Consider the following 57671-nt stretch of genomic DNA (forward strand, 5'->3'; position numbering starts at 1 on the left):
CATTGAGATCGAAGGCGAAGTCGAGATCTTTTTCGGTCATCTCCAGAACCGAACCGCCATGGACGACGCCGGCGCAGTTGAACAGGATGTCGACCTGGCCGATACGGGCGAAGAACGTCTCGACCGCTGTACCATCCAGCACGTCGAGGCGTGCCGTCTCGATGCCGGTCGCGCCGCTCAACGTTGCCAAAGCACCGTCATTGATATCGGTCGCCCAGACCTTGGCACCGGCTGCGGCGAATGCAAGTGCGCTTGCACGCCCGATACCCTGGCCAGCAGCCGTCACGACGACCGTTTTGCCTCCCAGCTTACCTGTCATCTCTTCTCCCTTTTTCAGTCCCGATGGAACACCTCATCCATCACCGCCTACCATTCCCCATCCTGACCCGTTTCGAAAGGCCTTTGGAATGGAATATGGTACGCGACGCCGCTTTCGATCACCGGCAGCGATTTTCAGTGTTCCGCTAGGGCGCTGATGCGAAGGGATTTGTCAGGCCGTCCAGCGAGTTCGTCTGTATTGCGAGGGCGTCACGCCATAAGCCCGCTTGAACGTGCGCGACAGATGCGGGGCGCTGTTGAGACCGATCTCCAGCGCCACTTCGATCAGAGAGGCGCGCGAATTGGTGAGAAGCGCCTGCGCCTTCTTCATCCTGATCTTCGTATAGGCCTCTGCCGGCGTGATGCCGAGGTCCCTGTGGAACATGCGTTCCAGCTGTCTTCGCGAGACACCGGTTCTTGATGCCAGAGACTCGATCGCAACAGGCGTTTCCAGATCCTGCTCCATGATCAGCAGCGCTGCGCGCAGCCGCGGATCGATATTCGAGGCGACACCTTCCGTGCTTTCCGCAAGCGGTTGCCTGGACTGCTGATCCGTGCCACGCCGCGCCCGGTCGATCTGCAGCACGTCGAGAGCATTGCGCTCTGCTGCACTGTCGATATGCCGCCGCACCAGAAAGGCTGCCATATCCGCCGAACTCGCACCGCCGACACACGAGCCGCGGCCCTGGCCGAAATCGAAGAGACGGTCAGACCGGACCGGATTATCCGGAAACCTGTCGCGATATGCCTTGTAATGAAGCCAGCTGACGCAGGCCCGGTGTTTTGCCATCAATCCCGCCTCCGCCAGCACGAAGGTGCCGGTACAGAGACCAATCAGCGGCACATCCTTGCCGGCGGCCTCGCGCAAATAACGCGCCGTCTCGTCATCAACAGGATTGTCAGTCGACAGAAGACCACCGACCACGACGATATAGTCGAATTCCCGCGGCTCCAGAAAATCGGATGTGGGAGCAACACTGACACCGCAGCTGGAGCGAACCAGATGCCTGGTGCTGCCAAGCACATGCCAGTCCGCATGTACACGCCCGGAACGGTCGAGTTCGTCGCCTGCAAGCCTCAGCGTATCGACGAAAAGCCCGAAGGCCGACAGGGTGAAATTTCTCGAAAGCACGAAGCCGATCCGCAATCGCGCCGTCGGCTTTGCGGCATCCGTTCTTTTCGCATTGATCTTCGACATTGACACCGTCAGCCAGCAAATCGTTCAGCACAATTTTTCGAGATTGACGCTATTCTGCCGGCTTGTCCGTCGTCAACGCGACATGGCTTGTGCCGCATTGGGGACATCCCATGAATCGAAAAGGCCGCGGATCATCCTCTTTTCCAGGAATAATCCGCAGCCTTTCGCCCCGAATTCTAGGCAGCGGTGAGCTTGTCGACACCATAGATCGCGTTGACGATGCCGAGCGCAACGATAGCAATCAGCATCTGAACGGTAGCAATGGCTGCGATCGACGGGTCGAACTGATTTTGCATGTAGCTCAGCATGACGACCGGCAGGCTGCTGCTACTGGCCCCGCCAAAGAAGAAAGAAAGAGGCAGGTTGTCGAGGGAAATCAGAACCGAGAACAGCGCCCCGGCAAAGATCCCGGGCTTAATCAGAGGCATAGTGATCTGGAAGAAGATCTGTGCCCTCGAAGCCCCGAGTACCGCTGCCGCTTCCTCGTAGTCGGCCGGAATGCCGCGATAGACGGCGAGCACCGTGCGGGAAATATAGGGGATGGCGACGACCGTATGGGTGATCAGCAAAGACAGGAATGACACGCCCAGCGTCAGTGCCGACAGCATATAGAGCAGCGAGAAACCAAGCAGGATCGCCGGGACCGAGATCGGTGCAAGCATGACATTGGTAAAAACCTGCGCGGCATTGGTATTGGCGCGAACGGCCCAGATCGCGGCCGGAACACCGAGCACGGTCCCCGCCAGCGCCGACAGAAGCGCAATTTCGACGCTCACCAGCAGCGACTGCATAAACGGACGATATTCGACGATCCGGTAATACCATTGCGTACTGAATCCGGGCATCGGAAACACGATGAAACTGGATGACGAGAAGGAAACCAGAACCACGATCGCGATCGGCAGCAGCAGGAAGGCGAAGAACAGAAGGACATAGGCCGCAAGCAGAACTTGCCCCCAGCCGGGGCCTTTTTGCCGACGTTCGATCACTTGCGGAGTGGTGACGATGGTAGTCATTTCACACCCTTTCGACGAAGGAAGCGGAGCTGGATGGTCATGCCAATCAGCGCAAAGAGCAGGAGGACATTACCCATGGCGGCGGCAAAACCGATGTTCTGCGTCAGGGTGAACTGCTGATAGATCAACAGCGAAAGCGTGGTGACCTTCCCGCCCCCCAATAGAAGCATGGTCAGGAAGCTTCCATTGGTAAGGACGAAAACGAGGATGCAGCCCGTTGCAATCCCGTCAATGCTCAACGGGAAGGTCACTGTGAGGAAAGTGCGGAGCTTGCTGGCACCGAGGATCTGCGCCGACTCTTCGAGGCTCGGGTTGACGCCCTGCAGAACCGAGGTAATCGAAAGCACCATGAAGGGCACCAGCACATGGATGAGGCCGACATAGACCATCATCTCCGTATTGACCATATTCTCCGGCTTCTCGATCAGATCGGCGCCGAGAAGCATGGTGTTGACGAGCCCCTTGCGTGCGAAAAGAACGGTCCAGCCAAAGGTTCTCATGATGATGGAGGTCAACAGCGGAGCGATCAGCAGGAAAACGATCAGCGAATTCCATCGGCCCGCAAAACGCACCATGAAATAGGAGACCGGATATCCGATCAGCAGGCATGCGACGGTCGTGATTGCCGAGACTTTTACCGTCTGCCAGACGACACCAAGATAATAGGGATCGGTGAAGAGCACCGCATAGAAACGGAACATGTCCTCGGCAGGCAGGCTGCGGGCAATATTGGCTGCCAGCGGGATGATGAAGAAGGCCATCAGGAAAATGAGGGCCGGCAGAGCCCAGAGGCCAGAGGAAATCTGAAACGGGCGCCCGCTTCTGCTGCGAAGCGTCGCTTCGCCCGCCTCGGCGATCGGAAGTGCGGCTGGCTGGCTCACCGGACACCTCCATCGCTGAGCATGATGGCGTATTCGTCCGGCCATCCAAGCCCGATCGTTCCGTCATTCGCAGCGACCGTCTTCTCGCCGCTATAGACATAGATGGGCTTTTCCAGTCCCGGCAGGTCGAGTTCGTAGGCATAATAACTGCCACGAAACACGATGCCGCGGACATTGGCGCGCAGCTGGGTGGATTCGGGCGAGATCGCCAGCCGTTCAGGCCGGACGGCCACACGGATCGCACTCGAACCACGCAGGCTCGGCGGCCCGGCAACCTTGACGACCGGCGCATTCGGCAGAGTGAGCCGCACATTCCACATCCCAGCTTCCGCAGGACCAGCCAATGTCCCGTCAAAGATATTGGCAGTGCCGAGGAATTCGGACACGAACTGGCTCTGGGGACGTTCATAGATATCGATCGGGGTTCCGACCTGGACGATCTCGCCTTCCGCCATGACGGCAATGCGGTCGGACATCGTCAGCGCTTCTTCCTGATCATGGGTGACGATGATCGAGGTAATACCCAGCCGACGCTGGATCGCCCTGAGTTCGAACTGCATGCTTTCACGCAGGTTCCGGTCGAGAGCCCCGAGGGGCTCGTCGAGCAGCAGGACCTTCGGGTCCGTCACCAGCGAGCGCGCCAGCGCGACACGCTGCTGCTGGCCACCCGACATCTGGTGGATAGAACGATCTTCGAAATTCGAAAGCCTGACGAGATCGAGCATTGCCCGCACTTTCTTCGTGCGTTCGGCAGCCGGCATTCCCCGGGTCTTCAGGCCATAGGCGACGTTCTGACCTACCGTCATATGCGGAAAGAGGCTGTAATTTTGAAAAACCATGCCGAGGCCACGCCTGTTCGGCGGCAACTCGGTCACATCCACGCCACCGATCAGGACGCTGCCGGTATTCGGCATGCTGAAACCGGCGATGATGCGCAGAGTTGTCGTCTTGCCGCAGCCGGATGGGCCGAGAAGGGCAAGCATTTCGCCGGGCGCGACATGCAGCGACGTCGGCTTTAACGCAAGGGTCTGCCCATAACGTTTGGTGACGTTCTCCAGCGAAAGCGGAACTGATGCATTCATGGCTGTTCTCCGAATTATTATAATTGTTTGTCGATCGATATCGGCGCGATGATCCAGAAGACCTCGGCCGGCTCTTCGCCGGTATGGCGGAAAGCGTGCGGCACCGAGGCACCGAAGGCAAAGCTGTCGCCAGCGCGAAGATGCGCCTCCCGGCCGCCGACCTGCAGCACGATTTCTCCTTTCAGCACCATCCCGCCCTTTTCGGCCGGATAGGACAGGAGCCCTTCCCCGGATGAGCCGCCGCGATCGACATGCAGGATCATCAGCTGAAGATTATGGGCGCTCTTTGCGGAAAGAAGCTCCTTGTTGAGATATCCCAGCTGCAGCACCGGACGCTGCTCGGCCCGACGGACGAAATCCAGCTCCTCTGCGCCAGCGGCCACCGGCTCGAAGAAAACGCTGAGCGGCGCATCAAGCGCCTGGCAGATGGCCGAGAGAACCCTCACGGACGGGTTCGAAACATCGCGCTCCACCTGGCTCAACATTCCGATAGAAATTCCGGACCGCAGTGAGAGCTGCTTCAGCGAAAGGCTCTTTTCCTTCCGCAGCCGCCTGATCATGCCGCCCAGCGGACTGGCGTGAACAGCGTCCGGCCTGCCGCCGCGCCCCGCCTCCGGCGCATCCGGCTCCAGCTGCTCACCTGTCGCGTTCATCATCCTTCGCCTCGCGCATTCGGGGATGCTACTGGTTTCAATATGCTGAGCGGTCAAAGCGGCAAACCTTAACGTCCCGGCTTCGTTTCGGACTGACGGCAGATGAACATGCCGCAGCTGATGATCGTTAAGCAGCCCCACTCCGCGGCGCATTTTCCAGCGCCCCCGGATGTCGGGAGCATTTCTTCCCGGCTATCAACCGTCTTCCTGACTGATACCGTCGCCGCGTCTCGGGGTGCGGGCAAGTGAAATCAGTTATGCGTGGAATTATGCTATAGCGAAACATAGCCTTTGCCTGCTCGCCGGGATTTGAGCGTTGCGAGCCCTTGGATCACCCAAACAACAATTGAGGGAACGGATAATGAGCAAGGCTACATGGATAAAGTCGCTTGCGGTTCTGCTGGGCGCGACGACAGCTGCAACATCGGCATCAAGTGCCGACCTGACCGTCGGAGCGTTCGGCGGACTTTGGGAAAAATCGCTCCGCACATGCGTGATCGAGCCCTTTGAAAAAGAGACCGGAAAGACAGTCGAGGTCGTGCTTGGAGCACCGATCCAGTGGCTGAACCAGATCGCGGCAAACCCTTCCAAGCCTCCGCTCGACATCATTTTCCCGCCGACGGAGCAGGCCTATGAAATGATCGACAAGGGCCTTGCCGACGCCTTCACCAAGGACAAGGTTTCGGTTCTTCCGGACCTCAATCCCGACCTCGTAGCCTTTGGGGAAGGCTATGGCGTCGTCTTCGATTATGGCGCCATGGGCGTCATCTATAACAGCAAGACCGTCAAGACGCCGATCAATACATGGGAAGACTTTCTCAAGGGTGCGGAGAACGGTGATTTCACGGCCTCCATACCCAGCATCAGCTATCCGAGCGCGCTGAGCTCAAGCCTCTGGAACATCGCCAAGACAAGCGGCGGTGACGAAAAGAATGCGCAGCCGGGTCTCGACCGCGTCAAGAGCATGATGAAAGGCGGCGATCTCGAGTTCTGGAGCGATCCGAACCAGGTGCTGAATGCGCTCGCTTCCGGCGAAATCGATAGCGCCATGTACTGGGATGGCCGGTCCTGGGCTTTCATTGTCGAAGGCAATCATCCCGACTTCAAATATGTGACCCCGAAGCCTGGCGGCCCGGCGGCTCTGACCTGGATCCAGAAGGTCAAGAACAGCAGCGTTCTCGGCTGGAAATTCGTGGACATCGCCCTCGGTGCGGAAGGCCAGGGCTGCTTTGCCAGCAAGACCCGCTACGGCATCGCCAACCTTAAGGCGAAATTCGATCCGGCCGTGGCACCGATGATCACCAAATATGCCGATCTCAGCATTCCGCCATACCGCGAGATCAACAAGGTTCGCGATTCCCTGGTCGAGGCCTGGAACAAGCAGATCGGGCGATAAGCCCTCCGGGCGGGCGCCAAGACGTCCGGCCCGATCGATCGGGCCGAATGGCCTGCACTTTCTCGTACCATTGCAGATGGCTGGTTCGTCGGGAAACGCATTTTCCGACGCGAGGCGTCGTACATCCCGAAAATGCCAGAGGACAACCGTCCTGCGGTCTCTCTATGCCCGGAGAATCTATCATGACATATCGTGTTGGTGTCGATATCGGCGGGTCCTTCACCGACTTCGCCCTGTTCGACGAAACGACAAAGTCCCTGAAATCGCTCAAGGTGTTTTCACGGCCGGACCAGCCGGGGAGCGAGATCCTCAACGGCATCAGGGAGGCCGGCGAGCGTTATGGCATCACGCCTGACGAGATCGCCTATTTCACCCATGGCACGACGGTCGGGATCAACACCGTCATCCAGCGGCGTGGGCTCAAGCTTGCGCTTTTCACGACCGAAGGTTTTAGCGACGTGCTCGAGATCGCACGGCTGAAGATCCCGGACATGTACAATCTCCTGTCGAGGCGCCCTGCCCCGCTGATCACCCGCGATCTCGTCTGGGGCGTGCCGGGACGTCTGAATTTCGATGGCTCAGAGCGGCAGCCTCTGGACGAAGAGGCTCTGATCACAGCACTCGCCGCGGCTCAGGCAGAAGGCGTGGACGGCATCGTCGTCTCCTTCCTTCACGCCTATCGCAATACGGCCCACGAGCGCCGCGCGGAAGAAATCATCGCCGCCCATGCTCGCGACCTTCCCGTATTTCTTTCCTCGACGACCTGGCCGATCATTCGCGAATACGAGCGCACCATAACCGCCGTCATCGGCGGTTATGTCCAGCCACGCGTTTCGCATTACCTCTCCTCGCTGCAGGAGGCCCTCAAATCGGTCGGCGTTGCGGCCGAACCTCATCTCACCAAGTCGAATGGCGGCATCATGACTGCCGAACAGGGCAAACGCGAATGCGTGCAGATGATCCTGTCCGGCACGGCAGCAGGCGTGATCGGAGCAGCCTATGTTGCCGAAGTCGCGGGCATCGACAAATGCATGAGCCTCGACATCGGTGGCACGTCGGCAGACGTCGCGATCATCATCGATGGCCAGCCGCAATATGGCGTCGGCGAGCAGATCGGTGATTTCCAGATCTTCATCCCTTCCGTTTCGGTCGCATCGATCGGAGAGGGCGGCGGCTCGATCGCCTGGGTCGACAACCAGAATGTCTTGCGCGTTGGTCCCGAAAGCGCCGGCTCTCGCCCTGGCCCTGCCTGTTACGGACGTGGCGGCACGCAGCCCACCATTACCGATGCATTCGTGGTTCTGAATCTGATCGGCCACGGCGACCTCGGCTACAATTCCGTCACCGTCGATCGGCAGAAGGCCATCGATGCCGTCGATACCCTTGCAAGGAAACTGAACCGTTCCGTGGAACAGACGGCGGAAGCGATCATCGATATTGCCGTGTCCGGCATGTATACCGATGTCTCGGCGCTGGTTTCCCGTTTCGGTATCGACCCGCGGGAGTTCTCGCTGCTCGCCTTTGGCGGCGCCGGCCCGATGAATGCCTGCCACCTGGCACGCGAAATCCACTCCAGGGAAGTCGTCGTTCCGCCCACGCCCGGCGTTCTCTCCGCGCTCGGTGGACTGATTGCCGACCTGAAGAACGATTTCATCAAGACGATCTACAGCGACCTTTCGGCGGAAGCTGTACCGCTGGTTCGTGAAGCGTTTGCGGAACTGCGCACCGCCGCCGAACAATGGCTTTTCGTCGACCAGGGCTACCAAGGCGAGCCGCTCTTCACCTATTCCGCGGAGATGCGCTACCGAGGTCAGAGTTTCGAGATAGATACGGTATTCGATCCCTCGGTCCTGACTGGCGAGACAGATGTCGCACGGCAGCTTGCTGACACATTTCATGCCGAACACGCTCGCGTCTACGGGCATTCCGACCCGGCAGCGGCCGTACAGATCATCAGCCTTCGGCTGATCGTGGTTGGCACGGTCGAAAAGCCGGAAATGCCGCGCTTTCCTTTCGTATCTGCCGTCGCAGAGCCGGAACGTCAGGTCGAAGTCTATCTAGGCGGCGCCTGGATCACCGCCGACATCTACCAACGCGCCAATCTCAAATCCGGGCACTCCCTCAAGGGGCCGGCCATCGTCACGCAGTCGGACACGACAACCGTGCTCCTTCCCGGCTTTTCGGCCGTGATCGATGAATTCGCCAATATTCGTATCTTCGAGGAGGCAGAAGCATGACGATCGACAACGCAACTTCTCTGCGCGTGCTTGCCAACTATTGCGCAGCCGCAGCAGAAAGCATGGGCTGGACGCTGATGCGCACCGCCCACTCGACCTTCGTCAAGGAGACGGAGGATTTCTCCTGCCAGGTGCTCAGCCCGGAAGGTCTGACGGTCGCTTCGCCACGCACCTTTGGCGCGACCTGGTATACGGGTTTGGACTATAGCGGCGTTCTGGGGCGCTTCGATTATCAGGAAGGCGACATCTGCGTCTGCTCCGACCCCTATTCCGGTTTCGTGGCGACGCATGCACCGGATCTGCACATGTGGAAACCCGTCTTCTGGAAGGGCGAGCTCATGTGTTTCGTCGGTAACCACATCCACAACACCGATGTCGGAGGCGCCGTGCCGGCGTCGCTGTCGCGTACTCTGACGGAAGTGCATCAGGAAGGTATCCGTATTCCTCCGATGCGACTGATGCGCGACGGCAAGATCAATCAGGACCTGATCGATATCATCAGCACCAATGTCCGGCTGCCGGAACAGAACTGGGGCGATCTCAATGCCCAGATCGCCTGTGTCGCGGTCGGTGAAGCAAAAGTCCACGACATCATCCGCCGCTTCGGTAAGGAAGGTTTTCGCGCCGGTCTCGGGCAGCTTCTCGATTATTCGGAAGCGCAGGCGCGCCGCGTCATTTCCGAGCTACCGGATGGCGAATATTTTTTCGCCGACTATGCCGACGAGGACCAGACGGGCGGTTATCCCGTGCGGATGGCCGTGACCCTGAAGATCCATGGGGACAGCCTCACCGTGGATTTCACCGGCTCGGACCCGCAGCTGGTCTCGTCGCTCAACATGCCGACTGGCGGCAATGAGCGACATGCGCTTGCCATGGTGGGTGTCATGTACGCGCTCTATTGCCTCGATCCGACTATCCTACTCAATTCCGGTCTGGTGCGCCCCGTGAGGGCAATCCTGCCGGAAGGAACGGTGGTCAATGCCACCAGCCCGGCCGCCGTCGGCATGCGCAGCCTGATGTGCAATCTCGCCCAGACTTCCGTCATCGGCGCTTTCTGCCGGGTCGTGCCGGATCGGATGCCGGCCTCCCCGGGCAGCGGCCTTTCGATCATGAACGTCAAGACTTCGACCCGTAGCGGCCGGCCGGTCATGGCGTCGATCGGCCCTGTTGGCGGTGGCGCGGGCGGCGGCCCCAAAGCAGACGGCGTCGAGGGCTGCGGCGCGAACATGTCGTTCCTCAAGAACACGCCGGTCGAAATCAACGAGGCGGAGGTACCGATCTCCATCCACCGTTATGGCCTGGTGAAGGACTCGGGCGGCCCCGGCCGATATCGCGGCGGGCTGGCGCTTGAAATGCAGTTCCAGCTTTTCGCACCCCAATCGATGGTGACGGCCCGAAATCGCGACCGTTCCAACTTCTCTGCCTGGGGTCTGAAAGGAGGACAGGCAGGCGCCGTTTCCCGCTTCATCAGGAACCCGGGCACCGACAAAGCGATCGAGCTTGGCTCAATGGATATCGTGCATTGCGATCCCGGCGACGTGATCCTGATCCAGGGCCCCGGCGCCGGAGGTTACGGCCCGCCACATGAACGTGCGGTTGACGATGTGTTGTTCGACATCCGTCGCGGCTTCGTTTCCGCCGCCCATGCGCGGGAGCGTTATGGTATCGCGCTTGGACCCGATGGCAGGCTCGACGAGCCCGCGACGACAGCGCTCCGGGCAGCCATGGCGGCTGAAGCGCAGCCGGCCGAATTCGGTCATGGACCTTACCGGGTAGGCTACGAAAAGGTCTGGACGCGTGAGCGCTATCAGGCGCTGACCGCCATTCTGGCGGCGCTTCCCGTCACTTGGCGATATTTCGTCAAACACCGCATTTTTGCAGCCATCGGCAAGACGGAGCCGGTCACCGGTGACGGCGCAGCAGACATCCATGCAGCTTATCGCAGAATCACCGCGGAATTCCCGGATCTACCCGATCTGGAACCCGGCCGATCCTCCATCGCGGCTGAATAACAGGGATCAAGGAGATATTCCCGTGAACGATTTTCCCGACGCAAAAGCGGCGGCCCATTCGCCTGCCGATTTCTCGATGCTGTTCAGCCCTTTCAAGCTGCGCGACGTCATCTTTCCCAACCGCATCGTGCTTGCACCCATGCAGATGTACAAGACGACGCCGGACGGCAAATTCACCGACTGGCACTTCCAGCATCTCGCCCGTTTTGCAATCGGTGGCGCCGGCACTGTCATGACCGAGGGCCTGATCGTCGATCCGGTCGGCCGTAATACCTATGGTGACTGCGGTATCTGGAACGACGACCAGATCGAGCCGCTGAAGAGGCTGGTAGATTTCCTTCATGCCAACGGCACGCTCGCAGCCTGCCAGCTGCACCATGCCGGCCCCAAATCGGCCCGCCAGAGACCATGGGAAGGGTTGGGGCCGCTCGGTGACAAGGAAGCGGCTATGGGCGAAGCGCCCTGGCAGCCGGTCAGCTCCTGTGACGGGCGCTCCGTGACAGGTTGGCATCAGCCCCGGGCACTGACGCCGGACGAGATCGCGAAACTGGTTGAGGCCTATGGCGCAGCAGCACGCCGCTGCAACAGGGCAGGCTTCGACGTGCTCGACGTTCATGCCGCGCACGGCTATCTGCTGCATTCCTTCCTCTCGCCAGTCGCCAACACCCGCACGGACGAATATGGCGGCGATCTCGCCGGGCGGATGCGCATCGTCCTTGAAATCGCCGAGGTACTTCGCGCCAACTGGCCAAGCGGAAAACCCATCTTCTTCCGCATTTCCTGTGTCGACTGGCGCAAGGATCTCGACACGCGGGAAGATGGCTGGACGATCGAAGACAGCGTGCTTCTGGCGCGGGAACTGAGCAGACGCGGGGTCGATCTGATCGATTGCTCTTCCGGCGGCATTCGGGCCGAAAATTCGCTGATGGATTATGCCAGGCAGCGCCGCAAACTCACTCGCGGACATCAGGTGCCCTATTCGGAGCAGATTCGTCGTGAGGCACCGATACCGACCATGGCTGTCGGTGTGATCCTCGACGGGCCGCAGGCAGAGGCTATCCTGCGTGGAGGACAGGCGGACCTGATAGCCGTCGGCCGGGAGTTTCTGACCGATCCCCACTGGGGCCTGCATGCCGCACAACAACTCGGCGTGGACCCGCAATGGTCGCTCTGGCCGCCAAGCTATGGCTGGTGGCTGAGCCTGCGTGAAAAGATCGGCATCGAGGGCTGATCAAAAGACATGGTGCCTGCGGGCACCATGTCCCGTCGCCAAGCTCTTCAGCGACTTCACCTCAGAATTCCGGATTTCGCGACCTTTAACCTGTCTTAACAAACGTCAGGCGCGCAAGCGGCTACAGTTTTCCTGCGCCTGAAGATGGGTACTGGAAAGCAATCACCTTTTGGCCAGTGTTTCAGAGAGGGCAGAGAGCGAGGCCGGGCATGCCGAAATCGATGACAACACTGACCCTGGACGACGCCAAGAAGATGCTGGCCGGTGCAGAGGCAAAGGCGACCAGCCTGTCTGTGCCCTACAACATCGCCATCGTTGATGCAGGAGCGCATCTGATCGCATTCCTGCGCCAGGACGACGGGTTGATCGGCAGTATCGATCTGGCGATCAAGAAGGCCGTAACGGCGAGACTGTTTGACAAGACGACCTACTATCTCGGCTCCCTCGCCCAGCCCGCCCAACCGCTGTTCGGCATCGAACAAAGCAATGAAGGCAATGTCGTCATCTTCGGCGGAGGCCTTCCGGTCATTCGCGACGGTCGCGTCATCGGTGCCGTCGGGGCGAGCGCCGGAACGATCGAGCAGGACATCAGCGTCGCTCAGGCGGCGATATCAGCAATGGACGGCTAATCGCCCTCTTATGTTTTACCCCAGAGCACGGAAAGGAACATCCCATGAAAGCCGCACGCCTGCATGAGTATTTCAAACCGCTTGTCCTTGAGGATATTCCGGTTCCGGATCTCCAGCCCGACGAGATCCTCGTCAACGTCAAGGCATGCGGGATGTGCCGTTCGGATGTCCAGCTGGTCGACAAATATTTCCAGAAATATGCGGATATCCCGCGGCCGATCACGGTGGGCCACGAAATCGCAGGTATAATCCATACGATCGGCGATCTGGTCCCCTCCTCATCCGGTTTCAAGGAAGGCGACCATGTGGTCGTCGCGCCGGGATGGGGCGACGGCACCTGCCGCCATTGCCAGATGGGGAATACGCAGATTTGCGCCAATGTCCGCTGGCCGGGATTTGGTCCCGTCGGTGGTTTCGCCGAATTCATTCCGGTACCGGCACGTTATCTGATCAAGGTGGACAAGAGCCTGAAGTTCGAGGAACTCGCTCCCCTTACCGATGCCGGCCTGACCACCTATCGCGGTGTGAAGAAGCTTCGCGACGCGGGCGCTCTCGGCCCTGACCGCATCATCGGCGTCTTCGGCATCGGCGGGCTTGGCGGTTACGCCGTACAATACGCAAAATTGCTCGGCGCCGGCGCCACGGTCATTGCTTTCGCCAGAAGTGCCGAAAAGCTTGAAGTCGCCAAGGAATATGGCGCCGATTACATCGTCCCGATCAAGGGCAAGTCCTCCGAGGATATCGCCAAGGAACTGTCGAAACTGACGGGACGTGGTGATCTCGACGCAATCATCGACTGCGCCGGCGCTCCCGAGATGATGCAGCTGGCATTTTCCCTCCTGTCGATCAGCGGGCACTATACCGATGTCGGGCTGGTAGGTGATCAGATCGACATTCCGCTGTTTCCCCGAGTTTCCCGCGAGCAGACGTTCCACGGATCATTCTGGGGCAACAACACCGATCTGATGGAGGTGATGGCGCTCGCGGCCCATGGCAAAGTCCGCCATACGATCAAGACTTTCGCATTCGAGGAGGTCAACGAACAGCTGGATCTGTTGCGAACCGGCGATATCGTCGGCCGTGCCGTGATGAAATTCTGACATCCCATCCGCAGGTCTCCTGCCGCCGAATTGCAACGAGATGTCCTTCCTGCGAAGGGCATCTCGTTCACGTTTGTGGAATCATGAATGCTTCGGTGCGCGGACACCTATCTCTTCCAGCCGCGCGATCTTTTGCGCTATTCGTATGAAGAGCCGGCAAAGCAATTCCCAGTCGAAGGGTTCGTCCTCCATGAATCTCGCATCCTGCCAATATCTCATAAAGATCGCTGAACACGGAAGCCTCTCGAATGCGGCCGTCGTTCTTGGTGTCACCCAGTCGGCTCTCAGCCGCGCCATTCGGGAAATGGAAACGGAGCTCGGGGTCTCGGTCTTTCATCGCGACGGCCGCGGGGTCAGTCTGACGGAAGATGGAAAGCTCGTGCTTGAGGCCGCGCAGTCGGTCAGCTCCGCCTTGATCGATCTCCGCTCAACCCTTGAAACCAACAAGGGCATGGTGGCGCGCGAGGTCAGGGTCGGGTTTCTTCCGTCGACGGCAAAACTTCTGTCCGTGCCCATGATGGCAAGGCTGCGCGAAGATTTCCCCGGCACGCGGATGCAGATTTCCGAGGGAGCAACCGGCCATCTGGCGGAATGGCTGAACGACGGCCGGCTCGATCTTGCCATCACCAATGACAGCCCCGCCATCAAACGCTTTAATCCCGAGCCGGTTGTGACCCACCGCCTGCATCTCGCCGCCGCCCGCAGCGCGCCGCGCCTTCCGCGCGAAATCCCGTTTTCGGAACTGGCGAACTATCCGATCGTTCTCCAGACCCGAAACCATTCGACCCGCCGCGAGGTGGAACATATTGCCCATGATCAGAACGTCCGCATCAACATCACGGCCGAGTCCGACAGCCTCACGGCGATGACGCAGCTGATTTCGGCGGGTTTCGGTTATGGCCTCATTCCGCATTTTGCCGTCGATTATTCGACCATGCAGAGCAGTGTCGTGACCAATCCCGGCATTGAGCGAACGATATGCCTGGTAACCCCCCTCGCCGGTGCCCGCAGCCGTGGCCTGAGCCCGATGATCCGCAGCTTTCGCAATGAAATCAGGGCCGTGTACCAGCGTTTCTCGGACGATCAGAGCCTGATGGTACCCACGGATATCTAAACACCCGCGAATACCTGTTATGAGAAGCCGTTCCGCTCCGCCTGTCCTATCAAATGCTGACACAGGTCATGCGGAGACAGGAAATGGGCCAGCGAATAGGCGTCGACATTGGCGGATCCTTCACGGATTTCGCCATCCTCGACGAAGACACGAGAACCTTGAGGGCATTGAAGGTCTTTTCGAGACCTGACGAGCCGGGCGCGGAAATCGCTGCCGGCATCAGGCTTGCCGGTGAGCGTTACGGCATCAGCCCTGATCAGGTCACCTACTTCACCCATGGCACAACCGTCGGCGTCAACACCGTCATTCAGCGCAAGGGCGTCAAGCTCGCGCTGTTTACCACTGAAAACTTCAGCGACGTTCTCGAGCTCGGACGCCTTAAACTGCCGGCCATGTTCGATCTTTTGTCGCGACGCCCAGACCCGCTGGTAACGCGGGATATGGTTTGGGGTCTCTCGGAACGGCTTCGTGCCGACGGCTCCGTGATGCGAGGGCTCGATCCTGAAAGCGTGGCGATCGCGACACGTGCGGCACTGGCTGCGGGAGCTGAAGGTATCGTCATCGCCCTGCTGCATGCCTATCGCAACGCGGAACACGAACTGGAAGCCAAGCGCCTCGTCGCAGGTCTTGCCCCCGGCATTCCGGTCTTCACGAGCGCCGAAGTCTGGCCGATCATCCGCGAATACGAACGCACCACGACGGCCGTCATCGGTGGATATGTGCAGCCCCGCATCGCACACTATCTCGGTTCGCTCCAGAACGCCCTGAAGGGTTTAGGCGTTCCGGCGGAGGCCAGGCTCACGAAATCGAATGGTGGCGTCATGAGCGCCGAACAGGGCAAGACCGATTGCGTCCAGATGATCCTGTCGGGAACGGCCTCCGGTGTGATTGGTGCTGGCTTTGTCGCCAAGGCCTGCGAATTGCGTGAATGCATGAGCCTTGATGTCGGCGGCACATCGGCAGACGTAGCCCTGATCGTCGATGGCGAGCCGCAATACGGCATGGGCGAGTATATCGGCGAACACCAGATCCACGTTCCGTCGATCTCCGTCACCTCGATCGGTGAAGGGGGCGGATCGGTCGCCTGGGTGGACGAATATGGTGTTTTGAAAATTGGCCCGGAAAGCGCCGGCTCGACCCCGGGACCTGCCTGTTACGGCCGCGGCGGCCAAAAGCCGACGATCACCGATGCCTTCGCCGTCTGCGGCATCATCGGCCAGGCTGATCTCGGTTATAATGCTGTGAAGGTCGATGTCGAGGCCGCGCGGCGTGCCGTCGCCACCCTGACAGGGCGGACGGGGCAGACGATCGAGGAAACCGCCGAAGCCATCATCAAGGTGGCCGTTTCGGGCATGTACGCCAAGATCACCGGCCTCGTCACCCGCTTCGGCGTCGATCCCCGCACAACGGCAATGATGCCTTTCGGTGGCGCCGGTCCGATGATGGGTTGCCTTGTCGCCGAGGAAATGTCCATGCCCGAAACGGTGGTTCCAACCACGCCCGGCGTTCTCGCCGCTCTTGGCGGACTGGTCGCGGACCTGAAGAACGATTTCATCCGGACCGTCTTTGTCGATCTCGCCAAATCGGAAATCCCGAAAATCCAGCAGGTCTTCACCGAGCTGAAGGCCGCCGGCGAAAACTGGCTGCGCGATGACCAGGGTTATGACGGCGAAGGCCAGGTGACCTATTCGGCGGACATGCGATATCGCGGACAATCCCACGATATCGAAACGGTGTTGCCTGGAGCGGCAGTCTGGGCCGGTGATGTAGCCGCCTTGGAAAAGGCGTTCCACGACGCCCATGAGAAGGTCTATGGCCATGCCCAGCGCGAGGCACCGGTGCAGATGGTCAACCTGCGCCTCGTCATGGCGGGACGTACGCCGAAGCCGGAATTGCCGCATATCGACACCGGGTCGGGCACACCGATACCGTTGAAGGAAATCCGCTGCTGGATTTCGGGACGATGGATCCCTGTCCAGCTCTACGCCCGAAAAGACCTGCTCGCCGGCCAGTCCTTCGACGGCCCGGCGGTCATCGCCCAGGATGACACGACGACCTTCGTTCCCGAGCACCACACAGTCAGGGTCGATGCTTTCGGCCATCTTCGCATCAAGAAGGAAAGCTCCGATGCTGCAGAAGACAACAATTAACCGGGCAATGCTTCAGGTCCTGGCCGACTACTGCTCGGCCACGACGGAAGCGATGGCGCACACACTCATGCGCACCGCCCATTCGAGCTTCGTCAAGGAGACCGAAGATTTTACGACGCAGCTCGTGACCGTTCAGGGCGAGACTTTCGCGTCACCAAAAGGGCTTGGCGCCACCTGGTTCACCAATCTCGATTATGGTCCGGCTCTGCGTATGATCGACCATTACGAGGAAGGTGCGATCTACCTGACATCGGATCCTTATTCCGGTCACGTCGCCACTCATGCGCCGGATGTCCATGCTTGGAAGCCGGTCTTCCACAATGGAGAACTCGTCTGTTTCGTGGCCTGCCACGTCCACAACACCGATGTCGGTGGCGCCGTACCCGCCTCGCTTTCCCGTTCGCTCGTTGAGGTCCATCAGGAAGGCATTCGCATTCCGCCGATGAAGGTCTGGCAGAATGGCGAATTCGACCAGAATCTCCTCCGCATCATCGACACCAATGTCCGCATGCCGGAACAGAACTGGGGTGATCTCAACGCACAGATCGCCTGCCTCAATACCGGTGAGGCCAAGGTTCGCGAGATGATCAAGCGGTTCGGCATCGACGTGATCATGGCCTGCCAGAGCGAATTGCTCGATTATGCCGAGGCGCAGGCGCGCAAGATCGTCTCTACCATTCCGGACGGCGAATATTTCTTCGCCGACTATGCGGATGAAGACAGTGACGGCGGCGTTCCATGCCGCGTGGCTGTCACGCTGACGGTCAAGGGAACCGAGCTCACGCTTGACTTCACGGGATCGGACCCTCAGCTCGGTTCTTCACTCAACATGCCGACGGGCGGCAATCCGCGGCATGCCCTCGTGACGATTGCGGTCGTGCTCGTGCTTTCGACGCTCGATCCGCATCTGGTGCTCAATGCCGGCACGACGCGGATGGTGCATGCTATCCTGCCGGAAGGGACGGTGATGAATGCGGTTGCACCGGCCGCAGTCGGCATGCGCAGCCTTGTCGTCGCCGTTTCCCAGCTGGCGCTGCTTGGCGCCTTCCAGCAGGCATTGCCGGATCGTCTGGCAGCCTCTCCTGGCGGCGCGGCATCGCTGCTCAACGTCAAGACGATCGACCGCAGTGGTCGGCAGATCATGGCGTCAATCGGCCCGGTTAGCGGCGGCGGCGGCGGTAGCCCGCAGCGTGACGGCGTCGAAGGTTCGGGCGGCAACCGCTCCTTCCTGCGCAATACACCGGTCGAGATCAACGAAGTCGAGGTGCCGATCCATATCGAGCGGTATGGCCTGGTGCCGGATTCTGGTGGCGCCGGCAAATATCGTGGCGGCACTGCGATGCTCATGGAATTCCAGGTGTTTTCACCCAATTCCGTCGTCACCGCGCGCAACCGCAATCGCACGCGCTTTGCATCCTGGGGTGTCCTTGGCGGCAAGGCGGGCATGACTTCGTCCTTCTTCCGCAACCCTGATGACGCGCGACGCCAGGACCTGGGCAATATCGACGTGGTCCGCTGCAATCCCGGCGACGTCATCCGTATTACGGGACCTGGCGGCGGCGGCTACGGAAATCCGGCCGAACGCCCCGTGCAATCGGTTCTGTCGGACCTGCATGCCGGCTTCATCAGCCGCAATGGCGCAGCCCATGACTACGGGGTGATCGTATCGGCCGAGGGCAACCTCGATGTCGCGGCAACCGAACTCGCGCGCGCTCGCTTCGGTATCGAATCGAAACGCTTCGAATTCGGCAAAGATCGCGAGAAATATGAGGCCGTCTGGACCGGTGAGCGCTACGATGCCTTGACCACCATACTTCTGACACTGCCGATCACATGGCGCTTCTACGTCAAGCACCGGATCTTCGAGGCGGTAACCGATGAGGTCGGGTCTGGTGGCGCTCGGGCGGTCTTTGATGCCTATAGCGCCATCGCCGCACGTCACCCGGAACTGCCTGCATCGGTTCCGCCGGCGAATTGATCCCAAAGGCAAGCTGCGCTCCGTAAACCCAGTGCCGTACGGGGCGCAGTTCACGTTTGCCCACAGTGGTCGGCCACTATCAAGTGGACCGGCAATATCAAAAATAGCGTTCGAATTTCGAGAAGTCAGCCGCCTAAAATCAGCACTTTTCGGCATCGCCTCACGCGGCTAGGCTTTTCGGCAATTCGAACGCGAGACCCGTCTTCCTTGGCCTACGTCATCACCGAACCGTGCATCGACATTAAGGATGGGTCCTGCACCGTCGCCTGCCCCGTAGACTGCATCTATGAAGGGGGGCGGATGTTCTACATTCATCCCGATGAGTGCATCAATTGCGGTCTCTGTCTGTCCGTCTGTCCTGTCGATGCCGTCGTCTGGGATGAGGAAATTACCCCAGCCAGCCAGGCTTTCGTGGCGATCAATCGCGTGTTTTTCGGCGATGAGGTAACCGGTTGGGGATCGCCCGGCGGTCGTGATGAGAAATGGGTGTCCGACAAGGATCACCCTTTCGTGGCCACCTATGAAAAGGTGGCCTGAAACCGATACCGGGCCACATGTCTCGACCGAAACCTATATTTCCCAGCCGGCGTAATAGTTCCGCGACGCCCCGGAAAGCAGGCGTGCGTGCTCGCGTTGCGTCCTTAGCCTCGGAAGATCGGCCCGAGCCTGAGCAAGCAGTTCCTGCCGGGCGGCGTCGAAATCGATGCCCGTCAACTGACCATCCCGCAGCACCTCACGTCCGGCAACGAAAAGCACCTTCGGGTGTCGGCTGTCCATGCGGGTGAGAAGCACTTCAGCCTCATCGACATCGTCGAAAAGGGCATCTGCGATCAGGGCCTGATAGTCGACGAGGACAAAATCCTCTCCGGTCGGCGCATTGACGACACGAGCGCCGGTCCGGATTGCGGCGTCGAAGACTTTTGCGGCCGTGACCCTGCGCGTCAGCCCCCGCTCGCCCTGCAGCAGATAGAGAAGCCGCATTTCACGCCAGAGATCCTGGTCATCGTCGAAACCGCTGCCATCAAGCCCGATCGCGAAATCCGGGCCGCGCTCCACGATGGCCGGAAGCGGCGCCACGCCGGAACGCAGGCGCAGGTTTGCCGCCGGGTTGCTGACGATCTGCACGCCGCGCTCCGCAAGCAACTCGCATTCGTCAGGCCGCAGTTGGACGCCATGGGCGACTGCCAGCCTTGGCGAGAGAAATCCGATTTCGTCGAGATAGCGCACCACACCTTGGCGAAAGCGGCGGTCCAGCCATTGGCGCTGCCTCGGGCTTTCCAGAAGATGCATATGGATGCGCCGGCCCGAGGCCGCGGAGGCTTCTGCAATCGCCTCCAGCAATGCATCGGAACACCATTGCGGTCCGACCGGACCATATTGCACATCGACGAGCGGGCTGTTGTTTGCCGCAGCCACAGCCTCCACCGCTTCAACCTGCACGGAAACGGGCGCATAGGCCGGGATACCCGGCGACAGAAGCGCCCACTGCTCCTCCGTCAGGAAAGGCTTCAGTCTTTCAGGGCCGCCGTCATAGGCCCATGGGTCAAAATTGAGGAGCGGACAGGACAGGGCCAGACGGATGCCGATATCGGCCGCCGCCCGCATCACCGCCTGCGCTTCATCGACAAGACGCTCGATATTGAGCGAGTTGTGGCAATGCATGGTGGCGCCGGTACCGGTCTTCGCCAGACGCCCGAATGCGACGAGCGCTTCGAGATAGGCGTCGGTTCGCGGCCGAAGGCGCATGCCTGGGATCCACGTTTCCAGCGCATCGTCGACGATGCCGCAATCGAGCGTGCGGATCCCGTATCCATGGTCATGGGCATTGACGGGCGATGGCAGGATCATATCGCCCGGCTTTGCGGCCATCGCTTGGAATTGCGGCGGCAAATCCGTCGGCGCGCCAAAACGTGCGGCCGGCATATGACCGGGGCGGTTCAATAGACGGATGTCTGTCATGCCTGTCTCATCGGTTGACGATAGCCTTCAGGTTTTCGCCGAGTTTGCGCATTTCGGTCACCAGCAATTCGACCACAGCCTGGCTGGCATGGGTGAGATGCCTGTCTCGTGGCACGAAAACGCCGATGTCGACTGTGCTGAGCTTGAAGTCGCGGATCGGGATGGCGACGATTTCCCCGGACTGGATTTCCGGCCACAATCCCACAGGCGTGAAGAAGCCGATTCCGTCGCCCGACATGATCAGTGGCTTGAGCAAGATTGGATTGTTGGACGCAACGAGCGTCCGCCCGACCCTGTTGAGTGCCCCAAGCTCGACGGCGATCGCCGAACTGACGACTTCGCTATCCAGCGCCAGCAGCAGCTTGTATTGCGCGCATTCGGGAAGCGTCACGTATTTCGAGCGGGCCAAAGGGTGCGACGGTGCAACCATGGCCATGAAGGCCGTCTTGATCGAGCCTGCGAGCCTCAGGTCGGGCGGGGTCGCAAGATCGAATGTGATGCCGATATCGATGTCGCCACCGGCCATGAAATGGAAAATATTGTTATAGGCCCCGGCCCGCACGCGAAAATCCACGGCCGGATGCAGTTTGTGGAAGCGTTTGATGAAATCGGGAAGAAAGGTGACGAGCATGCTGTCGAGCGCGGCGATATGCACCCGGCCGGTATTCTTGCCCTGAAGATCGCCGAGATTGGATTTCATCACCTCGAAATCCTGCAGCGTCTCGGTTGCGTGGCGCAGCACGATCTCGCCGGCCGATGTCAGCCGCAATCCATCCGGAAAACGGTCGAAGAGCGGCGTGCCCAGCTCGTCCTCGAGCTTCTTGATCTGGCGGCTGACGGCCGATGTCGCGACATGCAGCTCCTCGGACGCCCTGCGGATCGACCCGGAGCGGGCGACCTCCGTGAAGTATCTGAGAATGCTGGCATGCATGGAAGAGCCCTCGCTGACCCGGCAGCTATACCATGCCTATCTGCCGCGCCAAACCGGTGCACGCTTCTCGACGAAGGCGGCGACACCTTCGAGAGAATCCTCGCTGTTCAATGCCTTGATGAGTGCAGATGTGCGCAGCGCCTGTGCTTCCGAAGGGTTGAGATGCGCCGTGCGCTGGACGGTCTGCTTGATTGCTCGCAGCGACAGCGGCGCACAGGCAACGATATCCGCCACCCAGCGATCCACGGCAGCATCCAGCTCGTCCTGCGGCACGACTTCGTTGACGATGCCATATTCCGCCATCTTCGCCGCTCCAACCTGCCGGCCGGTCAGCATCATGCCCATGGCTTGATTGAAGGGGATCTTGCGCTGCAGAAGCACCATGCCGCCATCGAGCGGCAGGCGCCCGACACGTGCCTCGGGCAGACCGAAACGGGCATGCTCGGCAGCAATCACGATGTCGCAGCCGAGGACCATTTCAAACCCGCCACCCAGCGCATAACCATTGACGCGGGCGACGACCGGAACTGTCAGCGACGACCGGAAGGCAAGCCCACCAAAACCGTTGCTGCGCCCCTCGGCCCAATAATCCAGCCCCGACTTGCCACTGCCGCCCTTCATGTCGGCACCGGCCGAAAAAGCCTTCTCGCCGGCACCGGTCAGCACGACGCAACTGATATCGTCACGGCCTTCGATTTCGACCCAGATTTCCTCAAGCCGGTTTTCGGTGGCCGCATCGACGGCATTCATGCGCTCCGGACGGTTGATCGTCACGCGGGCAACGCGATCGGCAACCGAGAACTCAACGCTCATGCGGCATCTCCATGCAGCTTGCCGAGTGAGCCGAGGATCTCGTCATTGTGCTGCCCGAGTTTTGGCGGCGAGATGCGCACCGCAACCGGTGCGGCAGACATATCGATTGGCGAACCGATCAACCGGACAGGCCCCGCCTGCGTTTCACCCGCCTCGAGGATCATTCGGTTGATGATCGTCTGCTCATCCCGAAGAGCCTCGGCCATGGAGCGAACCGGCGCGCAGAGGATATCGACGCCTTCGAGCCGTTCCAGCCAGTGGGCCGTGCTGTTTTTGGCAAAGTTCTCGCGGAAGACTGCCTGCAATTCGGGGCGCCGCGCCATCTGAGCGTCGAAATCCTTGTAATGCGGATATTGCGACAGATCCTCGATCTCCAGTGCCTGGCAGATATCCTGCAACGGATTGACCTTGAAAGCGCCCACCATGACGATGGCGCCATCCGTCGTCTGGAAAACCCCGGTGAGCGGGAAGGCACCCCAGTTGAGGTTCTTCTGCCGCATCAGATGCGTCGTGCCTTCTTGCATCTGCATGGCGAGCATGGAGCTGTAAAGGCTGACGGAGACCTGCTGCCCCTCGCCCGTCTTGTCACGTTGCAGGAGAGCAAGCAGCACGCCCTGAACCAGATGCATGCCGGCCGTATAGTCGGCCAGCGGCGTGGCATAGATCGAGGTCGGGTGCGTCTCGTCGGACTTACGCAGCATCACGCCGGTCAGTGCCTGGGCCAGAATATCCTGCCCACCCTTGTGCTGATAGGGGCCGGTCAGGCCAAAACCGGTGCCGACCGCATAGATCAGCCGCTTGTTGATCTTCTTCAAATCCTCATAACCGAAGCCCATCCGCTCCATGACGCCGGGGCGGAAATTGTTGACGACGACATCGGCCGTTTCCAGCAGCGCCGCAACAGTGTCCCTCGCCTCACCCTGCTTGAGGTCCAGTGCAAGGCTCTTCTTGTTGCGGTTGAGAGAGCAGAAAACCGGGTTGTTCAGGCCATCCGGGTCTGCCCCCAGCGACCAGCGCGACAGGTCGCCGGTCTTGACCTTCTCGACCTTGATGACTTCGGCACCGTAATCGGCCAGAACCTGGGTGCAGGACGGCCCGAGCATCACCTGGGTGAAATCGATAACCCGAATGCCGTCGAGGGGTAGTTTGGTCATTCCGCTGCCTCCAGATAGGTCGCATTTTCTGAGGGCACGTCGCCCGGATCGGCGCCCTGCGCACGCATCTGTTTCTGAATTGCCTTGATATCGGCTTTTTTGACCGAGACGCCCGCATTGAGGGCAATCGTTGCCGCCACGCCAGCGGCCTCGCCCATCGCCATGCAGGGCGGGATTTCACGGCTGGATTTTTGCGCCTGCGGAGTTGCCGAATAATGCCGTCCGGCGACGATCAGCTGATCGACCTCCTTGGGCAGCATCGAGCGATAGGGCGTATAATAATCGCGGCCGCGGCAGACGGTGTCGGCGAAGTGGCGCCGCCCCATCACGTCGTCCTTCATCACCACATACTCGCCTTCCAGCTGGCGGGTCTGGCGCACGCCGGTCTGCGGCGCGAAGTCGACGACATAGGCGTTTTCGAAACCCGGCAGCTTTTCTCGGGCGAAATCGAGCAGGCTGGCAATGCGCCGGCGGCCTTCGATTTCGGCTTCCGTCAGATCCTCCACCTTGAGACCGCTCAGCTTCGGCATATGCGGGCAGTTAAGCCATACGACGCCCGGAAGCGGGGTTTTCAACCACCAGAAAGACCAGCATCCGCCGATCAGCCGCTTGGCTTCGTGATCGAGGCGCTTGAACGCTTCCGGCTCCTGCTGCTCGAAACGCTCGGCAGCCTCCGTATCAACGCCGCCCCAGCGCGAAACCGTCGTCAGGATGAAATTGGATTCGATATGCGATGCGCCGGCACTTGCAGCCACGTCCAGATCGCCAGTCGTGTCGATGACAACATCGCCCATGATGGCCTGCATGCCGTCCTTTGTCTGGCAGATGACCCCCTTGATCGCGCCATCCTCGACGATCGCGGAGGAAAACCAGCTATGCGTCCTCAGCTTGACGCGGCTCTCGCCGATCATGTCATAGGCGGCGCGCTTGAAACCGTCGGGATCGAAGGCGGCCGAAAAGCAGATCGGGTGCGGCATCGACTGCGTGTGGAAATCGAAGAGACCCCAGCGCGCCCAGCGCTGCCAGGCTTCAGGCGTCTCGCGGAACTCGATCAGCTGATCGCGATCGGTCGGCGTGACGCACAGGTCCCAGCGCTTCATCCGCTCGATCATTTCCATGCAGATGCCGCGGACGGTGATCTCCAGCTGGTTGATCATGTCGTCGAGCACCAACACCATGCCGCCGCTCGCAAGGCCGCCGACATAGGGATAGCGCTCGAGCAGCGTCACGCTGGCGCCATTGCGGGCTGCCGAAACCGCCGCCGAGATGCCGGCTGGACCTCCACCGACGACGATCACGTCCGAACGATCGACGACACGGATCTCCCGCGCAGGCTGATGAATAACCTGGGTCATTTGTCTCCCCTTGATGTCTACGGTTTTTGCCTGAAGCGCGTCGCGTTTCAGATCCTTGTTTTGCGTATGCGCTAATGTTGCCCCGCGGGTTTCCAGCGCACGACCTTGGTTTCGACGACCGAAACGATGAAGAACAGCACCACCGCCAGCAGCGCGGCGATCACCACGGTTGCGTAGAGAAGCGGCGAGCGGAAATTGTAGGTCGCCTCGATGATGAGGGCGCCGAGCCCAAAACTCGATCCGATCCATTCCGCAACGATCGCACCCATGACGCTGCTGGTGGCGGCAATCTTCAGCGCCGCGAACAGGAACGGCAGGGAACTCGGAATGCGCACTTTCCAGAGGATTTCCGACTGGCTTGCAGAGAGAACCCGCATCAGGTCCAGCATGGCCGGCGGTGCGGAGCGCAGCCCCTGCACCATGTTGACCAGGGTCGGGAAGAAACAGATCAGGCCGGCGATGATGATTTTGGGCGTTATCCCGTTGCCGAAGATCAGCACCAGGATCGGCGCAAGCGCGATGATCGGGATCGCCTTGACGAACACCGCGATCGGATAAAACGCCTTTTCGGCGACCTTGCTGTGCACGAACCAGATGGCGAGCAGGATGGCAACGAGATTGCCGAAGATGAAGCCGAGCACGGCTTCCAGCAACGTCGGCAGAAAGTTGCGCATCAGGGTCGCGGCATTGTCCCGGAGGGCGAAGACCACGTCGATCGGGCTCGGAGCCATGAAGGTCGGGATCTTGAAGATCCAGACAACCAGCTGCCAGAGAAGGATACATCCGACTGCCGCGGCAATCGCCGGAATATTCCTTGAAAACACGCCCACCGTTGCATCGATCAGCGCGATCTTGCGCGGGACGGAACCCATGTCGCGCCGCCCTGTCTGTATCACATCGCTCATAGGCATTCCTCCAGGAGCGAGCGCAAATGCGCCGTGACCTTGATGAATTCCACCGTATCGCGCATCGCAAGCGAACGCGGATAAGGAAGGTCCACCTTCATGAATTCCTTCACGCGGCCGGGATGGGCCTGCAGCATCAGGACGTACTGGCCGAGGAAAGCCGCTTCCGGAATGGAATGGGTGACGAACAGGATCGTCGTTCCCGTTTCCTGCCACAGCCGCAAAAGCTCCTCGTTCAGCTTGTCGCGGGTAATTTCGTCCAGTGCGCCAAAGGGCTCGTCCATCAGAAGAATGCGCGGCCGGGTGACCAGCGCACGCGCAATTGCCACGCGCTGACGCATGCCGCCGGAAAGCTCATGCGGCAGGGCGTTTTCGCGTCCCTTGAGGCCGACCATTTCAAGCAGCTTGTAAGGGTCGGCATAGGAGGACTTGTCGTGTTTCCCGACTTCTAGCGGCAGGCGCACATTGTCGATGACGCTGCGCCAGGGAAGAAGGGTCGCATCCTGGAAAACGAAGGCAAAATCGCGTGCCTCTCGAGCCTGCTGCGGCCCGCGCCCGAGAACCGAGACCGAGCCACCACTGATATGGACGAGATCGGCGACGCAGCGCAGAAGGGTTGACTTGCCACAGCCCGATGGTCCGAGCATGGTGACGAAGGCCCCTTCCGGAATATCGACTGTGACATCCGAAAGGGCGGTAAACTCGTTACCCTTGCCGCCGAAGCGGATATCGAGATGGCTGACCGCAACCGCCAGACCCGAACCGTCTGGCAGAGAGGCGGGCCGTTTGGCGGATGCGGCTCCCATCATCACGCTCACCCGACCTGTTTGCGGATTGCCGCGGTTGCCTCGAGGATGGACATGGTGGCGACGTCATCAACCGTCGGCACCGTTCCGGCAAACTGCTTGAGATCGGCATAGGCCTTGATCTGCGCGGCCCAGTTTTCCTTGCTCATCGCGCCCCAGCCGGTTTCCTTGGTGCTGTCGCCGAAGGAGAAATCGATGACCGAACGCACGGCCTTGAGTTCGCTTGCCTTGTCCAGATTGGGATAGGCTTCGACAAGCATATCGACCGCTTCTTCGGGATTGTCGCGAACGTAACCCCAGCCCTTGGCGGCAGCCGTGGTGAAGCGAACCAGCACATCGCTGTGCTTATCGAGCTGCTGATCGGTCGTGTAATAGACATTGGCGTAAAGCTGCAGGCCGGCATCCCAGAGCATCATGTCGACGCGATCGTCACCGAGCACCGCAAGCGCATTGGTGTTGGTCACCCAGCCCGACACCGCATCGGCCTGGCCGGTGAGCAGCTGGTTCATGTCGGATCCCATGTTGACGATCTTCACCTGGCTTTCGGCAATGCCGTTCTTTGCCAGGAGAGCCTTGAGAAGAACGACGGAGGTCGGCGGCGTCGCGATCGTCTTGCCGATCATGTCCTGCGGCGTCTTGATCGGCTTGGCCTGTTTCGAGAAATAGGTGAAAGGATGCTTGCGGTAGCCCGCGAGGAAAGCCTTGACCGGAACGCCGGCGGAACGCGCCAGCATGATCGACGGGCTCGAGGAGAGCTGGCCGATGGTCGACTGCCCGGCTGCGACACCGGCGACACCATCGACATTCGGTCCGCCCGGGACGATGGTCAGCGTGACGCCCTGCTCCTTGAAAAATCCCTTTTTCATGGCGGCGACTTCGCCAATCACGCCGTTGGAGGCGAGCCAGCCGAGCTGCATGCGCACCTCGGCTTCATCACTTGCATGGCCGGCACGGATGCCGATGAAGTTCTGCGTTGCGGCGACGCCACCGAGAATGGCGGCATTGGTCAAGAATTTCCGACGATTTGTGGTGAAAGACGTCATGGCAATGTCCCCTATCGGCGTTCGGCGCTTTGCGATCCGCGCACTTTCATGGTCCGATGGAAGGGATGATGGGCGAGTTTGGCGTTCGCATAAAGAACAAAATTTCGCATTTCGCGTTGCCGAAACGGCAATGCTCATTCTGCGGATCTGCTTGGCTAAGCGAGAGGCACAATGCCGTAAAAACAGGCGTCAAAAGGACCGAATCCAGGAGCGAATTTGCCCCTGGATTGAGCCAATGCCCAGTGGCGTGATCACCTATGAATCAGCAACCGTCTGACTTGCAAAAACCAGGGGGCGGTCCGGCCTGCATTTGACTTCGGGCAAAAGCTCCAGTGCGACAAGCCTCTGGTGCATGAGCGAATGCTCTCCGCATTCGGCGAGCTTGATGGCCGCATAGGTGCGGGTCATTCCGGACAGTCTGAGCTGGGCCGGCCCGACGCCTGGCTGCAGGACGAGGAGAGACTTGTCCACGAGATTGCCGATCGCCCCGACGATTTCACCATCCTCCGCATCGTCTCCTCCCAGCACGGCGAGAGCCGCGGTGATGGAAAATTCGCCCGAGAAGATGGAAAGCCGGCGCAACGCCATGCGGTCCATTTCCGACAATCCTCCATAACTCCAGTCCAGCATGGCCTGGACGGTCCGGTGGCGGGGATGGGCATAACGGCTTCCGCGCCAGGACAGGGCGAGCTGATTATCCAGCAGCTCCAGAACACGATCGAGGCCGTAGGAACCGATACGGCTGGCAGCAAGCTCGATCGCCAGCGGATTGCCATCCAGCCGACGGCATATTGCCGCGACGATCGAAGCCCGATCGTCATCAAGCGGATGATGACACCCTCCATCCATGGAGCGCTGCATGAACAACTGCACGGAAGGCCATACCATTGCCTGCCTGGCTGTAAGCCTTCCCGTCTGTGGCGGCACGCCCAAAGGCCGGAGAATATAAACGGCCTCTCCTGGAAGGCGGAACGCCTCCCGGCTCGTGGCTAGCACATGAACCGCCGATGTCTGCCTCAGGATTTTCCCGATAACGTCTGCGGCGTCATCGATGACATGTTCGCAGTTGTCGAGAATGAGCAGGCTTCGGTGGTGCGAGAGAAAGGCAAGCACCGTATTCAGCGCATTCTGTTCGGCCGACAGGCCGAGACGTGCCGCGATTTCTTCGAGGACCGTTGCACCATCATCGGCCGAACTGAGATCGACGAAGGCAATCGTCTCGAAATTCTCCAGCGCATGTGCGGCTAGGATGACCAGCGTGGTCTTGCCCACTCCGCCCGCACCGATGACAGTAACGAAGCGACGGTCCTCGACCATTTGCAGGAGAGATGCCAGATTCTCTTCCCGGCCGAACGCATCGTCCAGCCTCGCCGGCAGACTGCCCTTGCTCGGGTTATTACCCTGAAAAACGAAGGCGCTCGAATCCGGCTCGATCGTCTGGGCCAGATCCTGCCACTCGGCATCGGCGACGAAACAATACCCGCGCCCAGCAACGCTCACAATGTATCGTTCGTCATTCTCGCCATCCCGTAACTCGCGGCGCAGATGCGCCATCTGGACGCGTACATTCGAATCTTCGACATTAAGACCAGGCCAGGCAAGCGCCATCAGTTCGCGGCGGGAAAGCACTTCACCCTGGCGTTCGACAAGAGCTACGAGCATGTCGAACGCGCGGCTTCCAACCGCAACAATCTGGTCATTCCTCGTCAGAGTCCTTGCGATTGGATGAAGGCGATAGGATCCAAAAGCAAAGACGCCACTTCTCCTGATGCCGCCCATCGTCTTTGACCTTCGCTGGAAACGCTGGGACGGGTCGTCTCTGCGTTCGTTGCTGTACAAATAAATACTACAGAAAACTGTCAGGACCGGCTGGTTAAATGCGGTAAATATTTCGGGGACGCGATCGCGGCCAGATTTCCGAGTGCCGCGTTCACGGGCAAAAGGGCCAGCGCAAATAAGCTTCACGCGTTTAGATGCGATTTAACGCGCAAGATCAAAGCACGCGCTATAGACTTTCTTCACCCATGGCAGCGCGAAATCTGGAGAAAGAGAAATGACCGGACCTGTCAAAGTATTCGCAATTCTGACGGCCCTTGAAGGCAAGGCTGCGGATCTGGAGGCACTTCTGCGGAGCATGGCAGAGCCTTCCCGCGCCGAAGAAGGAAATCTGCGTTACGATCTCTGGCAGGAAGCTGACAATCCCAGCCGCTTCGTCCTCGACGAACTTTACCGGGATGTTGATGCGGCTGCGGCGCATCGGACAAGTCCGCATTATCAGCGCTACCTCTCTGCAATAGGCGATCTTGCCGTCCGTATGCCAATCGTGGTCAAGAGCGTTGACGTCGCTCAGCCTTAGGACAAGCGCCCCCAGACAACCCGAGGTCATTGCGTCCGGCGGCTGCATCGAAGTGTCGGTATATTTCCCGGGAATTAGCGAGGATTAACTCGTCCCGCCTCTCCGCGTCATGCAGAATTTTCCCGATCGAAACGGACGGACGACCTTCCGCCTGACACCCGGAGAGACAGCCAATGCGACGCCTTCTCGCTTCCCTTCTGCTTGCAACTTCAATGGCCTGGGCAGCCGTGCCGCCTGCGATGGCTGCAAAGACACATACATCCGTTGCAAAGCTCCCGGTCGTTGTCGTCAGCTACAAGACTGTCGATGTCGACGGAGTGAAAGTGTTCTATCGGGAAGCCGGCCCGGCCAATGGACCGGTTCTGCTTCTCCTGCATGGCTTTCCGACGTCATCCCATATGTTTCGCCAACTCATGCCCCTGCTTGCAGACAAGTACAGAGTGATCGCGCCTGACTATCCGGGTTTCGGGCAGAGCGATGCACCGGATCACACGAAATTCGATTATACATTCGCCCGATATGCCGAACTGGTCGATGGGCTGCTCGGCAAGATCGGCTCACGCCGCTACGCGATGTATGTGATGGATTACGGCGCACCCGTCGGATACCGGCTGGCACTGAAGCATCCGGAACGCGTGACCGGCCTGATCATCCAGAACGGCAATGCCTATGAGGAAGGGCTTCGCGAATTCTGGGATCCGATCAAGGCTTACTGGGCCGATGGTTCGAGCGAACATCGCAACGCGCTGCTCAACCTCGTGACACCAGAAATTACCAAGTTCCAGTACACGGACGGCGTCAAGGATCTCACGCGCATCAGCCCAGACAACTGGGTCCAGGATCAGGCCTTGCTTGATCGCCCTGGCAATAGCGACATCCAGATGGATCTCTTTTACGACTACCGGACGAATGTCCCTCTTTATCCCCAGTTTCAGCAGTTCTTCCGCGACCGCAAGCCGCCGACGCTGATCGTCTGGGGCAAGAATGACAAGATCTTTCCGGCAGAGGGCGCGCATCCCTATCTTCGCGATCTACCGAATGCGGAGCTGCACCTGCTGGATACCGGTCACTTCGCGCTCGAAGACAAGCTCGACACAATGGCCCCGCTCATTCGCAGTTTTCTGGATCGAAAGGTCGCCAAGCGTTGAGGCAGATCGCCTCGACGCGCCAACGGGTTGCCGGAGGCGTTGCCATACCGCCCGAGACGCCTCCGGACTTCGGTCTCGCCGGTCATTTTCCGTCATCGTCCATGTGCATAGGAAAGATTTCGCCATGAAGGTCAGGGAAGCTCTGTTGAATGGTCCTCTTGGCTTCGGGACTGCGCCTTTGGGAAACATGTTCCGCAATATCCCGGAAGAAGAAGCCGCGGAAACTGCTGCGGCGGCCTGGGACGCAGGCACGAGACTTTTCGATACAGCCCCTTTCTATGGAGCTGGTTTGGCCGAAATCCGCCTCGGCAAGGAGCTCGTGAAACATCCGCGGGATGAATATGTGCTCAGCACCAAGGTCGGCCGGATCATCCTGGATGAAATCCTCGATGGCCCGCAGGAATTCGGAGAGAAGGGCACCCTGTTCCAGTACGGCCGCAAGAACCGGGTGGTCCATGACTATACGGCCGACGGCGCGAAACGGTCGATCGAAGATAGCCTCAAGAGAATGGGCCTCGACCGCATCGACTTCGTCTGGATCCATGACATTGCCGCGGATTTTCACGGTGACGCCTGGATCGACATGTTCGAGACCGCACACAAAGGGGCTATGCCGGCGCTTGACGCGCTTCGCGATCAGGGCGTGATCAAGGGTTGGGGCATCGGCGTCAATCGCGTCGAGGCGGTGGAACTGCTTCTTGGCCTCTCCGACGTGCGTCCCGATGGAACGCTTCTCGCCGGCCGCTACTCATTGCTCGATCACGAACTGGCCTTGCAGCGCCTGATGCCGATGGCACAGGAAAAGGGCGTCGATCTTGTCATCGGAGGGCCTTACAGCTCGGGAATTCTCGCCGGCGGCCAGACGTTCGAATATGCCGACGCTTCGCCGGAAATCATCGCCAAGGTCGACAAGATCAAGAATCTCGCCGCCAGATATGATGTGCCGATAAAGGCAGCAGCGTTGCAATTCGTGCTGGCCCATCCGGCAACCGCCGCTGTCATTCCAGGTGCAAGCCGGCCGGACCGGATCAAGGGTGATCACGAGGCCCTCGCCGCCCCCATCCCCGATGACTTCTGGAGGGAGTTAAGGGCGGAAAAGCTGGTTTCCGCCGCGGCTCCGCTTCCGATCGATCGCTGACGTGCCGATTGCATCGAACAACAACGAATAACAGCATCGCCACCGGTTCGTGGCGGGCCGACGATTAACGATCATCGAAATCGGAGCCTCATGCATTGCGCTGGGGCGTGTCGGGAGGTCAGACGATGTCGACAGCCGCTCTCTTCGAACCAATTACGGTCCGCGACCTTAACCTTTCAAATCGCATCGTGATTGCCCCTATGTGCCAATATTCGGCCGAGGAAGGCTGCATGAGCGACTGGCATCTGATCCATCTCGGCAAGCTGGCCTTGTCCGGCGCCGCGCTCCTGACCATAGAGGCAACGGCTGTTGTTCCGGAAGGGCGGATAACCTATGCGGATCTGGGCCTTTGGAACGAGCAGACGTATACGGCAATGGGCCTCGTTCTTGAGAGCATCCGTCGCTGGACCGATATTCCGATCGGCATCCAGCTGAGCCATGCGGGGCGAAAGGCATCCACCGAAGTGCCCTGGAAAGGCGGCAGGCAATTTGCCCCGACGGATGGCCTCGGCTGGCCAACATTTGCCCCTTCGCCGCTGCCCTATGCGGATGGCCAGTCTGAACCGCGGGCACTCGACAGGGATGGCCTCTCACGCGTGCGACAGGGGTTCGTTTCGGCGGCAGTGCGCGCCGTCAAGCTCGGCATAGACCTGATCCAGATCCACGCCGCGCACGGATATCTTCTGCACCAGTTCCTCTCGCCCTTGAGCAACCACAGAACCGACGAATATGGCGGCTCGCTCGCCAACCGAATGCGGTTTCCGCTGGAAGTCTTCGATGCTGTTCGCGAAGCGGTGCCGGGCAAGGTGCCGGTGTCCGTGCGCCTGTCCGCCACGGACTGGGTTGCGGGAGGCTGGGATATCGAACAATCCCAGGAATTTGCCGTGAAACTCCAGGATCGCGGCTGCGATGCCCTGCATGTGACGAGCGGAGGATTGCATCCCGCGCAGAGAATTGCCGCTCGCCCGGGTTATCAGGTTCCATTCGCGCGATCGGTAAAGCAGGCAGTGACGATTCCGGTCGTGGCAGTCGGGCTGATCACCGGATTTGACCAGGCAGAGGCGATCATCAGCACCGGTGATGCCGACATGATCGCACTGGCGCGCACTATCCTGTATGATCCCAACTGGCCATGGCATGCCGCAGCGCATCTTGGAGGCAGGGTGAAAGTTCCCCCGCAATATATGCGCTCGCAACCAAGCAGACATCGCGATCTCTTCGCAACCGACCTGAACGGCGCAAGCAATCCGTCGAAACGGCCCTGAAACCTGCACTGAATTAGCTTCAGCCGTCCGGTTGCTACAATCTAATCACCGCATTTAACGCCAATTAATTCGCACCCGGACGGCCGGGGGATCATCATGGTGACATCGCCATCTTTGATCGATGAAGGAGCATCCCATGTTGCGAACGATTGGAATGACCGCCGCCACTCTCCTGCTGCTGGCCAGCAGCACTACCGTCTCCTTGGCCGCCGAGCTCAAGGCGAAGACGGCGGTGCTTGTTCACGGCGCCTTTGCGGACGGCACCTCCTGGCACAAGGTCATACCCTTGCTGGAAAATGCCGGACTTCATGTGGTTGCCGTGCAGAACCCGACCGAGTCATTGGCCGGCGATGTGGCCTTTACCAAGCGGGCGATAAAAGATGCCGAGGGGCCTGTCGTCCTCGTCGGCCATTCCTGGGGCGGCGTGGTAATCACCGAAGCCGGAACCGATGACAAGGTCAAATCGCTCGTCTATGTCGCCGCCTACGCGCCGGACAAGGGGCAATCCGCAATCGACATCACATCCAAATACCCGCAGCCCAAAGGGCGCGATTCCTTCATCAAGGATGAGGACGGATTTCTGAAGATCAGTGACGAAGGCATCGACAAATATTTCGCAGCTGGCCTGACGCCGGAAGAAAAGAGGGTCATCGCCGTCGTGCAGGGCGGCTTCCATGCCAGCGCGCCGGCGACGCCCGTCAGCCATGCGGCCTGGCACGACAAACCTTCGTTCATGGTTGTCGCGACCGAAGACAATATCATTCCGCCGGCCCTGCAGAAGGACCAGGTAAAGAACGCCAAGGCGGACTCAATCGAGGTCCCGTCGGGTCACGTGGCGATGTTGACCTATCCCAACGAGGTCGCGGCGCTGATCATCAAGGCCGCGCAATAGATCGCGTCGAGCGGAAGGTTGGACCTCATGGAGCCTTTCACAAGATCAGGACGACCGCGCAGGACAGCGGTCGTCTTTGGTGGGGATTGCGGCCGCGGAGCGGAGATCGCCAGACGTCTCGGCACGCAGCATGATCTCAATATCGTTGTTCCCTTCATCCCCTTCGATCGCAAGCGTTCCTGCGCAAACGAGGTCGTGGCCGAAATCGAGGCACAGGGGGGATGCGCCATGGCGCTGCTGGCAGATATCAACAATCCGGCCCATGTGGAGGCGCTGTTCAAGACGGCGACCGCCGCTTTCGGCAAGGTCGATATTGTCGTGTATGCGCAATCAATCCCGGACGCCGTCCATGCAAAACCGGGCAGATTATCCGGCCTCGAGATTACGGCTGATCTTGCTGGTCCCGAGATCCTCGATATGCGTCGGCCTTAGGTCAGCCGAAACTCGGGCCACAGCCCTTCGCGATTTTTAGCAAGGTTTAACACGCACCGCCTTCTCGAAGGACTAGCGTTGCTCGTCAGTGTGCGGAGTCGAGTCCGGACAGCGGCGTGCTGGCGGTTCACGGGCATTTTCTGACAAGCAGACAGGAACTCAATGTCGCAAGATGGAGTGAGGACATGCTGAACAAAGCTTTCGAGGCTCAATGCGCCGCCGTCGAAATCCATTGCACGAACCCCGTCGAACGCTCTCATCGCGCCTTTACCCTCTTCTCGCTTGCACTGGGAAGCTTTTGCATCGGCACTTCCGAATTTGCCAGCATGGGCATTCTGCAGCTGTTTTCGGCCAGCCTCGGCATCGACATCCCGACGGCAACCAACGCCATCACCGCCTATGCATTCGGCGTCGTGATCGGCGCACCACTGGTCACGATCGCGGCCGCTCGCCTGAACCGTCGGACGCTGCTCCTGCTGCTGATGGCGCTCTTCGTCTGCGGCAACATCCTGTCCGCCTTCGCGGCCAATCTCGGAATGTTCGCCATCGCCCGCTTTATCAGCGGCATGCCGCAGGGTGCCTATTTTGGCGCTGGGGCGGTGGTCGCGAGCTATATCGTCGGCCCCGGGCATGGCGGCAAGGCCTTTGCGATCGTCATGGGCGGATTGACTGTCGCCACAATTTTCGGATCACCCCTCGCGACCTTTCTCGGCCAGAATCTGGGATGGCGAAACACCTATCTTGCCGTGGCGGCACTGGGCTTCCTCGCCTGCATCGCGCTGTGGCTCTGGGTGCCGAAAACCAATGCCCTCGATGGCGGCCCGGTGATACAGGAACTCGCATCGCTGAAGAAACCGGCCGTCTGGGTGATGATGCTCGTGGCAGCGCTGGGAGTTGCAAGCATCTTCGCAGTCTACACGTTCATCGGCCCGTTCGTCACCGAAGTGGCTGCCATTGCCGAGAACTGGATCCCAATCGCACTGGCGCTGTTCGGCCTTGGCATGACGGCCGGTAATATCGTCGGCGGACGCATCGCCGATGCCCATCCTTCGCGGGGGATTATTGTCGGATTTGGAAGCGCAATCATCGTCCTTGCAATCGTCGCCGCATTCGGCACCAATGTCTTCGTTCTCATGATCGGACTATTCGGCATCGGCGCAACGATGATGACCGCCATTCCCACCATTCAGGTACGACTGACCGGACTTGCTCCGGAAGCTCCAAGCCTCATGGGGGCCATGAACCTGGCGGCATTAAATGTCGCAAACGCCATCGGCGCCTGGGCCGGAGGCCTGACTATCGCGCATGGTCTTGGATTGCTCTCTGCCGTCTTGGCCGGAATGTGCCTGACCATGCTCGGACTTGTGCTTTTCACACTGACCATCTCCGCAGGTTCTTACAGAAATATCGGCTACAAGAGCGCATAGTGGAACGGAGATCCTGCCTTCAGCCTCAATGTCGCGAGGTGACGCCGGTAGGGTTCATGCCCGTTACGCGGCGGAAGATGGCGGCGAAGGCGCTTGGGCTGTCGTATCCAACCTCCCAGGCGACCAGTTGCACCGGCGTTCCCCGTTCGAGCCTCGGAATGGCGGCGGCAATCCGGCAGGCCTGTCGCCAGGCGTTGAAGTTCATGCCTGTTTCCTCGCGAAACAGCCGCTCCAGCGTGCGGCCGCTGGCACCGGCCGCCTTGCCCCATTCTTCCAGCGTCCGTCGATCGGCAGGCTGCTCGGCAAGCGCGTCGCAGATGAGTTTCAGGCGCCGATCCCTGGGGGCCGGCACCCGCGGAGAGACGATGTCTCGCAATGGTTCCGCCCGCGCAATCTCGTCGAATGTCAGTGCTGCAAGATGCGGATAGATACAGCGGTCGCCGCTGCCATCATAGATCTCCAATAGCCGCGGCAGGATCCCGGCCAGCAGCGGGGAGAGATCGAACGCCGCCGCCTGCCTTGAAAACCGGCTGGCGATATCGGAACGGATATAGAGCGAGCGAAACACCGCGTCCTCCAGCGCCGCAACGCTGTGGCCGATCCCGCTGGGCAACCAGGCGGCATGTCCAGGCTGCAAGGTCCAGCGCCGATCCCGGGTCACGACTTCGACAACCGTTGTCGTGGCACAGACCAGCTGGGCACGGGCATGGCTGTGCATCTTACCCTGCCGGCTGGCCGGAAAATGTGCCTCATGCGCGAAAACCGGATCTTCCGAACTGTGCAATTCGTTCAGGCTGCGGAGCATCGGCCGCGCCGAAACGGCTGAAAGCTTTACAATCTGCTCTATCCTATCCATTGGCTTTCCCCTCTGCCAGTTTCCCGAACATGGTCAGCACGCCAGCAGAAAAGCCTCTCGCAACCTGCAGGATGAGCCATGTTTGTGATTGCGGCATGCTTCGCTCCTAGCTGAGGTTGCGGGCAAGGAAGCTGTAGAAGCGCGCATCGTCGGCACGCGCCACGTTGAGCCTGATGCCCGATGCGGCGGGATTGCCCTTGTCTAGGCAGAACACGCTTCCCGGAGCGATAAAAATGCTTTCCTGGGCCCCGCGCCGGGCGATCTCGATATCGCCGATCTTCGGCGGCATAAGCAGGTAGAGGTAATAACCGCCGCCATTGCCGGCAAACACGTCATATCCCTCGTGTCTCAGCGTCTGCAGAACCCGGGCGGCCGCGCCGTCGATCCGGTTGGACAGCCGCTTGAGATGTCGGTCGTAATGCCCTTCCACCAGAAGCCGGTGGATCAGCCGCTCCACATGGCCCGAACTGTTGACGGTCGTCAGCATCTTCAATTCGGCCAGCGCGCCGATCTGCTGCCTGTTGCCGACGATGTAGCCGGCGCGCAGACTGGCCGAGAGCGTTTTCGAAAATGTGCCAACCGACATGACGCGATTGAGCTGGTCGAGCGTCACCAGCCGGCTCGGTACGCTCGGCGCCAGATCGGTGAACGGATCATCCTCGACGATCGTCACATTGTGGACGGCAGCGGCGTTCAGAAGCGCATGTGCCACCGGCAGGCTGGTCGAGCTGCCAGTCGGGTTGTGACCGATCGACTGGGTGAAGAACAGCCGCGGCCGCTCCGCGGAAGCCTTTGCGATGAAATCGTCGACGTCAGGTCCTTCCGGTGTGCGGCGAACACCGAGCACACGCACCTGCGCCAGTTTCAGCTTGGCAAACAGCGGATAATAACCCGGTTCGTCGACCAAAACGATATCGCCGGGTGAGAGAAATGCTCGGACAATCAGGTCGAGCGCGTGGTTTGCGCCGAAGGTCAGCAGGATTTCCTCTTCCGATGCCTTCAGATGCTGGGCCGCAAGGCGCCTTGCGATCGCGGCCCTCAGAGCCGGAAACCCCAGCGCCGAGCCATAGGCATCCGTGCCGACCGTGTAATCGCGGCCGAAAAAACCGAGATGGCGCTTGATCTCCGATTCTTCCGTCCAAGATGGCGGTGGCCGGCCATCACCGACGCGGATTTCAAAATTCTCCTCGAGCTGGGCACTCAGAAGCGAGGCGATATCGACCGCCTCGGCCACATGCCGCGGCCGTACGCTGCGGTCGGCATCGGCGGGCAGGCGCACTTCGAAACCCGCGCCCGGCCGAGACGCGGCATAACCGGACGCCACCAGCCGGTCATAGACCTCGATGATCGTATTCTTGGAAACGCCGTGCAGCTCGGCGGCCTTGCGGATCGACATCAGCCGGGTTCCCGCAGGCGGTTCGCCGCGCAGGATTTCCTCGCAAAATCGGGCCGTCAGCTTTTCCACCAAGGTGCCGGATCGCCTGAGATTGTCTTCTGTCCCCGCCAACCACGCCTCCATAATGGGTACAGTTTGGTGACAATTTTTCAAATCTGTACCTGTTAATCAGTATCAAAAATGCGGATCACTGCGCAAGAGGAAGAATTCATGGGAGGCATTCTTGGCCGCAAATCAGGAAAACGGAGCGCGCTCCGTCAATTCCCGTCTGGAGAACCTGCGCAATCTGGCGCCGGTCGAGCGTCTGGCGCGTGTTGCCGAAGCCACGGCCCTCGGTGATGCCGATCGGCAGGTTTTCGAACGTGGCGGACTGCCGCTGACACTTGCAAACGGCATGATCGAGAACGTCATCGGCACGTTCGAACTGCCGATCGGCATCGCCACCAATTTCACGGTCAACGGCAAGGATTACCTCGTGCCGATGGCCGTCGAGGAACCTTCGGTCGTCGCCGCTGCCTCCTATATGGCGCGGCTTGCCCGCGTGGGCGGCGGCTTCATCACCTCCAGCACCGGCCCGGTCATGCGGGCACAGATCCAGGTGCTTAATATCACCGATCCACATGGTGCCCGCGCCCGTATCCTTGCCGAACGTGACGCGATCATCGCGGCCGCCAATGCCAAGGACAAGGTACTGATCGGGCTCGGCGGCGGCTGCAAGGATGTCGAGGTGCATGTCTTCGACGACACGCCGATCGGGCCGATGATGATCGCCCATCTGATCGTCGATGTGCGCGATGCGATGGGCGCCAATACGGTCAACACCATGGCCGAAACGGTGGCGCCTCTCATCGAAAAAATCACGGGTGGCGTGGTGCGCCTGCGCATCCTCTCTAATTTTGCCGATCTTCGCCTCGCGCGCGCCATGGTGCGATTGTCGCCGGAAACGCTGAAGACCTCGGAATACGAGGGCGAGAGGATCGCCCGCGGCATCGTCGAGGCCTGCGCCTTCGCGATTGTCGATCCCTACCGTGCCGCCACGCACAACAAAGGCATCATGAACGGCATCGACCCGGTCGTCGTCGCCACCGGCAATGACTGGCGCGCAATCGAGGCCGGCGCACATGCCTGGGCGGCCCGCAACGGCCGTTATACCTCGCTGACGAAATGGGAAATCGACACGAGCGGCCATCTGGTCGGCACGCTGGAGCTGCCGATGGCGCTCGGCCTCGTTGGCGGTGCGACAAAGACCCATCCGGCGGCTCAGGCAGCCTTGAAAATCCTCGGCGTCACCTCGGCGCAGGAACTGGCCGAGGTCACCACCGCTGTTGGCCTGGCACAGAACATGGCGGCACTGCGGGCGCTCGCGACCGAAGGCATTCAGCGCGGCCACATGGCGCTGCATGCCCGCAATATCGCAATCGTTGCCGGCGCGGTCGGTGACGAGATCGAGACGGTCGCGGCCGAACTCGCCGCCCATCATGATGTTCGCGTGGATCGGGCCAAGGAACTGCTGGAGACGATGCGCGCCGGCAAGGCGTGAAGCTCGACTAGGTCACGGCGCCGTGTTCCGCGCGGCGCCAGGGATAGCTTTTCATCTGCGGGATTTACTGCTTTATCAAAGAGATAGTTCAGCAGACCCACATTCTGGGAGGAGCAGATGGTAGATTTGAACGAATTCAGCAACTGGCCCGCGAGCCGGCCCGGCCCGCTTTCGGGCGTCAAAATTCTCGACATCACGCGCGTGGTGGCCGGACCATTCTGCTCGATGATGATGGCCGATCTCGGCGCCACCGTCATCAAGGTCGAACATCCCGACGAGCCGGATTACGCCCGCACCTTCCCGCCCTTCGTCAATTCGGACGAAGAGCAGCTCAGCGCATTTTTCGCCCAGTTTAATCGCAACAAGCTGGCCGTCACCCTCAACCTCAAGACACCGGAGGGGAAGGCGCTGCTGCACAAGCTGGTCGCCAAGGTGGATATTCTCGTCGAGAATTTCCGCCCCGGCACGATGGAAAAGCTCGGCCTCGGTTATGAGGCGCTGCGCGAGATCAATCCGAAACTGGTCTATACCGCGATCAGCGGCTTTGGCCGCACCGGCCCGAATGCCTCGAAGCCGGCCTATGACAATACCGGCCAGGCGGCGGGCGGCCTCTGGTCGATGAACGGTTATCCCGACCGGCCGCCGGTCAGGGTCGGCACGATCATCGGCGATCTCGCTGCCTCGCTTTATGCAGCGATCGGCACGGTCGCAGCGCTGCGCGAGGCCGAACGCACCGGCAAGGGCCAGGTGGTCGACGTTTCGCAGCAGGATTCGGTACTGACGCTCACCGAAAACGCCGTCGTGCGCTACACCGCCCAGAAGGAAGTCGCAGCCCCGCTCGGCAACGACCATCCTTTCGTGCGGCCCTATGGCCAGTTTCCCTGCAAGGACGGTTACGTCTTTTTCGGCGGTTACACCGACAAATTCTGGGCGATCACCTGCGCGATGTTCGGCGAGCCCGACATGGCGAAGGACCCGGCCATCGACACGATGGAAAAGCGCTTCGACCCCGTCACCGCCCAGACCAGGGTAACCCCGCTGCTCGAACGCTGGTTCTCCGCCTATACAAAGGCCGAACTCGAAGACATGGCCGGCGACAAGGTGCCGCTCAGCGCGATCAAGACGATTGCCGAAGTGGTCGAGGACCCGCATATCGCCGCCCGCAACATGATCGTCAACGTGCCGATCGCCGGCAAACTGATCGGCATGTTCGGCTCTCCGATCAAGCTGTCGGGACAGGAACAGGTGCCGCATGAAAAGGCGCCAGCCCCCGGCGAACACAATGCGCTCGTCTTCGAAAAGCTCGTCGGCATCGACGCGCATGAACTCGAAAAGCTCAAGTCGGCGGGAGCGATCTGATGGCGATCGATTACCATAAGGACGGCACCGTCGCGACCATCCGCCTCAACCGGCCGGACAAGCTGAATGCGCTGTCGCTTGCCATGTACGACGATCTCGGTCGCGCCTTTGCCGAGGCAAATGAAGATGATGGCGTGCATGCCGTCGTGCTGGCCGGTGCCGGCGACCGCGCCTTCTGCGTCGGCGCGGATCTCACCGAATCCATTCCGGCGCTGGCCGAAGGCCGTTTTGACATTTCTCACTGGGATCCGGCACATCTGAAGGTCGAGGGCTTTTATAAGCCCGTCATCGGCGCCATCCGAGGCCTGTGCATCGGCGGTGGTTTCGAGATCATGCTGGCGACCGATATCCGCATTGCAGCGAAGGACGCGCAGTTTCAGCTGCCGGAGGCGGGCCACGGTTTCGTGCCGGCCGGTGGCACGCTGGTGCGGCTGGTGCGGCAGATCGGTTATGCCCATGCGATGGAGATCATGCTGACCACCGCGCGTTTTACGGCAGCCGACATGCTCGCCCGTGGCGTCGTCAATCGCGTGGTCGAAGCAGAAGAAGTCGAGCCTACAGCGCAGGAGATCGCCGCCCGCATCGCGAAACTCAGCCCGAGCGCGGTGCAAACGATCAAGGAAGCAGCGCTGACGCTGCAGCACCTGCCGCTGAAGGAGGCCTTTCATCAGGAAGCGGCTCTCGGCCAGCGCACCTTTACCAGCGAAGATGCAAGACGCGGCCTCGCCGCCTTTGCCGAACGGGGAAAAGCGAAGTGACTTTCCGCCCCTTCCCCGATGTGACGATCGTCGAAGTCGGCCCGCGCGACGGGCTGCAGAACGAAAAACGCATTGTCCCCACGGAAGAAAAACTGGCGTTGATCGAGCTCCTCAAGGGCGCCCGCCTGCCGCGGCTGGAGATCACCGCCTTCGTTTCCCCGAAATGGGTGCCGCAGATGGCCGATCACGAGGAAATCCTGCGCCGGACGCCGGCAGCGGACGGGCTGATCCGCTCGGTCCTCGTGCCGAACGAACGCGGCGCGCTTGCGGCGATTGCGATCGGCGTCGAGGAACTGGCGATCTTTACCAGCGCCTCCGAAACATTCGCTGAAAAGAATATCAACTGCTCCATCGCCGAAAGCCTGGAGCGGTTCGAGCCGGTGGCCGCGCTTGCCCGCGAGCACGGCATCAGGTTGCGTGGCTACGTCTCGTGCACGGTCGAATGCCCCTATGAGGGGCCGATCAGACCGCAGGCGGCGACCGGGGTCGCAAATGCGCTGGCCGATCTCGGCTGTGTCGAGATTTCGCTTGCCGACACGATCGGCCGGGCGACGCCTGAGAGCGTCGACGCCATGCTTTCGGCCGTCAAGGCGAGCCTTACGGCCGAAAAGCTGGCCTGCCATTTCCACGATACGTTCGGCCATGCGCTCGACAATGTCGATGTCGCGCTCGGCCACGGCATCCGCGTCTTCGACAGCGCGATCAGCGGCCTCGGCGGCTGCCCATATGCGCCGGGCGCGGCCGGAAATCTCAGCACCTTGCCGCTTGTAAAACACCTTGAGGAGAAGGGGTTTTCGACCGGCATCGATATCGAACGACTGCTGCAGGCGGAGGAGTTTGCAGCCGGTCTTCGGCAGGGGAATACGGAAATCCAGGCCGGCGACGGGAGGCGTGTGTCCGGCTGACGACAGCAACACCAAAGGGAGGAACAGCATGCGCAGCAAAATTCGGAACAAACTTCTTGGCAGTGCGGTCTTCCTGGCCGGACTCATCGCTTCATCCGCGACATTCGCGGAAGATGCAAAGATCAGCGACGATGTCGTCCGCATCGGCCTGATCGAGGACATGAGCGGCGTATATGCCGACATTACCGGCCCCGGCGCGGTCACCGCCGCCAAGATGGCCGTGGAGGAATTTGGCGGCACGGTTCTCGGCAAGAAGATCGAGATCGTTTCCGCCGACCACCAGAACAAGGCCGATATCGGCGGCGCCATCGCCCGCAAATGGTTCGACGAGGAAAAGGTCGATGCCATTCTCGACGTCGCTTCGTCCTCGCCGGCACTGGCGGCACTCGAGGTCGCCAAGCAGAAGAACAAGCTGATTGTGCTGAGCTCCCCCGGCTCGCTGCGCATCACAAACGAAGTCTGCGGCCCCTATGTCATGCACTGGGCCTACGATACCTATGCGATCGCCCACACGACCGGCCAGGCGCTGGTCGATAAGGGCCTCGACAAATGGTATTTCGTCACCGCCGATTATGCCTTTGGCCACGGGCTGGAAAAGGAAACCGGCGATCTTGTTCAAGCCCGCGGCGGCAAGGTTCTCGGCAGTACCCGCCTGCCGATCGGCACGACCGATTTCGCCTCGGCACTGCTGACCGCGCAAGGCTCGGGTGCCAGCGTAGTGGCGCTTGCCAATGCCGGCTCCGACACGATTAATTCCGTCAAGCAGGCGGCCCAGTTCGGTCTCACCCAGGCCGGCCAGAAGCTCGCGACGCTCGGCGGCTTCATCAACGACATCCACGGCCTCGGGCTCGAAGAGGCACAGGGGCTGACGATCGTCGAAGCAAGCTACTGGGATCTCGACGAAAAGACCCGCGAATGGTCGAAGCGTTTCTTCGCCGAGCGCAAGGCCATGCCGAACATGCTGCAGACCGGCACCTATTCCTCCGTCCTGCATTACCTGAAGGCGGTCAAGGAAGCCGGCACCGACGACACGGAAAAGGTGGCCGCAAAAATGCGCGAACTGCCGGTCAACGACGTCTTTTATCACAACGGCAAGATCCGCGAAGATGGCCGCATGATGCATGACATGTATCTGTTCGAGGTGAAGAAGCCGTCGGAATCCAAGGCGCCCTGGGATTATTACAAGCTTCTCGCCACGGTGCCGGGTGACAAGGCGTTTCAGCCGCTGTCGAAATCCACCTGCTCTCTTGTGAAGAAGTAAAGCCGGATGAGGAGGTCAGCTTCCCAGAAACGCATCCCGGTTGTCGTCCACGACCGCGGCAATGTAGTCGGCGACCGCGCGCACGCGCGGAACCCGGCTCATGTCGCGGTGGCGGACAAGGAAATAATGCCGGGTCAGCTGCACATCTTTGGCAAGCACGACCTCAAGCTCAGGCTGACGGCGAGCAATGAAATGCGGCAGGATGCAGAGCCCCTGCCCCTGCAAAGTCGCCGTCAGCTGCGCCGAAATGCTGGAACTCTGGAACCGCGGTTTTATGCCCGGATGCACATCGCCGAGATAGTCGAGCCCCGGCGCAAAAATCATGTCCTGGATATAACCGATGAACGGATGGAGGAGCAGGTCGTCCCGCTTCCTCACCGCCGGGCTAACCGCCAGGTAAGCCCGCGTGCCATAGATATTGAGCCGGTAATCGGTGATCTTCTCGATCTCGTAAGGCCCGCCCTTAGGCGGATCGAGCGAGATGGCGATATCGGCCTCCTTGCGCGACAGCGACATGATCTGCTGGATCGTCACCAGTTCCAGCGACAGGTTGGGATGCTGGATGGTGAAATCACCGATCTGGTGCGCGAGGAAGAAGTTGGCGATGCCTTCCGGCGCACTGAGCCGGACGACGCCCTGATGGGCGGCATTGCCCGAGGCGATATCCATCTGCAGGCGGTCGGCCTCGCTTTCCATCCGTTCGGCAGCGTCGATGAACCGCTGGCCGATGACGGTCAGCACGTAACCGCGCGGATTGCGCTCGAACAGCTTGACCTTGAGCGCGAATTCCAGCCGGTCGATACGGCGCGAGACGGTGGCATGGCTGGTGCGCAGGTGCCGGGCGGCGACCGAAAGCTGGCCGGTGCGGGCGACCGCCAGGAAATATTGCAGGTCGTCCCAGGTAAAACCGGGATGGCCGAAACCGGGATTGCTGGTCATGCCGTCGCGCCGCCCAATCCTGTGTTTCTGTTCAAAAATGAACAGATGCTGTTTGCAATTAACAATGCGGCGCTTCTTGCGTCAACGGCCGTTTTACTGAACCATGCGGGCTGGAAAGGCTGCTTTGAGGAGGGCAGCCTGCCAATTTTGAACAGACTTCGCGCCCGTTAGGGCATTCAGTCATCTCTGGGAGGAGATCTTATGCGAAAGACGTTTCTGACGTCGCTGGCAGTCTTGCTGGCGAGTGGCACTGCATTTGCTCAAAGTGCATCTGACGGCAAAGTAAAGATCGGCATTCTGAACGATCAATCCGGCGTCTACGCCGATTTCGGCGGCAAGTCGTCGGTCGAGGCCGCCAAGATGGCGGTCGAGGATTTTGGCGGCAAGGTGCTGGGCGTACCGGTCGAGATCGTTGACGCCGACCATCAGAACAAGCCGGACGTCGCCTCCAACATTGCCCGCCAGTGGTATGACACCCAGCAGGTCGATGCGATCATGGACCTGACCACCTCATCCGTCGGCCTCGCCGTCCAGGCGCTGTCGGGTGAAAAGAAGAAGATCACCATCAATACCGGTGCGGCAACGACCGACCTGACCGGCAAGGCCTGCACGCCCTACGGCTTCCACTGGGCCTATGACACCCATGCGCTGGCTGTCGGCACCGGCGGGGCGCTCGTCAAGCAGGGCGGCGACAGCTGGTTCTTCCTGACCGCCGACTATGCCTTCGGTTATTCGCTGGAACAGCAGACTGGCGACTACGTCAAGGCCAATGGCGGCAAAGTGTTAGGCTCGGTGCGCCACCCGCTCTCCAGCCAGGACTTTTCGTCCTTCCTGCTGCAGGCACAGTCTTCCGGCGCCAAGGTGATCGGCCTTGCCAATGCCGGCCTCGACACCGCCAATTCGATCAAGCAGGCGGCCGAATTCGGCATCGTCCAGGGCGGCCAGAAGCTGGCGGCGCTGCTCTTCACGCTGGCCGAAGTCAACGGTCTCGGGCTTGAAGCAGCCCAAGGCCTGACCTTGACCGAAGGCTATTACTGGAACCTCGACGACAAGAGCCGAGAGTTCGGCAAGAAATTCTTCGCCCGCACCAAGAAGATGCCGAACATGATTCATGCCGGCACCTATTCCGCCGTAACTCAATATCTGAAAGCCGTTCAGAAGGCCGGCAGCGACGACAGCGATGCGGTCGCCAAGGCGCTGCACGAAATGCCGGTCGATGACTTTTTCGGCCGCGGCGGCACCGTCGGCGCCAATGGAAGGATGATCCACGACATGTATCTTCTGCAAGTGAAGAAGCCGAGCGAAAGCAAGGAACCCTGGGACTATTACAACGTGCTTGCCACCATTCCCGGCAAGGAAGCCTATCTCGATCCGGCCAAGGCCGGCTGCCCGCTGGTGAAATAATGGCAGTCCTTGCAAAGGAACTGCACGAGGAGCCGCGGGTGGTCTTGTCCGCCCGCGGTCTCTCCAAAAGCTTTGGCGCCTTCGCGGCTGTCAACAATGTCGATCTCGATATCAGGCATGCCCGTGTTCATGCACTGATCGGCCCGAACGGTGCCGGCAAGACCACGGTGTTCAATCTCCTCACCAAATTCCTGCAGCCGACTGCGGGTTCTATTACCTTGCTCGGGACGGATATTACCAAAACGCCGGCCGACAAGGTGGCGCGCATGGGCCTCGTCCGTTCTTTCCAGATCTCGGCAGTCTTTCCCTATCTCTCGGTGCTCGACAATGTCCGTGTCGCGCTGCAGCGGCCGGGCGGGCTTTCGACCCAGTTCTGGCTGCCCATGTCCTCGCTCGACCGGCTGAACGAGCAGGCCGACGAGCTGATCGAGACGGTCGGCCTTAAACGCGAGCGCAATGCAATCGCAGCCGACCTTTCCTACGGCCGCAAACGCGTGCTGGAAATCGCAACGACGCTGGCGCTCGATCCAAAGGTACTTCTGCTCGACGAACCGATGGCCGGCATGGGACAGGAGGATATCGGCACCGTTTCCAACATCATCCGCGATGTCGCAAAGACCCGCGCGGTGCTGATGGTGGAACACAATCTCTCGGTCGTCTCCGACATCTGCCACCAGGTCACAGTTCTGCAGCGCGGCGAGATCCTGGCCGAGGGAGATTATGCGACGGTCGCACAGGATGAGCGCGTGCGGCTCGCCTATATGGGCACGGAGGACGCTTGAATGGCCGCACCCCTGCTGCAGGTTTCCAATCTCAATGCCTGGTATGGCGAAAGCCATATACTGCACGGCGTCGACATGACCGTGCGTGAAGGCGAAACGATCACCATTCTCGGCCGCAATGGCGTCGGCAAGACGACGACGCTGCGCACAATCATGGGCATCATCCGCGAGCGCAAGGGCGAAATCCGTTTCAACGGCCGTGACATGGCAGGCGTGCCGCTGCATCGCACCGCCCATGTGGGCCTCGGCTTCGTACCGGAAGAGCGCGGCATCTTTTCGACCCTGACGGTCGAGGAAAACCTGATGCTGCCGCCGGTCGTGGCCGAGGGTGGCATGCCGGTTGCCGAGATCTACGAGCTTTTCCCGAACCTCTATGAGCGCCGCGGCAGCCCCGGCACAAAACTGTCCGGCGGCGAACAGCAGATGCTGGCCATCGCCCGCATCCTGCGCACCGGCGTCAAACTGCTGATCCTCGATGAACCAACCGAGGGGCTCGCCCCCGTCATCGTTCAGCGCATCGGCGAAATCTTAAAGACGCTGAAGGAACGCGGCATGACGGTGCTGATGGTCGAGCAGAACTTTCGCTTCGCCAGCCGCATCGCCGATCGTTTTTACCTGATGGACCACGGCAAGATGGTCGCAGACTTCCCGGTCGGCGAACTGCCGGAGCGCATGGACACGCTGCATAAGGTTCTGGGGGTGTGATGATGGGCAGGATTTCAGGATCGATTGCAGCCATCAATTCCACGCTGACGGGTGCGGTCTTTGCCCCTCACCCTAACCCTCTCCCCGCAAGCGGGGAGAGGGGACGTGCCTCGCTTGAGGCAAAAGAGTGCGGCAGATGCCCTTCTCCCCGCACGCGGGGAGAAGGTGGCGGCAGCCGGATGAGGGGCAAATCATACCATCTTGCGTCTCTGCCAAGGAGCCTCACCCCATGACGATGATCTTCGGCATCCCGCTTCAGGCCTTTCTCGGCCAGCTGCTGATCGGCCTGATCAACGGCTCCTTCTACGCGCTGCTCAGCCTCGGCCTCGCCGTCATCTTCGGCCTGCTGCGCGTCATCAACTTCGCCCATGGCGCGCAATATATGCTCGGTGCCTTCGTCGCGATGCTGATGCTGCAATATTTCGGCATCAACTACTGGTTCGCGCTGTTTCTGGCGCCGATCGTGGTCGGCCTGTTCGGCGCCGTCACAGAACGTTTTCTCCTGTCGCGGCTCTATAAGCTCGACCACCTTTACGGCCTGCTCTTCACCTTCGGCCTGGCGCTCACCATCGAAGGCACGTTCCGCTATCTCTACGGCTCCTCCGGCCAGCCCTATGCGCCGCCGCAGCAGCTGACCGGCGCCACCAATCTCGGCTTCATGTTCCTGCCGATCTATCGCGGCTGGGTCGTGATCGTGTCGCTGATTGCCTGTATCGGCACCTGGCTTCTGATCGAAAAGACCAAACTCGGCGCCTATCTGCGCGCCGCGACCGAAAACGCCACGCTGGTTCAGGCCTTCGGTGTCAACGTGCCGGTTCTCCTGACGCTCACCTACGCACTCGGCGCCGGCCTTGCGGCCTTCGCCGGTGTGCTGGCTGCCCCCGTCTATCAGGTCTCGCCGCTGATGGGCTCCAACATCATCATCGTCGTTTTCGCGGTCGTCGTGGTCGGCGGCATGGGCTCGATCATGGGGGCGATCGTCACCGGCTACATGCTGGGCATTGCCGAAGGCATGACCAAGGTCTTTTACCCGGAAGCCTCCAACATCGTCATCTTCGTGATCATGGCGATCGTGCTTCTCATCCGCCCGGCCGGACTTTTCGGCCGGGACGTTTAAGCGAGGTGGCAAAATGAGCGACGTGATCCACAATTCCTCCGCCACCTCTACCGCGAGCGGCCGCACCGAACGGTCGGCGACCGCATCGAAAACCTATGCGGCCTTCCTTGTGATCGGCCTTCTGCTGTTGCTGATCGCGCCGGCTTTCCTCTATCCGATCTTCCTGATGAAGCTTCTGTGCTTCGCCCTCTTTGCCTGCGCCTTCAATCTTCTGCTCGGTTATACCGGCCTCCTCTCCTTCGGCCACGCGACCTTTTTCGGTGGCGCAGCCTATTTCACAGCGCATGTGGTTAAGGAATGGGGTTTTCCCCCTGAGATCGGCATTCTGGTGGGAGCCGCGGGAGCGGCCTTCCTCGGCCTGATCATGGGCTTCTTCGCCATCCGCCGGCAGGGCATTTATTTCGCAATGATCACGCTCGCACTGTCGCAGATGTTCTTCTTCTTCTGCCTGCAGGCATCGTTCACCCATGGCGAGGACGGCATCCAGTCCGTACCCCGCGGCCATCTCTTCGGTTTCATCGATCTCGCGAACACGACCAACATGTATTACTTCGTGCTCGGCGTGTTCCTGATCGGCATGATCGTCATCTGGCGTTTCATCAACTCGCCTTTCGGCATGATCCTGAAATCGATCCGCGAGAACGAGCAGCGCGCCATTTCGCTCGGCTATTCCGTTGCCCGCTACAAGCTCGGCGCCTTCGTCATGTCGGCGGCCTTGGCAGGACTTGCCGGCGGCACTAAGGCGCTGGTCTTCCAGTTCGCGACGCTGACCGATGTCGGCTGGCAGATGTCTGGCGAGGTGATCCTGATGACCTTGCTCGGCGGCATCGGCACGCTGATCGGCCCGATCTTCGGCGCTGGGCTTGTCGTGACCTTGCAGAACTATCTAGCGACCTCGCAATTCCCGGTGACGATAATCACCGGCGTGGTCTTCATGATCTGCGTTCTGCTCTTCCGGCGCGGCATCATCGGCGAATTCTACGCCTCGCGCCTCGGCCGCAAACTTGGTTTCGAGCATCGGCGCTGATCGGCTGAAATCATGGAAACCTATGACTATATCATCATCGGTGCCGGCAGCGCCGGCTGCGTGCTGGCCAACCGCCTCTCGGCCGACGCCCGCAACCGTGTCCTGCTGCTGGAAGCCGGCGGCAATGACAATTACCACTGGGTGCATATCCCCGTCGGTTATCTCTATTGCATCAACAACCCGCGCACCGACTGGTGTTTTACAACGGAAAACGAAGCAGGCCTCAACGGCCGCTCCCTCTCCTACCCGCGCGGAAAACTACTCGGCGGCTGCTCCTCGATAAACGGCATGATCTACATGCGCGGCCAGGCGCGAGATTACGATCTCTGGCGGCAGATGGGCTGCACCGGCTGGGGCTGGGACGACGTTCTGCCGCTCTTCCGCAAGAGCCAGGATTTTTACAAGGGCGCCGACGAGATGCATGGCGAAGGCGGCGAATGGCGGGTGGAAAAATCCCGCGTCCGCTGGGCCGTGCTCGACGCCTTCCAGAAAGCCGCGGAAGAGGCCGGCATCCCCGTCACACCGGATTTCAACCGCGGCGACAATGAAGGCTCCGGTTATTTCGACGTCAACCAGCGCTCCGGCATCCGCTGGAACACCTCGAAAGCGTTCTTGCGCCCTGCAATGAAGCGCCCCAATCTGAACGTCCTTACCAAGGCCCATGTCCGCCGGCTGATCGTTGAGGGCGGTGAGGTGAAGGGCGTCGAATTCCAGCATGACGGCGTGGCAAAAACCGCCCATGCTCGACGCGAAACGGTCCTCTCCGCCGGCGCGATCGGCACACCGCATGTTCTCGAGCTGTCGGGCATCGGCCGCGGTGACGTGCTGTCGGACGCCGGTATCGATGTGGTGAAGGAGGTAAAGGCCGTTGGCGAAAACCTGCAGGATCATCTGCAACTACGCCTCGTTTACAAGGTGACCGGCGTGCCGACCTTGAACGAAAAGGCCTCCCGCCTGCTCGGCAAGGCGGCGATCGGGCTCGAATATGCCCTGAAACGCTCAGGCCCGATGTCGATGGCGCCAAGCCAGCTCGGCATTTTCACCCGCTCCGGCGCCGACAAGGAAACCGCCGATCTCGAATATCACGTCCAGCCCGTCTCTCTCGACAGGTTCGGCGAGCCGGTCCATTCCTTCCCGGCCATGACGGCAAGCGTCTGCAATCTGCGCCCGGAAAGCCGCGGCTCAGTGCACCTGAAAGGACCGGATTTCGCCGCAGCCCCCGCAATTCGCCCGAACTATCTTTCCTCGGCCGCCGATCGCGACGTGGCGGTACGCTCGATCAGGCTCACCCGTCAAATCGTCCGCCAGCCGGCCTTTGCGCGCTATCACCCGGAGGAATACAAGCCCGGCCCGGCCTATGAGACCGATGCAGATCTCGAAAGAGCAGCTGGCGAGATCGGCACGACGATCTTTCATCCGGTCGGCACGGCCCGCATGGGGGCCGACCCCGACAGTGTCGTCGATCCGCGGCTAAAGCTACGGGCGCTCGGAAAACTGCGCATCGCCGATGCCTCGATCATGCCGAACATCACCTCCGGCAACACCAATTCGCCGACGATCATGATCGCCGAAAAGGCGGCCGAAATGATCCTCGCCGACAACCGCTAATGACAGGAAGGAAAAACGAGATGACCAGGATCGCTTTTATCGGGCTTGGAAACATGGGCGGGCCGATGGCCGCCAATCTCGTCAAAGCCGGCCATCAGGTGAGCGGCTTCGATCTATCGGAGGAGTCGGTAAAGGCCGCAGCCGAGACCGGCGTTACTCCTGCGGCGACACTTGCGGCCGCGGTACATGATAAGGCTTGCGTAATCACCATGCTGCCGAAAGGAGAACATGTCGCCTCCGTCTGGACTGCCCTTGCCGGGCTCGTATCTCCCGGCACATTGCTGATCGACTGCTCGACCATTGATGTCGAAAGCGCCAGACAGGCCCATGGCCTCGCGGCCCGCGGCGATTGCCCTTCGCTGGACGCCCCTGTCTCCGGCGGCACGACGGGTGCTGCCGCCGCCACGTTGACCTTCATGGTCGGCGGATCGGACGAGGCTTTTGCCGCGGGACAGCCGATCCTCGAAGCGATGGGCAGGAAGATCGTCCATTGCGGCGCCGATGGTGCCGGCCAAGCCGCGAAGATCTGCAACAACATGATCCTCGGCATTTCGATGATCGGCGTCAGCGAAGCCTTCGTGCTCGCCGAAAAGCTCGGCCTGTCGCACCAGGCCCTTTACGACGTTGCCTCGACCTCGTCGGGCCAATGCTGGTCGCTCACCACCTATTGCCCGGTCCCCGGCCCGGTCCCAACCTCCCCCGCCAACAATGACTACCGCCCCGGCTTCGCAGCGGCGCTGATGTCGAAGGATTTGAAACTTTCTCAGGACGCGGCAAGGCAGTCCGGCGCCGTAACGCCGATTGGGGCTTTGGCGTCGGATCTATATGCCGAATTTGAAAATAATGGTCATGGCTTGGAAGATTTTTCGGCGATCGTGCGGATGCTGCGAGATAGGCCTGGACGTAATTTTTCATAGACTGACTAATTAAGTAGAATGACCTCGTCGATCATGCATCGACATATTCCACGGCATCGATTCAGAAACGCCCAGATCTCAACCTCGAATCTTGGATGTCTGCGACATTTCGCCCGCAAGCCAAATTGCCCTTCATGAATGAATGTATGGATGATATGAAAGTGTATGGATATAAATCCATACACTATTGGTTGGGCTTATGTGGAAAGCGCGCATTATCGGCGGCGGCCGTCTGAAATACATCGGCTTGGCGGATGCTCTGGAACAGGACATCCAGACGGGTATCATTGCTGCGGGCGACCGTTTGCCACCGCAGCGTTCCATTGCCGAGGCGCTTGGCGTTGACCTGACAACGGTGACAAGGGGCTTCAATGAAGCTCACCGCCGCGGACTTATTGAAGCGCAGATCGGCAGGGGTACTTTTGTGAGGGATTATTCGAGCGCACGCAGCTCGAAGATTCGTCCTGCAGCACTAGATCTCAGCATGAACATTCCATGCCAACCGGCCAGCGTCGATTTTCAGCAATTGCTGCCAAAAGGGATTGCCGCAGTGCTTGCCAACGGCAAGGGGCTGATGAACCTGCATTACCAGGATAGTGCGGGTGCAGAACCGGACAGGCAGGCGGCGACCCAGTGGCTCAAGCAACGGATCGAGAATGCAGATTTCGATCGTATCGTTGTTGCGGCTGGTGCCCAGAGCGCGCTTTTTTCCATTTGTGAACTTTTGCTGTCTCGGGGTGACGTCATTGCCGCCGGCGAATTTACCTATCCCGGCCTGAAGGCCGTCGCGGCTCAAATGCGCGTGGAGATTGATCCGATCGCCATGGATGATGAGGGATTGCTACCCGACGATTTCGAGCGCAGCTGCCGGATCAGGCCACCAAAGCTTCTGTACGTCATTCCAAATATCGACAACCCGACGGCTACGACCATGCCCGAACCGCGACGTGCGGCTCTTGTGGAAATTGCGCGGCGCTACGGCGTAGCGATCGTGGAAGATGATCCTTACGGTCTCCTGCTTGAGGCGCCGGGCCGCGCCTTTGCGGATCTCATGCCGGAGGCAACCTGGCATATTTCGACACTTTCCAAGTGTGCGACGCCGGCCTTGCGGGTGGCCTATATCCTCGTGCCCAAGGCAGCGGATGCCCTGCAACTCGCATCCGTTACCAGAGCCATGATGCTGATGGCGCCTCCGCTTATGTCAGCACTCGCAAGCAGCTGGATCATGGATGGGACACTGGCGGCAATAACAGCGGCCATCAGACGCGAGGCGCGGGCGCGGCAGATGCTTGCATCGTCGCTGCTCAGCACCTTCGATCGTTCCGCCAACATGTCTGGCCACCACTTGTGGCTTCGGTTGCCCAGCGGCCAGCGTGCTGACGATCTGGTCGAGGCTGCGCTGCGCAGGGGCGTACTCATCGTTCCAAGCTCTGCCTTTGCCGTCGGGAAATTTACGACAGAAGCGGTCAGAATTTCCCTTGGAGTCGCGTCCGACCGCAGTGAACTCGAGGACGGGTTGAACCAGCTTGCCAGCCTTGTCGCCCAGCCGGCAACGCTTGCCCGGGCGATCGTCTAGACAAGCTGTCCGGAACCATTGGGCAAATCTGCTTACGCCGCATGGCGGGATTTTTTTGATCGAAGTGAGCTTCGTCAATGACGTGAAGAAAAAATGAAGCTGCAGAAGCAGCGGTTTTGCGGTCGCGCTTCGCGCGACGGATAGTGTCAAACAATAGCCTGGAATATTCAAAATGAACGATTGGGTAGATTGGTTTCCTTTAGTCTTCTTTCCTCTCAAGGCCATCGTGTTGGGCGTTGGCATGTTTTTCGCCATCAAGTGGCATCGCGACCAAGAGAAGAAGAAATAACGAAACGAGCGGACTGCAATCGCCCGCCGAACGCATCCTTTGATGCCTCAGATTGGTGGGCCGTATCCGGCGTTGTGCAACAGTACCTAGAATGAGGAATGTGGCGGTGTCGGCAGGCGATCAGCAAACTCTGAATAGGCGTAAGGCCGGATCTAAGAGCCCGAAAGCTGATTTGGCGAAACTATGCCGAACGCGTCTCCATCGTGCCAATCACTTCCGCAGCATCATCTCCGCCCCCTTCATGGCGATCATCGCAGTGGGCGTGTTGGTATTGCCGGAGGTGATCGACGGCATGACCGAAGCATCGATAACCCGGAGGCCGTCAATGCCGAATATGCGCAATTCATTGTCGACGACAGCCATTCTGTCGCCTGCAAGGCCCATTTTCGCCGTGCCGACCGGATGGAATATCGTCGTGCCGATATCGCCGGCGGCACGTGACAGCGATGCCTCGTCGTCACCAACCGTGCTGCCCGGAACGATTTCATTCGGTGTGTAGGCCGAAAGCGCGGCCTGCTGCATCAGCCGCCTGGTCACTCGGATCGCATCGGCTGCGACCTGCCTGTCCGCATCCGTGTCGAGATAACAGGGAGCGATGACCGGCTTTTCATGCATGTCCCGCGATTTCAGCCGGACATAACCACGCGATTCAGGCCGCAGATTGCAGGCGCTGACCGTGATCGCCGGAAAGCGATGCAACGGATCGCCGAACTTATCGAGCGAGAGCGGCTGGACGTGGAATTGGAGGTTGGCGCGCTCCTGATGAGGATCAGACCGAGTGAAAATCCCGAGCTGTGACGGCGCCATGGTCAGCGGGCCTCTGCGGCACAGGGCATAATCCACACCCATCATGCCGCGGCGAAACAGGTTGTAATAGGTCTCGTTGAGCGTCCTTGCGCCGTCGATCGTGTAGATCATTCGCTGCTGGAGATGATCCTGGAGATTGCGGCCGATGCCCGGCCGATCCGCCAGAACCTCGATCCCCGCATCCTGCAGCCACTCCCCGGGACCGATGCCGGAGCGATGGAGAACCTGAACGCTGCCGATGGCGCCCGCCGAGAGCACGACTTCGCGGCGCGCCCTGATCGTCACCGACTTGCCGTCCAGCAGGCAGGATATGCCCTGCGCCCGGCCATCCTTGAGGATCACCTTGTCGACCTGCAGATTGGTGCGCAGTTCCAGATTCTTCCGGTGCAAGGCAGGCTTCAAAAAACCTCTGGCCGAGGACCAGCGGCGGCCGCGCTTCTGGTTGACGTGGAAATAGCCGCTTCCCTCGTTATTGCCGATATTGAAGTCGGCGATCTTGTGGATACCCATCTCTTCCGCCGCATCCCGCACGGCATCCAGGATCGGCCATGAGATGCGCGGCTCCTCGATCCGCCAGCCGCCGCCGGCACCGTGGAGCTCCGTATCGCCGAGAAAGTGATCCTCCAGCTTTCGAAAGACGGGAAGGACATCGCTCCAACCCCAGCCATCGAGACCCAGCTGGCGCCAGTGATCGTAATCCTGGACCTGGCCACGCATCGAAATCATCGCATTGATGGCCGATGAGCCGCCGATGACTTTTCCGCGCGGATAGGCGAGGCTGCGACCGTTCAGGCCGGGCTCGTCCACCGTCCTGAACATCCAGTCCGAACGGGGATTGCCGATGGCGAAAAGATAGCCGACAGGGATGTGGAACCAGATCCAGTTGTCCTTGCCGCCGGCTTCGAGAACGAGCACGCGGTTTGCCGGGTTTTCCGACAGACGATTGGCGAGGATGCAGCCTGCAGTGCCGGCGCCCACGACGATATAATCGAATTCTTCTTCCATCACGTCCGACTTGCCGCATTCATCAAAATGGAGCATCCGCAACCCTTGCGGACCACCCGGCTGGCGAGAGTTTTTTTGCTCAGCGCCCGGTAAAATTCGGCTTGCGCTTTTCGACGAAGGCGCGCTGCGCCTCGCGGGCATCTTCCGTCGTGGACAGTCCAACAGTGACCGTCTGCTCGAAACGATATCCGTCCCGCACCGGCATGTCCGCGACCGTGTTGAAGGCGTGTTTGACGCGCTTGACCGCAATCGGGCTCTTGGCCGCAATCTCCTCGGCAATCTGCATCGCCTCGGCCATGAGACGGTCCTTCGATACACAGGCTTCGATCACGCCAAGGCGGTAGAGTTCGGAGGCTGGGAGCTTGCGCCCGGTAAAATACATGGTGCGCGCCTTGGAGCGACCGAAATGCTCCATCAGGAAGCGTGCCCCACCGGCCAGACCGACATCGAGTTCCGGCATGACGAAATAGGCATCCTCCGATGCAAGCATGATGTCGCAGGAGAGCATGAGCGCAAAACCCGCGCCGATCGCCGGACCGTTCACGGCGGCGATGACGGGTTTTTCGCAATCGCTGACGGCATAGAAGAATTCCCGCGTCAGGCGGTTGTGGCGGATATAGTCGCCGGGTTCATGCACCAGATCCACGCGTTCCTTCACGTCGGCGCCCGCTGAAAACACCTTGCCGGCGCCGGTCAGGATGACGGCGCGCACATCCTCGCGATCGCTGACATGGTCGAAGACGCGGATGAACTCTTCCCGGCTCAGCCGGTTCTGCGCGTTGACCGGCGGACGATCGAAGG

Annotated in this window: 51 protein-coding genes (1 of these 51 running past the window's edge); 31 read left to right on the forward strand and 20 right to left on the reverse strand. The window is 60.4% G+C overall.

Annotated elements, in window-relative coordinates:
- The 6 genes from FHW37_RS29510 to FHW37_RS29535 all read right to left on the reverse strand — a co-directional run.
- Positions 1-319, reverse strand: a 319-nt coding sequence (locus tag FHW37_RS29510; protein WP_145643032.1) for an SDR family NAD(P)-dependent oxidoreductase, incomplete at its 3' end; no start/stop codon positions are given.
- Between the two features lie 171 nt (positions 320-490).
- Complete coding sequence (locus tag FHW37_RS29515) at positions 491-1516, reverse strand: GlxA family transcriptional regulator (RefSeq protein ID WP_145643034.1); 1026 nt, start codon at positions 1514-1516, stop codon at positions 491-493.
- A 176-nt stretch (positions 1517-1692) separates the two neighbouring features.
- On the reverse strand, positions 1693-2532 hold the full coding sequence (locus tag FHW37_RS29520) for an ABC transporter permease (RefSeq protein WP_145643036.1): 840 nt from the start codon (positions 2530-2532) through the stop codon (positions 1693-1695).
- A complete protein-coding gene (locus FHW37_RS29525) occupies positions 2529-3413 on the reverse strand; it encodes an ABC transporter permease (RefSeq protein WP_246690990.1) in 885 nt (294 codons plus the stop codon). The genes FHW37_RS29520 and FHW37_RS29525 overlap by 4 nt, the downstream gene beginning before the upstream one ends.
- Positions 3410-4495, reverse strand: a complete 1086-nt coding sequence (locus FHW37_RS29530; RefSeq protein WP_145643040.1) for an ABC transporter ATP-binding protein — start codon at positions 4493-4495, stop codon at positions 3410-3412. The genes FHW37_RS29525 and FHW37_RS29530 overlap by 4 nt, the downstream gene beginning before the upstream one ends.
- Positions 4496-4512: 17 nt before the next feature.
- Complete coding sequence (locus FHW37_RS29535; RefSeq protein ID WP_145643252.1) at positions 4513-5148, reverse strand: cupin domain-containing protein; 636 nt, start codon at positions 5146-5148, stop codon at positions 4513-4515.
- Between the two features lie 361 nt (positions 5149-5509).
- On the opposite strand from FHW37_RS29535, the gene FHW37_RS29540 reads away from it, so the two are divergent.
- From FHW37_RS29540 to fdxA, 10 genes are all read left to right on the forward strand, one after another.
- Positions 5510-6544, forward strand: a complete 1035-nt coding sequence (locus FHW37_RS29540; protein WP_145643043.1) for an extracellular solute-binding protein — start codon at positions 5510-5512, stop codon at positions 6542-6544.
- A gap of 182 nt (positions 6545-6726) precedes the next feature.
- Entirely contained in the window at positions 6727-8781 is a 2055-nt protein-coding gene (locus tag FHW37_RS29545) for a hydantoinase/oxoprolinase family protein (RefSeq protein ID WP_145643044.1), read from the forward strand.
- Positions 8778-10793, forward strand: coding sequence for a hydantoinase B/oxoprolinase family protein (locus tag FHW37_RS29550; protein WP_145643046.1), 2016 nt, complete (start codon positions 8778-8780; stop codon positions 10791-10793). The genes FHW37_RS29545 and FHW37_RS29550 overlap by 4 nt, the downstream gene beginning before the upstream one ends.
- Positions 10794-10815: 22 nt before the next feature.
- Positions 10816-12024, forward strand: coding sequence for an NADH:flavin oxidoreductase/NADH oxidase (locus tag FHW37_RS29555; protein ID WP_246690991.1), 1209 nt, complete (start codon positions 10816-10818; stop codon positions 12022-12024).
- A gap of 209 nt (positions 12025-12233) precedes the next feature.
- Entirely contained in the window at positions 12234-12653 is a 420-nt protein-coding gene (locus FHW37_RS29560) for a GlcG/HbpS family heme-binding protein (RefSeq protein WP_145643048.1), read from the forward strand.
- 44 nt (positions 12654-12697) lie between these two features.
- The gene (locus FHW37_RS29565; protein WP_145643050.1) at positions 12698-13753 is read left to right on the forward strand and encodes an NAD(P)-dependent alcohol dehydrogenase; all 1056 of its coding nucleotides are present in this window, start codon (positions 12698-12700) and stop codon (positions 13751-13753) included.
- Positions 13754-13943: 190 nt separating this feature from the next.
- Positions 13944-14867 (forward strand): LysR family transcriptional regulator, encoded by a 924-nt coding sequence (locus FHW37_RS29570; protein WP_186458470.1) that lies wholly within the window; start codon positions 13944-13946, stop codon positions 14865-14867.
- A gap of 83 nt (positions 14868-14950) precedes the next feature.
- Entirely contained in the window at positions 14951-17017 is a 2067-nt protein-coding gene (locus FHW37_RS29575; RefSeq protein WP_145643054.1) for a hydantoinase/oxoprolinase family protein, read from the forward strand.
- On the forward strand, positions 16995-18995 hold the full coding sequence (locus FHW37_RS29580; protein WP_145643056.1) for a hydantoinase B/oxoprolinase family protein: 2001 nt from the start codon (positions 16995-16997) through the stop codon (positions 18993-18995). Before FHW37_RS29575 ends, FHW37_RS29580 begins: the two co-directional genes overlap by 23 nt.
- A 207-nt stretch (positions 18996-19202) precedes the next feature.
- The gene (gene fdxA, locus FHW37_RS29585) at positions 19203-19532 is read left to right on the forward strand and encodes a ferredoxin (protein ID WP_145643058.1); all 330 of its coding nucleotides are present in this window, start codon (positions 19203-19205) and stop codon (positions 19530-19532) included.
- 33 nt (positions 19533-19565) lie between these two features.
- Here the strand turns inward: fdxA and FHW37_RS29590 are convergent, their stop codons facing one another.
- The 9 genes from FHW37_RS29590 to FHW37_RS29630 form a co-directional block, all read right to left on the reverse strand.
- On the reverse strand, positions 19566-20954 hold the full coding sequence (locus FHW37_RS29590; RefSeq protein ID WP_145643060.1) for an amidohydrolase family protein: 1389 nt from the start codon (positions 20952-20954) through the stop codon (positions 19566-19568).
- A 7-nt stretch (positions 20955-20961) separates the two neighbouring features.
- On the reverse strand, positions 20962-21885 hold the full coding sequence (locus FHW37_RS29595) for a LysR family transcriptional regulator (RefSeq protein ID WP_145643063.1): 924 nt from the start codon (positions 21883-21885) through the stop codon (positions 20962-20964).
- Positions 21886-21921: 36 nt separating this feature from the next.
- Positions 21922-22698, reverse strand: a complete 777-nt coding sequence (locus tag FHW37_RS29600; RefSeq protein ID WP_145643078.1) for an enoyl-CoA hydratase-related protein — start codon at positions 22696-22698, stop codon at positions 21922-21924.
- A complete protein-coding gene (locus tag FHW37_RS29605; RefSeq protein WP_145643080.1) occupies positions 22695-23852 on the reverse strand; it encodes a CaiB/BaiF CoA transferase family protein in 1158 nt (385 codons plus the stop codon). Before FHW37_RS29605 ends, FHW37_RS29600 begins: the two co-directional genes overlap by 4 nt.
- Complete coding sequence (locus tag FHW37_RS29610) at positions 23849-25207, reverse strand: FAD-dependent oxidoreductase (protein WP_145643083.1); 1359 nt, start codon at positions 25205-25207, stop codon at positions 23849-23851. The genes FHW37_RS29605 and FHW37_RS29610 overlap by 4 nt, the downstream gene beginning before the upstream one ends.
- A 71-nt stretch (positions 25208-25278) precedes the next feature.
- Positions 25279-26112, reverse strand: a complete 834-nt coding sequence (locus FHW37_RS29615) for an ABC transporter permease (RefSeq protein WP_145643085.1) — start codon at positions 26110-26112, stop codon at positions 25279-25281.
- Entirely contained in the window at positions 26109-26921 is an 813-nt protein-coding gene (locus FHW37_RS29620; RefSeq protein ID WP_145643087.1) for an ABC transporter ATP-binding protein, read from the reverse strand. The genes FHW37_RS29615 and FHW37_RS29620 overlap by 4 nt, the downstream gene beginning before the upstream one ends.
- Before the next feature lie 5 nt (positions 26922-26926).
- The gene (locus FHW37_RS29625; protein ID WP_145643089.1) at positions 26927-27961 is read right to left on the reverse strand and encodes an ABC transporter substrate-binding protein; all 1035 of its coding nucleotides are present in this window, start codon (positions 27959-27961) and stop codon (positions 26927-26929) included.
- 255 nt (positions 27962-28216) lie between these two features.
- Positions 28217-29740 carry an ATP-binding protein gene (locus FHW37_RS29630; protein ID WP_145643091.1) on the reverse strand — a complete coding sequence of 508 codons (1524 nt, stop codon included), beginning with the start codon at positions 29738-29740 and terminating at the stop codon, positions 28217-28219.
- A gap of 274 nt (positions 29741-30014) precedes the next feature.
- Between FHW37_RS29630 and FHW37_RS29635 the strand changes: the two genes are divergently transcribed.
- The 7 genes from FHW37_RS29635 (at position 30015) to FHW37_RS29665 (ending at position 36619) form a co-directional block, all read left to right on the forward strand.
- Complete coding sequence (locus tag FHW37_RS29635) at positions 30015-30317, forward strand: putative quinol monooxygenase (RefSeq protein WP_145643093.1); 303 nt, start codon at positions 30015-30017, stop codon at positions 30315-30317.
- Positions 30318-30490: 173 nt separating this feature from the next.
- Complete coding sequence (locus FHW37_RS29640) at positions 30491-31465, forward strand: alpha/beta fold hydrolase (RefSeq protein ID WP_145643095.1); 975 nt, start codon at positions 30491-30493, stop codon at positions 31463-31465.
- Positions 31466-31589: 124 nt separating this feature from the next.
- Positions 31590-32603: an aldo/keto reductase gene (locus tag FHW37_RS29645; protein WP_145643097.1), complete on the forward strand. Its 1014-nt coding sequence runs from the start codon at positions 31590-31592 to the stop codon at positions 32601-32603.
- Positions 32604-32728: 125 nt separating this feature from the next.
- Positions 32729-33868 (forward strand): NADH:flavin oxidoreductase/NADH oxidase, encoded by a 1140-nt coding sequence (locus FHW37_RS29650; RefSeq protein ID WP_145643099.1) that lies wholly within the window; start codon positions 32729-32731, stop codon positions 33866-33868.
- A gap of 136 nt (positions 33869-34004) precedes the next feature.
- Positions 34005-34760: an alpha/beta fold hydrolase gene (locus tag FHW37_RS29655; RefSeq protein ID WP_145643101.1), complete on the forward strand. Its 756-nt coding sequence runs from the start codon at positions 34005-34007 to the stop codon at positions 34758-34760.
- A 27-nt stretch (positions 34761-34787) separates the two neighbouring features.
- Entirely contained in the window at positions 34788-35192 is a 405-nt protein-coding gene (locus FHW37_RS29660) for an SDR family NAD(P)-dependent oxidoreductase (RefSeq protein WP_145643104.1), read from the forward strand.
- Between the two features lie 185 nt (positions 35193-35377).
- On the forward strand, positions 35378-36619 hold the full coding sequence (locus tag FHW37_RS29665; RefSeq protein ID WP_145643106.1) for an MFS transporter: 1242 nt from the start codon (positions 35378-35380) through the stop codon (positions 36617-36619).
- A 25-nt stretch (positions 36620-36644) separates the two neighbouring features.
- Here FHW37_RS29665 and FHW37_RS29670 read toward each other — a convergent pair whose 3' ends face one another.
- The gene (locus tag FHW37_RS29670; protein WP_145643108.1) at positions 36645-37475 is read right to left on the reverse strand and encodes an AraC family transcriptional regulator; all 831 of its coding nucleotides are present in this window, start codon (positions 37473-37475) and stop codon (positions 36645-36647) included.
- Between the two features lie 106 nt (positions 37476-37581).
- The gene (locus tag FHW37_RS29675) at positions 37582-38982 is read right to left on the reverse strand and encodes a PLP-dependent aminotransferase family protein (protein WP_246690992.1); all 1401 of its coding nucleotides are present in this window, start codon (positions 38980-38982) and stop codon (positions 37582-37584) included.
- Between the two features lie 112 nt (positions 38983-39094).
- On the opposite strand from FHW37_RS29675, the gene FHW37_RS29680 reads away from it, so the two are divergent.
- The 5 genes from FHW37_RS29680 (at position 39095) to FHW37_RS29700 (ending at position 44694) form a co-directional block, all read left to right on the forward strand.
- On the forward strand, positions 39095-40411 hold the full coding sequence (locus FHW37_RS29680; RefSeq protein WP_145643112.1) for a hydroxymethylglutaryl-CoA reductase, degradative: 1317 nt from the start codon (positions 39095-39097) through the stop codon (positions 40409-40411).
- A gap of 117 nt (positions 40412-40528) precedes the next feature.
- The gene (locus tag FHW37_RS29685; RefSeq protein WP_145643114.1) at positions 40529-41770 is read left to right on the forward strand and encodes a CaiB/BaiF CoA transferase family protein; all 1242 of its coding nucleotides are present in this window, start codon (positions 40529-40531) and stop codon (positions 41768-41770) included.
- Complete coding sequence (locus FHW37_RS29690) at positions 41770-42528, forward strand: enoyl-CoA hydratase/isomerase family protein (protein WP_145643116.1); 759 nt, start codon at positions 41770-41772, stop codon at positions 42526-42528. The genes FHW37_RS29685 and FHW37_RS29690 overlap by 1 nt, the downstream gene beginning before the upstream one ends.
- Entirely contained in the window at positions 42525-43433 is a 909-nt protein-coding gene (locus FHW37_RS29695) for a hydroxymethylglutaryl-CoA lyase (protein WP_145643118.1), read from the forward strand. The genes FHW37_RS29690 and FHW37_RS29695 overlap by 4 nt, the downstream gene beginning before the upstream one ends.
- A gap of 28 nt (positions 43434-43461) precedes the next feature.
- Positions 43462-44694 (forward strand): ABC transporter substrate-binding protein, encoded by a 1233-nt coding sequence (locus FHW37_RS29700; protein WP_145643120.1) that lies wholly within the window; start codon positions 43462-43464, stop codon positions 44692-44694.
- A gap of 15 nt (positions 44695-44709) precedes the next feature.
- Here FHW37_RS29700 and FHW37_RS29705 read toward each other — a convergent pair whose 3' ends face one another.
- A complete protein-coding gene (locus tag FHW37_RS29705; RefSeq protein WP_145643122.1) occupies positions 44710-45633 on the reverse strand; it encodes a LysR family transcriptional regulator in 924 nt (307 codons plus the stop codon).
- On the opposite strand from FHW37_RS29705, the gene FHW37_RS29710 reads away from it, so the two are divergent.
- The 9 genes from FHW37_RS29710 (at position 45607) to FHW37_RS29750 (ending at position 54769) form a co-directional block, all read left to right on the forward strand.
- Entirely contained in the window at positions 45607-45804 is a 198-nt protein-coding gene (locus FHW37_RS29710) for a hypothetical protein (protein WP_145643124.1), read from the forward strand. The genes FHW37_RS29705 and FHW37_RS29710 overlap by 27 nt on opposite strands.
- Before the next feature lie 30 nt (positions 45805-45834).
- Complete coding sequence (locus FHW37_RS29715) at positions 45835-47037, forward strand: ABC transporter substrate-binding protein (RefSeq protein WP_145643125.1); 1203 nt, start codon at positions 45835-45837, stop codon at positions 47035-47037.
- Complete coding sequence (locus FHW37_RS29720; RefSeq protein WP_145643127.1) at positions 47037-47819, forward strand: ABC transporter ATP-binding protein; 783 nt, start codon at positions 47037-47039, stop codon at positions 47817-47819. The genes FHW37_RS29715 and FHW37_RS29720 overlap by 1 nt, the downstream gene beginning before the upstream one ends.
- Positions 47820-48524, forward strand: a complete 705-nt coding sequence (locus tag FHW37_RS29725) for an ABC transporter ATP-binding protein (RefSeq protein ID WP_145643129.1) — start codon at positions 47820-47822, stop codon at positions 48522-48524. It abuts the gene before it with no gap.
- A 229-nt stretch (positions 48525-48753) separates the two neighbouring features.
- On the forward strand, positions 48754-49641 hold the full coding sequence (locus FHW37_RS29730) for a branched-chain amino acid ABC transporter permease (protein ID WP_145643131.1): 888 nt from the start codon (positions 48754-48756) through the stop codon (positions 49639-49641).
- Between the two features lie 13 nt (positions 49642-49654).
- Complete coding sequence (locus FHW37_RS29735; RefSeq protein WP_145643133.1) at positions 49655-50668, forward strand: branched-chain amino acid ABC transporter permease; 1014 nt, start codon at positions 49655-49657, stop codon at positions 50666-50668.
- Positions 50669-50680: 12 nt separating this feature from the next.
- A complete protein-coding gene (locus FHW37_RS29740) occupies positions 50681-52276 on the forward strand; it encodes a GMC family oxidoreductase (RefSeq protein WP_145643135.1) in 1596 nt (531 codons plus the stop codon).
- Positions 52277-52296: 20 nt separating this feature from the next.
- Positions 52297-53193 (forward strand): 3-hydroxyisobutyrate dehydrogenase, encoded by an 897-nt coding sequence (mmsB, locus tag FHW37_RS29745; protein WP_145643137.1) that lies wholly within the window; start codon positions 52297-52299, stop codon positions 53191-53193.
- A 199-nt stretch (positions 53194-53392) separates the two neighbouring features.
- Complete coding sequence (locus FHW37_RS29750; protein ID WP_145643138.1) at positions 53393-54769, forward strand: PLP-dependent aminotransferase family protein; 1377 nt, start codon at positions 53393-53395, stop codon at positions 54767-54769.
- Between the two features lie 499 nt (positions 54770-55268).
- Here FHW37_RS29750 and FHW37_RS29755 read toward each other — a convergent pair whose 3' ends face one another.
- Together FHW37_RS29755 and FHW37_RS29760 are read right to left on the reverse strand one after the other, a co-directional pair.
- Positions 55269-56906 (reverse strand): GMC family oxidoreductase, encoded by a 1638-nt coding sequence (locus tag FHW37_RS29755; RefSeq protein WP_246690993.1) that lies wholly within the window; start codon positions 56904-56906, stop codon positions 55269-55271.
- 43 nt (positions 56907-56949) lie between these two features.
- Positions 56950-57671 carry the 3' portion of an enoyl-CoA hydratase/isomerase family protein gene (locus FHW37_RS29760; RefSeq protein WP_145643140.1) on the reverse strand. 52 nt of this gene lie beyond the right edge of the window, so 722 of the gene's 774 nt are visible here — the last part of the coding sequence; its start codon lies beyond the right edge, outside the window; it ends in the stop codon at positions 56950-56952.

Origin of the sequence: Neorhizobium alkalisoli, from assembly GCF_007829835.1 — a bacterium.
Classification (GTDB): Bacteria; Pseudomonadota; Alphaproteobacteria; order Rhizobiales; family Rhizobiaceae; genus Neorhizobium.

What these genes read in the sequence shown, in the direction of transcription:
- FHW37_RS29515 (WP_145643034.1), bottom strand. Translation starts at nt 1,516, where the DNA reads ATGTCGAAGATCAATGCGAAAAGAACGGATGCCGCAAAGCCGACGGCG.
- FHW37_RS29520 (WP_145643036.1), bottom strand. Translation starts at nt 2,532, where the DNA reads ATGACTACCATCGTCACCACTCCGCAAGTGATCGAACGTCGGCAAAAA.
- FHW37_RS29530 (WP_145643040.1), bottom strand. Translation starts at nt 4,495, where the DNA reads ATGAATGCATCAGTTCCGCTTTCGCTGGAGAACGTCACCAAACGTTAT.
- FHW37_RS29535 (WP_145643252.1), bottom strand. Translation starts at nt 5,148, where the DNA reads ATGAACGCGACAGGTGAGCAGCTGGAGCCGGATGCGCCGGAGGCGGGG.
- FHW37_RS29540 (WP_145643043.1), top strand. Translation starts at nt 5,510, where the DNA reads ATGAGCAAGGCTACATGGATAAAGTCGCTTGCGGTTCTGCTGGGCGCG.
- FHW37_RS29545 (WP_145643044.1), top strand. Translation starts at nt 6,727, where the DNA reads ATGACATATCGTGTTGGTGTCGATATCGGCGGGTCCTTCACCGACTTC.
- FHW37_RS29550 (WP_145643046.1), top strand. Translation starts at nt 8,778, where the DNA reads ATGACGATCGACAACGCAACTTCTCTGCGCGTGCTTGCCAACTATTGC.
- FHW37_RS29560 (WP_145643048.1), top strand. Translation starts at nt 12,234, where the DNA reads ATGCCGAAATCGATGACAACACTGACCCTGGACGACGCCAAGAAGATG.
- FHW37_RS29565 (WP_145643050.1), top strand. Translation starts at nt 12,698, where the DNA reads ATGAAAGCCGCACGCCTGCATGAGTATTTCAAACCGCTTGTCCTTGAG.
- FHW37_RS29570 (WP_186458470.1), top strand. Translation starts at nt 13,944, where the DNA reads ATGAATCTCGCATCCTGCCAATATCTCATAAAGATCGCTGAACACGGA.
- FHW37_RS29575 (WP_145643054.1), top strand. Translation starts at nt 14,951, where the DNA reads ATGGGCCAGCGAATAGGCGTCGACATTGGCGGATCCTTCACGGATTTC.
- FHW37_RS29580 (WP_145643056.1), top strand. Translation starts at nt 16,995, where the DNA reads ATGCTGCAGAAGACAACAATTAACCGGGCAATGCTTCAGGTCCTGGCC.
- FHW37_RS29590 (WP_145643060.1), bottom strand. Translation starts at nt 20,954, where the DNA reads ATGACAGACATCCGTCTATTGAACCGCCCCGGTCATATGCCGGCCGCA.
- FHW37_RS29595 (WP_145643063.1), bottom strand. Translation starts at nt 21,885, where the DNA reads ATGCATGCCAGCATTCTCAGATACTTCACGGAGGTCGCCCGCTCCGGG.
- FHW37_RS29600 (WP_145643078.1), bottom strand. Translation starts at nt 22,698, where the DNA reads ATGAGCGTTGAGTTCTCGGTTGCCGATCGCGTTGCCCGCGTGACGATC.
- FHW37_RS29605 (WP_145643080.1), bottom strand. Translation starts at nt 23,852, where the DNA reads ATGACCAAACTACCCCTCGACGGCATTCGGGTTATCGATTTCACCCAG.
- FHW37_RS29610 (WP_145643083.1), bottom strand. Translation starts at nt 25,207, where the DNA reads ATGACCCAGGTTATTCATCAGCCTGCGCGGGAGATCCGTGTCGTCGAT.
- FHW37_RS29615 (WP_145643085.1), bottom strand. Translation starts at nt 26,112, where the DNA reads ATGAGCGATGTGATACAGACAGGGCGGCGCGACATGGGTTCCGTCCCG.
- FHW37_RS29620 (WP_145643087.1), bottom strand. Translation starts at nt 26,921, where the DNA reads ATGATGGGAGCCGCATCCGCCAAACGGCCCGCCTCTCTGCCAGACGGT.
- FHW37_RS29625 (WP_145643089.1), bottom strand. Translation starts at nt 27,961, where the DNA reads ATGACGTCTTTCACCACAAATCGTCGGAAATTCTTGACCAATGCCGCC.
- FHW37_RS29630 (WP_145643091.1), bottom strand. Translation starts at nt 29,740, where the DNA reads ATGGGCGGCATCAGGAGAAGTGGCGTCTTTGCTTTTGGATCCTATCGC.
- FHW37_RS29635 (WP_145643093.1), top strand. Translation starts at nt 30,015, where the DNA reads ATGACCGGACCTGTCAAAGTATTCGCAATTCTGACGGCCCTTGAAGGC.
- FHW37_RS29640 (WP_145643095.1), top strand. Translation starts at nt 30,491, where the DNA reads ATGCGACGCCTTCTCGCTTCCCTTCTGCTTGCAACTTCAATGGCCTGG.
- FHW37_RS29645 (WP_145643097.1), top strand. Translation starts at nt 31,590, where the DNA reads ATGAAGGTCAGGGAAGCTCTGTTGAATGGTCCTCTTGGCTTCGGGACT.
- FHW37_RS29650 (WP_145643099.1), top strand. Translation starts at nt 32,729, where the DNA reads ATGTCGACAGCCGCTCTCTTCGAACCAATTACGGTCCGCGACCTTAAC.
- FHW37_RS29655 (WP_145643101.1), top strand. Translation starts at nt 34,005, where the DNA reads ATGTTGCGAACGATTGGAATGACCGCCGCCACTCTCCTGCTGCTGGCC.
- FHW37_RS29660 (WP_145643104.1), top strand. Translation starts at nt 34,788, where the DNA reads ATGGAGCCTTTCACAAGATCAGGACGACCGCGCAGGACAGCGGTCGTC.
- FHW37_RS29665 (WP_145643106.1), top strand. Translation starts at nt 35,378, where the DNA reads ATGCTGAACAAAGCTTTCGAGGCTCAATGCGCCGCCGTCGAAATCCAT.
- FHW37_RS29670 (WP_145643108.1), bottom strand. Translation starts at nt 37,475, where the DNA reads ATGGATAGGATAGAGCAGATTGTAAAGCTTTCAGCCGTTTCGGCGCGG.
- FHW37_RS29685 (WP_145643114.1), top strand. Translation starts at nt 40,529, where the DNA reads ATGGTAGATTTGAACGAATTCAGCAACTGGCCCGCGAGCCGGCCCGGC.
- FHW37_RS29690 (WP_145643116.1), top strand. Translation starts at nt 41,770, where the DNA reads ATGGCGATCGATTACCATAAGGACGGCACCGTCGCGACCATCCGCCTC.
- FHW37_RS29700 (WP_145643120.1), top strand. Translation starts at nt 43,462, where the DNA reads ATGCGCAGCAAAATTCGGAACAAACTTCTTGGCAGTGCGGTCTTCCTG.
- FHW37_RS29710 (WP_145643124.1), top strand. Translation starts at nt 45,607, where the DNA reads ATGGCCGAAACCGGGATTGCTGGTCATGCCGTCGCGCCGCCCAATCCT.
- FHW37_RS29705 (WP_145643122.1), bottom strand. Translation starts at nt 45,633, where the DNA reads ATGACCAGCAATCCCGGTTTCGGCCATCCCGGTTTTACCTGGGACGAC.
- FHW37_RS29715 (WP_145643125.1), top strand. Translation starts at nt 45,835, where the DNA reads ATGCGAAAGACGTTTCTGACGTCGCTGGCAGTCTTGCTGGCGAGTGGC.
- FHW37_RS29720 (WP_145643127.1), top strand. Translation starts at nt 47,037, where the DNA reads ATGGCAGTCCTTGCAAAGGAACTGCACGAGGAGCCGCGGGTGGTCTTG.
- FHW37_RS29725 (WP_145643129.1), top strand. Translation starts at nt 47,820, where the DNA reads ATGGCCGCACCCCTGCTGCAGGTTTCCAATCTCAATGCCTGGTATGGC.
- FHW37_RS29730 (WP_145643131.1), top strand. Translation starts at nt 48,754, where the DNA reads ATGACGATGATCTTCGGCATCCCGCTTCAGGCCTTTCTCGGCCAGCTG.
- FHW37_RS29735 (WP_145643133.1), top strand. Translation starts at nt 49,655, where the DNA reads ATGAGCGACGTGATCCACAATTCCTCCGCCACCTCTACCGCGAGCGGC.
- FHW37_RS29740 (WP_145643135.1), top strand. Translation starts at nt 50,681, where the DNA reads ATGGAAACCTATGACTATATCATCATCGGTGCCGGCAGCGCCGGCTGC.
- mmsB (WP_145643137.1), top strand. Translation starts at nt 52,297, where the DNA reads ATGACCAGGATCGCTTTTATCGGGCTTGGAAACATGGGCGGGCCGATG.
- FHW37_RS29750 (WP_145643138.1), top strand. Translation starts at nt 53,393, where the DNA reads ATGTGGAAAGCGCGCATTATCGGCGGCGGCCGTCTGAAATACATCGGC.
- FHW37_RS29755 (WP_246690993.1), bottom strand. Translation starts at nt 56,906, where the DNA reads ATGCTCCATTTTGATGAATGCGGCAAGTCGGACGTGATGGAAGAAGAA.